A 57671-nucleotide genomic window follows, 5' to 3' on the forward strand; every position below is an offset into this window, starting at 1 on the left:
GTACGACGGCGTCATGGCGGTTGCGCTGACGGATGCCGCTTATGCGTCAATTGCGCTGGGCAGGGCTGTGGAGTTCTCGGCGGCAGCGGTGCAGGCGTTGGTGGAGCAGCCCTAGCCACCCCGCCTTGCGTCTCCTTCTGGACGCTCCCCGCTTTCGGGGCGGTAGGAGATTGACCGTTGACATGAACTAAGTATTCGGCATAAGTTCGGGGCATTGCACCCTTGCCGAGTTAAGGCTGGAATCATGCGTCTGCGGTCCTTTTCAGTTCTCCTTGTCCTCAGTTTTTTGACCGGATACTCACTGACTGGATGCAGCGGCACGCCCTCTGGTGAGATGGCCGGGGATCCGACTGGAGATAGTCAGCTGAGCAACGGCGGCAACGGTACCGGTGGTGGTGGCGTAAGTGCCACGGACATTGTTGTCCTAGAACCCGTCCCCGACGTAGACATCCGAACGGTCGACTTGAACAACGTTATGTGGCTGTTCTCTAACGAAGGTTTGAGCGTTCCGTACGAAGTAAAGATTGTGAATGGCGCCGCCGTGGTTGATGAAAACGGGTTCCCCGCCAACTACGCCGTCAAGGATGTGAGCTACGGAGATATTGACGGTGACGGTGACGAGGATGCAGTGGCATCGATCGTCCGCACACAAGACAATGGCTACAAAGTGCTCTGGTATGTGTGGCTGGCCCAAGGTGCTGAGGCGGTACAGCTCCAATACCCTGTAGCTCAAACCAGCAGATGCGGCACATTGGTGGAATCCTTGGTTTTCGGGGACGGTGCGCTCAACATCACCGAGTATCTCCGGATTCAGGGAAAAGATGACAGCGTCCCGTGCTCCGACCATGGCACGGGTCTGAATAAGCGCTCTATCACTGTTTATACCGAGGGCGCGGAGTCGTGGCCGGTTCAGAGCGCTCCTGTTGCCGCATGGGGCGGGCTTTGTCCGCAGACACGGTGGGACGAGACCTCACCTGGTGTACAAGATCTGTGGGCTGCGCCTTCTAAAGATTCCCCGGTTACCGCGACTGCAGGGCCTGACGGCGGAGCAATGTTTGAACTGCGGCAGGCACCGCTCGTGCAGCGTGATGGGTGGGTCCTGATTGGCGTTAAGCTCGCCGGGATGGCCGATGATCGCGGCGCCACACAGTTGCAGTGTGCTTGGGGCGCGAGCTGACCTTGCCTGGGTGCTTTAGTTGCTGGATTGAATCTCAGGATTGACCCGGTGCTGAACAAGATGAGCGACATCGCGATGGGCGGACGTTGCACAAGAATAAAAATCCGATGGAATACAGTCCAGTAACTGTGGTGCTGGACAGGCCCCCCAACAGTGTTCCATTCCAGGGGAGCCTGCCCATGGAGTGGTAAGACAGGCCGTGTAACGGTACTCTCTCGCTAGGCGCAGCCGCGGGAGGGCTTGCTGGGTGCGGCGTGGGGGATTGAAAACCTGACGTTGACAGGCCCACGGGGCTGTCATAAGTTCAGGACACTGCACACTTGCCGAGCCAAAGGCTTCAATTATGCGTACCCGGACTGCAATCATTGCGCTCACTCTTGGAGCTATGGCATTTTCCTCACTGACGGCCTGCACTAGCGGGACTGCAGAAAAATCAGGGGGTGGGGGAGAAACGGGCGGAGCTACCATCGGCACTACCCCAACGAGCCTGGCTGGCACTGAACCTTCAGCCTTTTCAACGCCCCCCGCTGCAACGGCCTCCAGCGCAGTGGATATTAGGAGCGTTGATCTGGCCAACACCACGTGGCTGTATTCTTTCCGCGGATTTCAGTTGCCATACCAGGTGAAGTTGGTCAACGGAGAGGCAACGAGGAATCCAGGGGAGTTTTCCAGCTCTTTCAAGCTTGGCCAGGTGGTCTACGGAGATGTTGACGGGGATGGTGATGAGGATGCTGTGGCTCAGCTCAATGGTGTGACGCCTGAGGGTGGTAGAGGCCTTTGGTACATCTGGATCGCTGATGTGTCCGGGGCTGTGCAGCTGAAATATCCCATAGCTGAAACCAGCTGTTACGCGTTAGTCCTGCCGCCGGAGATCACCGATGGGGCCATCAATCTGACCGAGTACCTGCACATTCCTGGAGTTGATAACAAAATTCCATGCTCTGAGCCGGGTACGGACTTGAAGAAACGAACCATTACTGTCATCACAGATAGCACAGGATCAACAGATGGCTCCGGACCAGAGATGTGGCCGGTACAGACGGCCCCGGTTGTCGCTTGGGGTGGCATGTGCCCTGGACCAGCAAATCCTGACGCTACACCAGGTCTAGTCGATCTGTGGGCGAGTCCGTCCAAGACTGCCCAGGTGGCTGCCACTACCGAACAGGACGGCGAAATTTTTGAGCAACTCGGCTCTCCCTCAGACTCTCCCTTAGTAGAACGTGAGGGATGGAGCCTAGTGGGCTTCAGAATATTCGGTGTCAAATCGGATCTTGGCGGCAAGGATATGGCCTGCGCGTGGGCGCCCCAGTGACGTGAGGCTTGGCAGGGGAGACGGCTAGGTGGTCAGCTCATCCACGTCAGTTCCAGCTAAAACCGTTGCCGGGTGCGGGCCCGCCGCCACAAGAGCCTGAGACCACGCTTCGGGCCACGGCTGGTTCCGTCCCAGCAAGATGATATTGCCCGGATAGCGGCGGCTAAATAGCATGCTCGTACCATAAGCTGCCACGTTGCTCATGGCCCCCTGCATGGCCTTCGTTTGGCTCGTGACCAGTGTGAAACCGGGCTCGTCACCCACATTGACCGCGAGCACCCCTCCCGGTGCCAGACGTGCTGCGGCTTCTCGGTAGAAATCTGCGCAGGCGAGGTGGGCAGGTGCCTCGGGGCCGCTGAAAATGTCCAAGATGATGACATCGAACCTCAGCTCCAGAGGCAGGGCCGCCATCTCCTCCCGAGCGTCACCTACGTGGGTGTTTAAGACAGTGCCCGCGGGCAGCGGCAAGGCTTCCATAACAAAGTCCAGCAGTCCCCGTTCCAGTTCAACGGCGTGCTGCACAGATCCGGGCCGGGTGGCTTGGATGTAGCGTGCCAACGTGAGGGCACCGGCGCCCAGGTGCAGCGCCGTGATGTGCTCACCGGCGGGTTTGACCAGATCAATGGCATTGGCAATGCGTCGCAGGTATTCGTAGAACACTTCATGCGGTGCAACAAGGTTTACGTGCGACTGCTCCGCGCCATCAATACTCAGAACGAAAGCATGATCGTGCCAAGGATCGGGTTCGATGGTGGCATGGACGCCGCTGGTGCGCAGGAAACGGCTAGGTATCGCCATTAGAGCTTGTCTTTCAAGGTGGCGAGGCGTTCGGCAGCCTGCTCCAGCAAAGGCTCCTGCTTGCAGAATGCGAAGCGCAAAAGGGAACGGGTGCGGTGGGCGCCCTCGGGGTGGCAGAACACCGGGACGGGAATGGCGGCCACGCCAATGAGCTTCGGAAGCCGGCGTGCCAGTGCGGTGGCGTCGGTGATGCCCAGCTTTTGAGTATCGGCGTTGATGAAGTACGTGCCCTGTGGCAGGTAGACATCTAAGCCCGCTGCACGGAGTCCTTCGGCGAGGATGTCACGTTTGCGGGCAAGCGTTGCCGCCGCGTCCGTGAAGAAAGTATCCTCCATCCGCAGGCCGGCGGCAATGGCACCCTGGAAGGGCGTACCGGAGGAATAGCTCAGGAACTGCTTGACGGTGCGGGCCGCAGCCACCAGCTCCGCCGGGCCAGAGAGCCACCCAATCTTCCAGCCTGTAAAGGAGAAGGTCTTCCCGGCAGAGGAAATGGTGAGCGTACGGGCGGCGGCGCCGGGGAGCGTGGCTACGGGTATGTGACGGGTACCGAACGTGAGGTGCTCATAGACCTCATCGGTGAGGATGACGGCGTCGTACTTGATGGCGAGGCGGACCACTTCGGCCAGCACCTCCACGGGGAACATGGCACCGGTGGGGTTGTGCGGGTTGTTGAGGATAACCAACTTGGTACGAGGGCTGAAAGAATTTTCCAGCGTTGCCAAATCCGGCATGAAGTCTGGTGCCAGCAGCGCCGCGGTGGTGTGGGTGGCGCCGGAGAGCCCGATCATGGCGCCGTAGGAATCATAGAAGGGCTCAAAAGTGAGAACCTCATCGCCCGGGCCCGTCAACGCCAAAACTGCGGCGGCGATGGCCTCGGTGGCGCCGGTGGTGATTATGACCTCGTGCTCCGGGTCTAGGGAAATGCCGTAGAAGCGGTCCTGGTGCTCGGCAACTGCCCGGCGCAAATCGAGGATGCCCTTGCCCGGTGCGTACTGGTTATTGCCTGTGGCGATGGCTTCCTGGGCGAGCTTGCTCAACTCGGCAGGGCCGTCCTCATCGGGGAAGCCCTGACCCAAATTGATGGCTTGGTGATGGTTGGCGAGGGTGGTGATTTCCTCGAAGATGGTCACGCCAAGGGAACCGTCAGGGCCCAGCAGGTTGGCGCCTTGCGCGGTTCGGTGCCAGGGCGTGCTCATGGGTGCTCCTAAAGTAGTGCGGGTTACGTGGCTACGTTACCGGCACGGGCGCGCTAAGCCCTAGTAGGCGGCCGGGAACTATCCGGTGCCGCCCGGCCCTGGTGGATTGCTGCCGGAGCATTACTGGTCAGTACTGTTTGGAACATGACGGTCCCACAACAAAACATTGGTCAGAGGTATGCCGCGTCGGCTAGATTCGTGGGTATGCGACGCGCCGTATGCCCCGGATCCTTTGACCCTATCCACAAGGGACACATTGAGGTGATTGCCCGCGCGTCTGGCTTGTTTGATGAGGTCATTGTGGCCGTGTCCACAAACTATGCCAAGAAGTACCGGTTTACTCTCAATGAGCGTTTGGAGATGGCCCGGAATACCTTCTCCGCACTGTCCGGAATTGTGGTGGAGCCCATGGGCGAGGGGCTGCTCTCTGACTACTGTCACGCCCGTGGTGTCTCCGCCATTGTGAAGGGACTGCGTTCATCCTCGGATTTTGACTACGAGTTGCCTATGGCCACCATGAACCGTCAGCTCTCCGGCGTGGAGACAGTGTTCCTTCCCGGCGACAGCCGCTACCTGCACCTTTCCTCCACACTGATTAAAGAAGTGCACACGCTGGGCGGAGATGTGGCGGACTTTGTCCCGCGTGCCGTGTTGCGCCGTTTGCAGGGAGACGTGGGGCCAGACACCACCCCTGTCGCAGTGGTCCAGCCCAAGCGGTAACCGCCTGTGCCCGTTGCGCTTGCACCGGCGGACGTGTGCAGATGGTTGAGGGCATTATTGTTCGGGTGGGCGAGGGGGTTCAGCCGGACCGCCAGCGGTGCCGGGATCCACCCCCGGAGGGAACGTGGTTTCCGACAGCGGCGAATAAGCGAACCAGCCGGTGCCCGGGAGTGCTGAGAAGGCCTCCAGCCGGGCCTTTTCCGCCGCGGCGGCCGCAACGAGGGCCAAGAGGGCGCTGGCGGCGGCTGGATTCGCAGCAGGAACCCCTGAGGTGAACATCCGCCGCTGTGCCCCATGCTCGTAGGAGTGGAATTCGACGGAGAACATCTCACCGAGCTCCTCGGCCAGTTTCTGCGCGAGTGAGTTTCCAGTGAAGGTGAAAGTGGCAGCCGCCTCAGGGGACACCCACTCATCATCGGCCGTCAGGGACGAGTAATAGCTCGCCTCCCACTCCTGCAAGGCCGCAACCAGTGACGGGGAGAGCGCCGAATCGTGGTACGACAGAGGGTCATGGAGCCATAGGGCGGTGCCTGCATAGTCGGGGAACAGGCGCACCTTGATGAGGCCATCGAACCGGGCACGGGCGGCAACAGCTGGCTCATCAGTCACTGATGTGTCCACGTCAACCACACAGCCGGTCACCTTCTTGTGCGGCGATGGGCCGGAGCTGGCAGGTGCGGCAGGCGGCGGGTAGCTGCCCAACGGCCTGAGTATCTGGGGTTCTCCGGGAGCGGGCACCCATGATGTTCCCTCCGGATTCTCGGTGGCATAGATCAGTGAGGACTCGGTGAGGGCAACAATGGTTCCCTGAACCCGGGGGAAACCCTCCGGGGCGGCGCCGTAGTCGGTGGCGCTGAGGATACCCGTGACGGTCAGGTGCCCGGCCACCCGCCGCGGTGCGGCCCAGAAAACGGAGAATCCTTCACATTCCAGCTCCGTGGGAAAGGTGCCCAGCTCCCCGCCGGGATGATCCGGACGGGGTACCGCAACGCAGGTCAAGGTGATCTCCGTGCCGAAGCAGCCGTAGAAACCGTGAGGATTGACGTCAGGGGTTTCCAGCACCAGCACATGATCCAGCAACTGGCCAATGGCAGGAGGGGCAATATCGCCATCGCCAATCTGCCAGTCGGGAATGTACACAGGAATGATCATGGCAATTACTATGCCTTGAAGTCGCTGTCAACGGTAGGTGGGCCGATCTGCCGAGCCAGCTATCCGGCGTCGTGCGTTCCAAGGCCCCTCAACGTCGCCGCCCTGGGGGAAAACGGGTGCTGGCGCAGGGATTTGTGCACCACCATCTGGCTGAGAGTTACATCACGCAGAGCAGTTCGCCGAGTGGGCCCTTTTTGTCGTAGACTGAATAAGGCCAATTTGGTCTGGTACCACTCATTTTGATGCCCGGGAGCTTTCGGGCTACGATAGTGCGTCGGTCATATGTTCTTACAGGAGTTCTCATTAGCGAAACCACGTTGGGCACCAAGCCCAGCCATGGCACGCCCCTCACCGTTAGTGTAAGGGAGCTTGGGCGCAGCCCAGGCAGTATGTGGAAGTTCGAAGAGCGTATACCTGTGCCGGAAGATTTTGGCACCCCGCTCATTGGCGCGGTTCCGCGATCCGAATTGGATCTGGAACTCCGTTTTGAGGCCGTTCATGAAGGTATTCTTGTTTCGGGTAACGTACTTGTTGAAGTGACAGGTGAGTGCTCCCGCTGCTTGGAGACGTTCGAGGATGACTTCGAAGTCGATGTGCAAGAACTTTTCTTCTACGAGGAGCCGTCCGCGGAATTCCTTGAACAAGAAGAAGATCAGCAACGTTGGGTCGAGCACGATTCTGTCGATCTTGAACCGGTGTTGCGGGACGCAGTGGTAACCGCCCTGCCGTTCCAGCCGGTGTGCCGGGAAGACTGCGAGGGTCTGTGTTCCGAATGCGGAATACACCTTGCGGATGAGCCGGGGCACCATCACGAGATCCTAGATTCTCGGTGGGCTGCCCTACAGGGCTTAACCGGCGAAGAAAACTAGCAAATAAGTTTTACTCATGGGCAGATGCCTGTGAGTTATCGAGAGAAAAGAGTTTGCCGTGGCTGTTCCCAAGCGGAAGATGTCCCGTGCCAATACGCGCGCACGCCGTTCCCAGTGGAAGGCCACCGCGCCTGCTCTGGTCAAGACCGTTGAAAACGGCGAGGTTGTTTACAGCCTGCCGCACCAGGCCAAGGTCGTCACCGACTCAGCTGGTACCGCACTGTTCTTGGAATACAAGGGCCGTAAGGTTGCTGACGTCTAAAACGTCCGTGCGGGCATTCGCCCGTTCGATTGGTTAATATTTAGCAGGAGTGTCATGTCCGCAGAACTTCCATCACCGGAACTCACGGACGGACACAAGCTGCTGTTGAAGCGTCTCGGTGTCAGTATTGATGCCGGGACGCTTCGTCTTGCCCTGACGCACCGTTCCTACGCTTATGAAAACGGTGGCATCCCCACCAACGAGCGCCTTGAGTTCCTGGGAGATTCCATCCTGGGTTTCTCCGTCACGGACGCGCTCTACCGCGATAACCCCACACTTCCCGAGGGGGACCTGGCCAAGCGCCGTTCCTCCGTGGTCTCCACCCGCGCCCTGGCCTCTATTGCCCGCGAGCTCGGTGTGGGTGAATTCATCTATTTGGGCCAGGGCGAACGCCTCACCAAGGGCCGGAATAAATCTTCCATCCTGGCTGACACCATGGAAGCGCTCATCGGCGCCACCTACCTCACGCACGGCATTGAAATCGCCCGCCAGCTGGTCATGCGCTTAGTTGGCCCGCTGCTGGCCGACTCTGCTGTCCTGGGCGCCGGGACCGACTGGAAAACCAACATTCAAGAAATTTCCGCCGCCCGCCACCTCGGCAGCGTTGTTTACGAGATCACCGGCACCGGCCCAGACCATGACCGCAGCTTCTCCGCGGAGCTGGTCATCGGCGGCCAGCACTACGGTTCCGGCGTTGGTCCGTCCAAGAAAGAAGCCGAGCGCGCCGCCGCAGCTGCCGGTTGGATAGTGTTGGGAGAGAAGTTTTCCCCCACTGCCAAGTACGACGCCGACCCCTCCTCCGAAGCCGGCTCACCCACCGCGTCGCCCTCCGGGCAGTAATGCCTGAGTTGCCCGAGGTTGAGGTAGTCCGCCGGGGTCTAGAACGCTGGATTGCCGGGCGCACCATCACCTCCGTTGCTGTGCCGGACCCGCGCTCCATCCGCCGTCACGCATTGGGTGTTGAGGACTTCCGCGGCAACCTGCTCGGTACCACGGTGTTGGACGTTGTCCGGCGAGGCAAATTCCTGTGGTTTCCTCTCAGTGACGATCCCTCCTCTACTGCCGTGCCACACACTGCCCTGGTGGCGCATCTGGGCATGAGCGGACAACTATTGGTGGAATCACGGGAGCAGCCGCACGAAAAACACCTCAAGGTCCGGCTTTCCTTCTCTTTGCGGCCCGATGCGCCCGAGGAACTGCGGTTTGTTGATCAACGAATCTTCGGCGGACTCTTTGTCACCTCTCTCATTCCAACCTCCGATGGACTCCCCGGAGGTAGCGGAGAATCGGGTTTGGCCTTAATCCCGGCTGAGGCCGCTCACATTGGCAGGGACCCGTTGGATCCGGACTTCGATCTGGAGGCGCTGCATCAGAAGTTCCGCGCACGGAAGACCGGGCTGAAACGTGCCCTGCTGGACCAATCATTGGTGTCCGGGATTGGCAATATTTACGCCGACGAGGCGCTCTGGGCGGCCAAGATGCACTACGCCCGCCCCACCGAGACCATGCGCCGTCCCGATACGGAGAGAATCATTCATGCCGCCCGCGAGGTCATGACCAGAGCTTTGGATGCCGGCGGGACCAGCTTCGATTCCCTCTACGTCAACGTCAATGGCGCTTCCGGCTACTTTGCGCGGTCCTTGAATGCCTACGGCCGGGAAGGCAAATCCTGCTACCGCTGCGCGGAACTTGGCCTAACCAGCATCATTGGGCGTGAAACCTTCATGAACCGCTCTTCCTACAGATGCCCCTTCTGCCAGCCGAAGCCGCGCAACGCCCGTCTCTGAGGGCATTGATTGGCACGTTTTGTAGCCGCCCCAAGTAAGTAGTTGGGGTAATAATCCAGCACAATAACAAGAGCCCTTGTGCGCCACATCACGTTATCGATAACATGTGGTTGATTCTTATCCCAGATATCTACTTTGCCTGAAGAGATTGCGAGTTCTGCAACGTGCGTAAATCAAAGTTCAAACCCAAGGCGCCGTTTGGCTGGAAGTCCGCCACGGCCGCGCTGATGGGGTTAGCCCTGGTGGGCGGCCTTGCCGCGGGTGGAGTGCAGCCGGCCCAAGCATTGGACAACGGCCTTGCTCTGACACCGCCCATGGGGTGGAATAGCTGGAACCAAGTCCGTTGCTACGGTTTGAACGAGACCATGGTCAAGGCCACCGCAGATGCCATGGCGGCAAATGGCATGGCTGCGGCAGGCTACGAGTACGTAGTGGTTGATGACTGCTGGCAAGGCGGCCGGGGGACTGACGGTGTTTTGTTCAGCCATCCAGACCGTTTCCCCAGCGGCATGAAGGCACTGGGAGACTACATTCATTCAAAAGGCTTGAAGTTTGGAATCTACGGCGTTCCGGGAACAGAGACCTGCGCCAATTTCTGGGATAGCTATCCCATCTATGGGCTGGGCAGCTTGAACCATGAACAACAGGATGCCGATACCTTTGCAACCTGGGGTGTTGACTACCTCAAATACGACTGGTGCAGGGCTGACGAAACAGACCAGCTCAAACGCCCCGCCGCCTTTGGCAAGATGCGTGATGCTCTGAAAGCAACCGGGCGGAACATAGCGTATGGAATCTCCGAATACGGTGTCACCGAACCCTGGACTTGGGGTGCTGATGTGGCCAACCTTTGGCGCACCACCCATGACATAGCCCCCAACTGGGGATCCATCACGGGCATCATCAACTCACAGGCCGAGCTTTCGCCCTATGCGCGCCCCGGCGCATGGAATGATCCTGACATGCTGCAGGTGGGCAACGGAAGCCTGACCGCAGATGAGAACCGCAGCCACTTCGGCATGTGGGCCATGTTGGCTGCACCGCTCTTTGCAGGCACCGATCTGACAAAGCTGCCGGCAGAGACTGTAAAAACCATCACCAACCGCGAGGTTATTGGCGTAAATCAGGACCCCTTGGGCAAACAAGCTGTTCGGGTGAGCAATGCCAACGGTCTGCAGGTGTGGGCCAAACCGCTCTCCAACGGTGACATCGGGGTGGCACTGTTCAACACCACTGGCGCAACGGCCACCGTTGGCTCTACTGTGACGCAGGTAAATGGCCAAGGATCCTACAGTGTCCGGTCGCTGTGGGACCGGGTGGACGTGGCCAACACGTCCAGTTCGTTCTCTGCCACGGTGCCCAGCCACGGCACAGCAATTCTGCGACTGACACCGGGCGAAAAGCCTGGCCTGCCGACAACTCCGTCAGTTTCGGGTCAACTCTCACTTGCGGCCGGTGAGTCTGGCACCCTCGAGGTCAGTGTCCGCAACGGTGGCACGGCACCTCTGACGGGCGCAAGCCTGCAGTTCGGCACTGCAAGCGGTCTGACATTGCCCACAGCAGCAGTGCCTGTAGCTACAGTAGCGCCGGGCAGTACTGCCAAAGTATCTGTCCCTGTCACGGCCGCAGCGACCGCCGGCGGCAGCATTGCCGTACCGGTGACACTGACCTCAGGCACGTCCAGCTATGCCTTCCAACTCGGAGTTGAAGTCCGCCTCCCCGACACAGCCTACGTTTCTGACCTTGCATGGATCAGCTCATCAAACGGCTGGGGCCCGCTGGAACGAGACAAGGCAGTAGGCGATAAGGCAGCCAACGACGGCCCGGCACTGAAGCTGGCCGGCATCACCTATCCCAAGGGACTGGGCGCCAACAGCCCGGCCAGTGTGAAAGTCAATGTCGGCGCCCAGTGCACCACATTCCAGGCCGTTATTGGCATCGATGATGACGTCAAGGCACGAGCGGCTACCGACAAAGTTGTTCCGCGCAGCACCTTCGAGGTGTACGCAGACGGCAAACTCGTCAGCAACACAACCATCGCCATGGACACCAACTCACCCACAACCATCAGTGTGGACGTCAGCGGTGCCCAGATTATTGAGCTGCGAAACGCTCTTGTGGGCACTGCCAACACTGCGTCATGGCATGCATGGGCGGACTGGGCAGATGCCAAGCTAATCTGCGGTGTGGTTCCAGTGGAGCCCACGGCTCCTGCGACTGATCCGGCGACGACTGCTCCTGCGACGACTGCTCCTGCGACGACTGCTCCGGCGACGACTGCTCCGGCGACGACTGCTCCTGCGACGACCGCTCCTGCAACCACGGCTCCGGCTACGACTGCTCCGGTAACCACTGTGCCCGCGACAACCGAGGCAGGCACGGGGAGCACCACTACGGCCGCACCCGGCGCCCTCGTTGCTAAGGACGTCTACCAGGGCAATGCGATCACGTTCAAGGGCGCGGGATTCCGCCCGGGCGAAATGGTCCAGGGCACAGTCTTCAGCCAGCCCATAAGCCTCGGATCAGTACAGGCCGACGCGCAAGGCACCGTGTCCATTGGATGGATTGTTCCGGTCAATTTTGCAACGGGTGAGCACAAGATTGTGCTGACAGGCGCGGACTCGGGACAGACGCTGGTGGGCTTCTTCAACGTGCTGAGCCCGGGCCAGTCCGCTGACGAAGACTTGGCCAGCACTGGCGCCAACACCAACGCTTTGTGGGCTGCGGCCAGCATCATGGCGCTCCTGGGTGCCGGTATTGTGATTGGCAACCGTCGACGCGCAGGACTGCACAGCTAGCAACACCTAGGCCGGCTCTACCGTGTCAGGGGATTCCTGAGCCAGCCAGCAATTGATAGACAAAGGTGGGGCCCGGTGAAGCATTCGCCGGGCCCCGCCGTTGTTGTCAGCAAGATAGTTCCCATGACCCGAACGGTGTGAGCCGAACCAAATACAGCAAGAAAGCCCTGCAGCAGGACAGTGACACAGCAGAGCTGGCTGCCGTTGCCATTTCGTTGCAAACAGACACTGGGACAGCGGCGCTCCCCGCTATATGCTGACAATGAAAGAGGATGACGTCCGTCTATGAGGCGGACGATTTGTTTGTGGCGGGGACTTCTCCCTCGGGGTGGCCCGAAAGGCTTGGTGAGACCATGAAAGCACGAAAACTGCTCTTTCTTGGGCTGGGACTAGCAGTAATCATCTTTGCTGGAGCTATTACCTTGAACCTTCTGCCTGGAAAGCAATCCGGGGTTCAGGGAGACGGATCCGCCGCCGCACCACCGGTTTCCCAGAGTGCGTCTCCTGCGAGTCCGCCAGCCGCAAATCAGTCAAGCAAGGCATCGCCCACTGCCCAGAGTACTGCGCCAGCCACAACTGCCAGCCTCAAACCCAAGATCACCCTGCCCGTTGAAGGGGGAGGGCCAGCTCTGAGCCCAGATCCGGGCCGTCCATTGGAAGTCAATAGTCCAGCCCCCTCAGCAACTCAAGTACTTCTTCCCAGTTCGAAACCGCAGCTACCTCTCGTGGTGGCACCGTTGCCACAGTCTGCGGATGCGGCAGGGAAATTGGCGCCGGGGTATCCAGAACAGGCACTCCCGGCACTTGAGGGATCAAAAATCATTAGCAGCTCTGTCAGCCCCCAGAACGCCATCTTGCAAACCAGCCTGGTTGCAAACACCGCCCGCGAGCCGCTGGCAGTGAAGGCTTTCTATCAGGCTCACTTTGCGCCGCTGGGTTTTGGTAGTACAGACGCACCGGCCTCGGCCGGTTCAACGGCAACGTGGTTTACCCGTGGAACTGACAAAGTCACCGTAACAGTCACACCCATCAAAGGTGGAGCTTCCTATATTGTCTACGGCGTGCTGCACGCCGGAAAATAGGATCACTACACATGTATCTGTCCTTTTCTGACCGTAAAGGCGGCAAAGCCGCACAAGCGTGGCCTTCCAGTACGCCCTTCAAGATTTCCCCAGTGATCATTTCGCTGGGGATCGTGAGCATGTTTACCGATATTTCCTCGGAATCTGTAGCAGCTGTGCTCCCGCTGTACATCACTGGTGTTCTGGGGCTGTCCATGGTGGCTTATGGCTTCCTGGACGGCATCCACCAAGGTATCTCAGCCATTGTCCGCATTGGTGCCGGATGGACGGCAGACCGCGGCGACCGGCACAAGGCGATCGCCGTTCTCGGCTACGGCCTATCAACTTTCGCCCGGGTGTGGCTGCTCTTTGCAACAGGTTTTGGTGCCATTACAGCAGTCATTGGCCTGGACCGAATTGGCAAAGGTATTCGCACGGCACCCCGGGACGCCATGATCACCGAAGCGGCCCAGCCTGAACACCTGGCCCGGAGCTTTGGTGTGCACCGAATGCTGGACACGGTAGGTGCCACTATTGGCCCCCTGCTGGCGTTTATAGTGCTGCTACTGATCCCCAACGGCTACCACACCGTCTTTGTCGTGTCCTTGGCCTGTGGTGTTCTTGGTCTAGCAGTGCTGGGACTCCTTGTTCCAGGCCGGCGGCAAAGGGTGCTGGAGAAGCAAGCAGCTATAGCGGACACTGCTTCGCAGGCTGTTTCTCGCGCGCCCTTCGCATGGCGTGAACTGAACAATCCCCAGATGCGCCGGCTACTCCTGCTGGCAGGGATATTGGGGCTGGTCACTATAGGTGATGGCTTCATCTACTTGGTCTTGCAAAGCAAGGCCTCGTTTGCAGCAACATGGTTTCCCTTGCTCTATGTTGGGACCAACCTCGCTTATTTGGTGCTCGCAGTGCCGCTGGGCAGATTGGCGGATCGGTGGGGGCGCTTGAGGGTTTTTATCGCAGGACACGGAGCCCTGCTCGCAGCCTATCTGTGTGCGGTACTGCCCGCCACAGGAGCAGCATTCACTATTGGCGCCCTTCTGCTACTTGGCGTCTTCTACGCTGCCACTGATGGTGTTCTGGCAGCTTTGGCCGGTCAATTCTCGCCGGAAGCCAGCAAAGCCAGCGGCATTGCGGCTGCGCAGACGGTGGTTGCGGCCTCACGCTTCTTCGCCTCCGTTGGATTCGGCACCTTGTGGTTCATGCTTGGTCGTGAACATGCCATGGTGGTTGCCGCCGTGGCGCTGGCAGCCGCATTGGTTGCGGCCGTGATCCTTGTCCGCAGACTTTTACCTGGGGCTAAAAGCGGAGACTCCGCCTTGGATGCCGTATGAGTGCGCGGACCCGTATGGCATGGCTGGCTGCCATCACCATAGTGGTGCTGGGGGCTGCTGTCATCTACGCCTTGTGGTCCTACAACCAGTATCAGCTGCGTGCGCAGAGTGCCTCAGGAGTGGCGCTTTCAACGGATGAGACCTGGCACACCGGCCCGCGCATCATTTTTAGAAACACCGCGCCGGGTAGCGGATATGGGCACGTAGCCATGGTCCCACTGGAAGAGCCTGCGGGGCCCCGGACCGTCACCGAGGCGGTCTGTGACAGGGTATATGCGGCCGCAGGAACCCAAATGTGCCTGCGGACCAACGCCGGTATTGTGACAACCTTCCAGGCGGTGCGGTACGACTCGCAGTGGCGCGAACAACAGGACTATCCGTTGCCGGGAAATCCCAGCCGGGTGCGGGTCTCATCTGATGGGCAACTTTTCGCTACAACTGTTTTTGTCACGGGCCATGCCTATGCGCCGGCAAGTTTTTCCACTGCCACAGTCATTACCAAAACGGCTGGGGGAGATCATGGCAACCTGGAGGACTTCACCTTGCTGGTTGATGGGGCGCCCATAGCCCCCGTAGACAGAAATGTGTGGGGTGTCACCTTTACTCAGGACCAGAACACCTTTTATGCCACTGCCGCCTCGGGCCAGAAGACATGGCTGGTACGGGGCGATCTTGCACAACGGACCCTGACGTCATTGCGAGAAAATGCTGAGTGCCCCTCACTTTCCCCCGATGGGACAAAGATCGCGTTCAAAAAGAACCTCAAGCCTGGGCCCACACCTTTTTGGAACCTGGCGGTGCTGGAGTTGGACAGCAATACGGAAACCCTTCTGGCGCAGCCGCGCAGCATAGATGACCAAGCGGAATGGCTCAATGATTCAACACTCCTGTACGGGCTGCCTCGTGAAGGAGCCGTAGGGGATGAAGATGTTTGGTCGGTGGGGATCGAATCAGGTGCAGTGCCGGAACTTTTGATTGAGCATGCCTGGTCGCCGTCGGTACTTCGATAATCGGTGCGGGAGCTAATCAGTGCGGGACGCTGAACACCACGTCAACGAAGTAGTTTGTAGCGTTCCAGGAATTCACGGGCATCGCGCCTCCGGAGCCGTACATGTACAGGCCGTTACTGCCAGCGCTCACGCTCAACGGGCCCTGCGTAAAAGCAGTGGCGAAGAATGCGCCAGTTGAGGAATAGGCGCCGTTGGGGGCGTAGTAGGAAACCGTGTAGCTGCCTCCTGCCGTCAGGGACACCGGGGTAGCAAGAACAGCCGTTTGCCATCCCGAAGTTGTTTCATTGGTGAAGTTAGCCGTGGCCAGCCGGTTTCCAGCCGAATCCCACAGGGACCCCGTGTGGGCCCCATTATTGCCAATTCCCTTGAAGAAGCGGATGGCAGTAACGGAACCTGCCGTTGCGGGCGTAAAGCTAACGCCCAGTTCAATGGCCGAGCTGTCATCAGTATTGGACAAAACATCCGGCGTCAAGGATCCAAAAAGGCTGCTGCTGGTGCTGTTCGCGGCCACTGTCCTAAACGTCCAGCTCGTTGCGGCTAGCGCAGCGCCCTGAGCCGAAACAAGGTTATCCAAGGAAACCGTGATGGCGGAGTCCGGAGGCAAAGCGGCAGCAGGGGTGAAGTTGAGAGTCTTACCGGAATTACTGGCCGTCACAGTGCCCGCTACGGGACTTGTCCCGGCCAGTACAGTCACGGAGTATCCGGCTGCTGGGGGGCTGGAGAACGTGGCGGAGAGGGCCGAGGTGACAGGCTGATCCAGCGCCCCAGAAACAGGCACTGTCGATAGTAGCTGCAGCGGCAAAATTGTGGCTACTGGTTCGAAGCTCACATCAACCAAGTAACTACTGGAGGAAGTCTTACCCGGGAAATCGGAGGTATAGGAGTACCGCCCCTGACCAGCAGAGACGTGGAGCGGGCCCACAGAGACATCGTTGCCGTAGCCGCCTGGACTGGCGGAATAAGTGCCTACCGGGTTCGTGTAGGCGGCAATGTACTCTGCCCCGGCCGAGACAGGCACGGGGCTGGCCAAGGTCAGGGTCTGCCACCCGGCAGAGTTTTCTCCAGAAAAGGTGCCGCTGCCAAGAACTGCACCAGCGAGCGAGTACAGCGTGCCCTGATGAGTTCCGCTGTTGCCCGGTCCTTTGTAAAACTTGATGGCGGTGATTTTGCCATTGGTGGCGGGGCTGAACCTTACGCCCAATGACAGGGGAGTTCCATCGGCAATGGAGAGCACGGCGGGTGTGGCACTGTCCTGATACAGGCTGCACGGGCACGCGCCTACTGCGGTGTCAGCATTGGCCGTGGTGATGGTCCACGAGGCACCCTCCGCAACATTCTCACCCGTGGTAGCCGTGGCGCTGAGCGTTGCTGTGTAGCTTGTGGCATTGGACAGCGCGGCCGACGGCGTGAAGGTGGCCCGGCGGGATCCGGGGTCGTAGCTGGTTGTCCCTGCAACGCTCACCCCCGCGGCAGTTTTGAGCGCGATGGCAACGGTATTCGCAGTGACAGCTTTTGAAAGCACCGTGCTGAGTGTTGTATCAACAGGCACGCTTCCCGCACCCGCAATGGGCTGCTGGTTTCCGGCGCTCAGTGGCGTAAATACAGGGTTGAACACCACATCGACAAGGTAGCTGCTAGAGGAGCTGTTGGTGGGGAAATCAGAGGTGTAGGAGAACCGCCCCTGCCCGGAGGGGACATGGAGAGGGCCACTATTAGAGTCATCGGCGTAGGCTCCCGGAGTTGCAGAGTACGTGCCTTCAGGGTTCGTATAGGCGGCAATATATTCAGTTCCGGCCGTGACCGGAACGGGAGAGGCAAAGGTGGCGCTCTGCCAGCCGGTAGTGCTTTCGGCAGTAAACGTGACGGTGGCCAACACGGCGCCGTTGCTGCCGTATAAGGTGCCGGTGTGCGTGCCGGTGTTACCTGGGCCCTTGTAGAACTTAATCCCATCGATGGTTCCCTTGGCTGTGGGGCTGAACTTCACACCCAGCGCCAAGGGAACACCATCGGCGATGGCGAGCACGGCGGGTGTGCTGCTGTCTTGATACATGCTGCAGGGGCAGTTGCCAGCCGTAGCATCCGGGAGCACCGTTTTGAACTGCCATGTCTTTCCCACTGACACGGGCATGCCATTGCTGCTGGCTGAGATGGTGGCTGTGTAGCTGGCGTTTTGTGCCAGTGCCGTGGCCGGTGTGAACAACGCAATGCGCGTTGCCGGGTTGTAGCCCGTAGTTCCAGTAACGCTGGCACCGGCCGAGGTTTTCAGCGAGATGTTGACGGACGCTGCATTGACATCCTTGGACAGTACAGCACTGACCGCCGTGGTGACGGGCACGCTGGATGCGCCATTGGCGGGTTGCTGTGCGGTGGCTGACAAAGGAGAGTTGTCGGTGCTTTCAAAGACGGCGTCCACAAAGTAGTTGCTGCCTTCGTAGCTGTCGGTGGGGAACTCTCCGGAGGTGTTGTACACCCCCGCAGCCGGTGAGCCGAAGCCACCTGCAATACTGAGCGGGGCTGCCGTGGTGCCTCTGTAGTCCCAGAAACCGCTCTGGTAGGAGTAGCGGCCCTTCGGGGCAAGGTAGGAGACAACGTAGCTTTGCCCGGCGAGTACCTGGACCGGGGATACGAAGGTGGCACGTTGCCAGCCACTGCCACTTTCAGCGGTGAAGGTGGCCGTGGCCAACTGGGCCCCTGAGCTACTCCAAAGATAGCCGGTGTGAGTTCCCGTGTTAGCTTCACTCTTATAAAAGCGCACCCCGGAAATGAAGCCATTCTGGTTGGGTGTGACGCGCATCCCCAACATCAGCGAACCGTTGTCCCCGGAGTCCACTGTGGCGGGAACCGTTTGGCCCAGAGCGCTATAAGGACCGCCCACCTGGAGGTTTATCTGGGTGGGTGTGCCTGGATAGTTGGCGCTGTCATCGATGGCCCGTGCCATCAGTGCCACTGTGCCCACTCCGTGTTGGATGTAGCTGTAGCTCCAGTTGGTGGTCCCCGTTGCCGGATGCCAGCTGATTCCGCCGTCGCTTGAAAGTTCGACGCCGGCCACCACCCCGCCGGTGTCACTGGCGGTTCCGGTGACGGTGACCTTGGCACCGTTGGCGATGGCGGTCCCGTTAGTTGGAGAAGTGATCACGGCTACGGCCGGTGTTGTATCGGTGCTCTTGCTGGCGGCGTTCAAGGCGGGGTCTCTGGTTGCCGGTTGCGCCCCCATATCGGCCAATAAGTTTAGTTGTGCCTGACGCATCCGGACATCGGCAGGTGCCCCGTCGCCGTCGTGCGTTGCATCCAAACCCCACGACCACTGAACGGACCCCGCGGAGAAGATCAATGCCCCAGCAGAGTTCTTGTACAAGGTGATGTTGTGTGTGGTGGTTCCGGGCTGCACCAGATTGCCGTAGTCCATGAGGTATTGGGGTGTTGGCCCCACAGTGGTGGACAGGCGGATCAATCCTTGGGGCCGGAAACCATTATCAATGTCCTCATTGGATTCATAACCTACGGTGTGGGGAGCCAAGGCGGCCTGGGTTCCGGGGGCCAGTTGGGTCAATGAGGTGTTGCGCCACAAGCGGGTCTTGCCTTCCGCTGCGGAGACAGTGACCGGAAGGTCAGTGTAGTTGGACATGTAGATGGTGCCGCTGAGCGCATTTTCTGGGATGCCGCCGCCATTGGCGGGTGAGGCAAAGCGGGGGTCACGCCACGTTCCCGTCCACTGATTGCTCGGATCTATTTTGCTGTTGGACCAGGTCTCCTTATAGGAAGTGATAGTGCGGTAGTTGCTGTTGTCCGTGGTGGACGGCTCGTAGCGCGTGCGCCAGTAGTCATCATTGCCGGAGAGGAATTGGAGGTTGAGACCAGCGTTGGCGGCTGCCTCAATGTTGCTGCGCTGGGCACCTGACCAGTATTCGTCATGGCCTACCGATAAGAACACCTTGTGGTTGCTCAGGAGCGAGCCGTACCTGTCAGTGTCCACACCGGATTGGTAGGCAACGTCATAGCCGTTTTGTTCTAAGTAACGCACCATGGCATATTCGCTGGCGAAGTAGAAGTCACGTCCGTCAACGTCACCTCGTGTCACCACAGGACGGTTGTAGCTGATTTTGAAGGCCCGCCCTATGTCAGCACCTTGGTAAAAATCCGCGCCTCCGTAGGTGTTGTAGGCCTGCCAGGTGGGGTCTGAGGTCTGGAAAACAACGTCGGCATGGCTGGCATCATTGCGCACCACAAAAACTATGTGACTCCTGCCGCCATCATCCTTGCGGGTCAGCAGGGCCACATAGACACCGGAGACTGCCGTGCTGGGGACGTTCCAGGTTGCGGACAAGCCCCACGTGCCACAGTCATAAAGTTGGGTGCTGACATCGCTGAGGCACTGTGGCTGAATCTGCGGAAGCGGAGCAGAGGGGATGATCGAGTCAATCTTTCGGGCACCGAGCCCGCCGTAGAATCCCGTGCGGAAGATGTCGATGGAGTAGGCCTTGGCATCAGTTTTGATTTTGAACCCAATGCTGGAACCAACATTGACGCTGATGTCAGTGGAGAATCCCTGAATGGAGTCATCGCCCGCCCCGTTAATGTCCCAAACTTGCGGATCTGTGCCTGGTTTGGAGTTTTCACAGGAGATCAGGTTGCTGCCGGGCCCGCAGGACTCGGCAGCTGATGCAGCAGCCACAACACCGCTCACCAAACCGCTGAACGCTAGAGCCGTGGCAGCAATTATTGCCAGTACGTGGCGGTGTCTAAGACCGGTGACTGCACGTAGTTTCAAGTTCGGACACCTATCTCCAGCGGCATGCCCGCCACACAGGCAGGCATGAAATAAAGTCCCGCCACCGAAGTGATGGCGAAAACCTCTTTCACCTGTGACGATAGGGTGCACACGTTGGGCTAATCAAGAGATAAGGCCACAAACAAGTGGTGTGGACGCAAAAGCAAGTAGTTGTTAGCGAAAAATATGCGTCATTATTACAGAGTCCGCATCATTACAGAGCTCGGTAGTGCTCTGCCAATCGGCTCAGTCCCTCGTCTAAGGACACCGCCGGAGTCCAGTCCAGCACGGCCTGCGTGTTCCGTTGATCAAACCAGTGGGCTGTGGAGAGTTGTTCGGCCAGGAAGCGGGTCATGGGCGGTTCGTCGTGCACCCATCCACGCGCCCCTGCAACAGTCCAGGCCTTTTCAATGACCGAGCCTGCGCCGCGGGCTAACCAGCCAGGTATGGAATAGCCAGGAGCGGGCACGCCGGCAGCCGCACAGATCCCGGCAATGAGTTCACCTACAGGGCGGGGTTCGCCATTGGTGACCACCAGAGCCTGACCGTGAGCCTGATCCATCCGTTCAAGTCCGCGCACTATGGCCTCGGCGGCGTTGTCCAAATAGGTGGTGTCGATGAGTGCGCGCCCGCCGTCCAAGAGCGGCAAGCGGCCTGTCCGCGCACGTTCCACCACGCGTTCCACCAGCTGAGTGTCACCTGGACCCCAGACAACGTGGGGACGGATGGCCGTGACCCGAAATGCCGGGGAGTTCTGCGCCAGGGCAATTTCCTCAGCCGCAGCTTTGGACCGGGCGTAGTGACCGCGGGCCAAAGCCGGGTTAGCTGCCCCCGCGGTGGCGCCCACAATGGAACTGCCAAAGTGTGCCACTGAGGGGGAGGAGACAAACACAAAATCCCGCACACCCTCATGCTGTGCTGCTCTCAGCAGCTGGCGTGTGCCAACAATGTTGGTGGCGAGAAACTCATTCCACTCTCCGGTAAAGGAGACCTTGGCCGCCAAATGTACTACGGCGTCCATCCCCGCTACGGCGCGTGCCGCAACATCGGGGTCAGCAATGGAGCCCTGAATCGATTCCCACGGGGCTTGGACGGCCCGGCGTTGCAAGCTTCGGACAAGGTATCCACGCTCATGCAGGAGTTGGGCCACAGCCCGCCCCAGCATTCCACTGGTGCCTGTGACGAGCACCTTGCGCTGTGGAGAACTCCCCACATTGTGCGCCGGGGCAGCATCACCGATCACGGCTGGCCGGCTTTTTGCCCTGCCAGCAACCGTGCGGCCCAGCGTGAGAGCTTCGCCCTGTCGATCTTGGAGTTGTGCCGCACATCTGTGGGCATGGCGTCAATGGTGATCACGGCAGCCAACGGAAGTCCCACGGACAACGCCGCAGCACGCACTGCCGCCGCGAGCGGGGCAGCTGCCAACCCTGGACGCTTGATGGCGGGAGCAGTTTCTACGATCGCCACGGCAGCCTGAGTCCCCATGGGTCCAACGCCAACAACGGCAGCACGGGCAACTCCGGGCACTTGTTCCACCGCCTGCTCGCACGCCACAGGTGTTTTGACGCCGGTGGGGGTTGTGAGAATGTGCTCCATCCGGCCCTCAACCCACAGCCGGCCCTGCGCATCCAGATGCCCAATATCGCCTGTGCGGTGCCAGCCAGGAATGGAGGTGCTGTGAGTTTGCGTGATCCACAGGCGGTCATAGCGTTCCTTGACGTGCGGAGCACGCACCAGAATCTCCCCGGTGACTTCGGCGGCGGTGGTGGGCGAAAGGTCAAGCCCTTGCGCCAGCACGGGCGCTATGGCAATGGCGGCGCCGCTGACAGGGGTTCCAACACACACACCATTGCCTGCCCCGGCCGCAAGAATGCCCGGTAAGTCAATATCGGTGACAGGCAGCGCTTCCGTCATACCGTAGGGAGTGTGCAGAGCCGCATTGGTGGTCAGCTCCTGCACCTGGGTGAGTAGCCGTTGACCCAGGGGTGCACCTGCCGAGAGGAGAAGTTCGACGCCGGCCAGCACCTTCCGCAGGGCAGGCGTGAGTTCCGCAGCGGTGGCCACCACGTTCACAAGCGCGGCGGGGGAGGCGAACACCACTGTTGCATCAATGGCAGCGGCAGCTTCGGCCAAGGCCTTGGCGGTCAAGGTGCGCGGGGCGGTGACATCCATGTCGGGAGTGACAGTGGTGGCGCCCAAGGCCGGGCCAAGAAGGGCAAAGGGTGCAAAACCGGCTACCAGTGACGTGCCCGCTTCAAGCCGGTAGGTGGCTTTAAGGGTGTCGCGCATGGCGGCCAGCCGGCGGTGTGTGTACACAACACCCTTGGCCGGTCCGGTGGAACCGGAGGTGAACAGCACTGCTGCATCGGCATCCGGTGCGGGGGTGCTAAAGGTGCTCGCATACCCGGCCAACCGGGTCACGCGACCATTGGCCAGTAACTGCGGAACCGTGCCGGCAACCTTGAAGAGGGCTTTCTTGGCTGTTGCTGTGGCAGGTGGGAAATCTTCCGCGGCAATCCTAATGCCGGGCCAGTTGTACAGACGGGCACCAGCCAAAGCACGTTCAATCCCAATCAGGAAGTCAGGCCCGGCTCCCTTGATGGCGCGGCTGAGCCCCTTGGTGCCCAGCCCCGCGTCGGCCACCACAATGACGGCGCCCAGACGCAGGCAGGCGTAGATCAAGGTAGTTAGATTGATGCCCGGCGGCACCAGCAAACTGACCCTGTCTCCGGCCTTGACACCGAGTTCACGCAGTCCTGCCGCGAGATCGTCCACATCGCAGGAGAGCTGCGCCCAGCTCAGCGAACGTGTTCCGCCGTCGGCCAACATATCCACCACCGCGGTGCTGGTATCGGCAGTGCGGGCATCGAGCTCGGCCAGCATAGGGACATACTGCGTGTTCGTGCTGTCCTGGGTGGGGGCTTGCTCAAGGGATGCGGCTTGATCAGATGTCGGGAAACGCTGCGCCAGCCAGGTGAATGTTGGTGCCGCTATGTCACGATCTTCCTGGACCAGGTGGCTAGCACCTTCAAAACGGTGCACATCGGCGTGGGGCAGGCGCGTGATCAGATCTCGCAGGTATCGATCTGAGAAGACCGGGTCCTTGGGGCCCCACATCATCAGGGCAGGCACGCCAAGGGAACGGATATCAGAGGACACAGCATCCAGTACAGCCCAGGACGGGTGCTCTGGCGTTGCCGGAATATCGGCCACAAAATTACCTACCCCGGCACGCCGGGCCACGGAGCGGTACGGGGCCATGAATGCTGCGCGGACCTCCGCGCTCAGGGTGGGCGCAGCGAGTCCGTGCGTGACACGCAAAAAGGCGGAAGTGGTCCTGGTGCCCCACTGGTGGACGGCGGGGTGTAGGGCAAGTTTTAGAGCTGGCGGAAGGGTGAAACCTGCCGGGTGCACGGCCGTGTTGGTCAGTACCACGGCGGCCAGCTGGTCCTTGTGCCGGGTGGCCCAGCCCAGGGAAATGATGCCGCCCCAGTCGTGTCCCACACTCACCACAGGCCCGGTAAGGCCCAGTGCGGCGGTGAAGTCAGAGAGGTCGTTGATGCGGTCCTCGAGGCGGCGGAAGGTGCCCGTGCGCTCGGAGAATCCCATATCCAGCTGGTCTACGGCGATGACGCGCCACGGGCCGCCAGCGGCAAGAGTTTCGGGGGAGGTAGCCCCGGCCAGGAGGGTGCGCCACAGATAAGACCACGTGGGATTGCCGTGCACGCACAGCAGGGTGCCTCGAGGGGCCTTGCCGGTGGCCAGCACGTCGGACTCATTGTCCAGGTAGTGCCATTGCCTGCTGGTGCCTACAGGATCAACGGCGGACGTGGACGGGACCGTGAGTACCTGCTGCCACGCTGGAGAGACACCGGGCCATGGTTGGGACACGGCCGTGTGCTCGGAAGTCACTGCTACCACGCAATTTCCATCATGGCGGTGTTCAAGCCTGAGCCCACACCCATGCACAGGACCCGATCGCCACGGTTCAGGCTCTGGGATTCCTGCGCCAAGGTCATGGGCAGCGAGGCTGGGCCCACATTGCCCCATTTCGGGAATGTGATGGGCACCCGCCCCTTGACCAGATTCACGGCCTTGATGATGGCGTTGGTGTAAGAGTTGGAGACCTGGTGGGTGACGTAGCGGTCCATGGAGCGCCAGTCCCAGCCGTCGGTGTGGGCCTCATGCCAGGCATCAGTGACCAGTTCCAGACCATTGTCCAGCAGTCCTTTGGTGTCTGTGAACATGCCGTCAGGCCCGCCCACACACAGCTGGTGGTGCTGCGTGCCGGCACGGGAGACGCCGCCCACTATGCGGTGACCTTCGGGATGCAGATCTGCCGGGCCAATAACGGCAGCGGCCGCGCCGGAACCCAGCGTCAAGGTGGCGAATTCTTTGAGATAGTCCTCACGGGTGGAGGTTTCCGCGTTCAGACGGTTGAAGGTGTTTTCCTGCGTGGCCTGGGCGTCCTCGCCCGCCACCACCAAGGCGTACTTGATCTGGCCGGAGTCGATCATGTTCGCAGCCAAGGTCATTCCGTTGACGAAGCCCAGGCAGGCGTTGGCCACGTCAAAGTTCATGGCCGAGGAGGGTAGCCCCAAACCGTTGTGCACCTTCACGGCAACGGAGGGTTCAAGATTGCGTCGAGTGACGGAGGTATTGATCAGCAGGCCCACCTGGCCCGGTTCAATCCCGGCCTCGGCCAGCGCCTTGGCACCAGCCTCAATGGCGGCGTCGTCAAAGTCTGTGCCCGGGGCCCACCAGCGGCGTTCCTCCACACCGGCCACACGCTCCAAGAGCCGTTTGGAGAGGCGCAGACGTTTCAGGCTCGGGGCTAGACGGGCGTCGAAGTCACTGGATTTGACAACAATCGGAGCCTCAATGCTGGAAACAGCAAGCAAGGCGGTGTTGTGGTGACGAAACGTAGCGTTGCCGATCAAGTTCCAGCCTTTTTCTTAGGTATCAAGTGTTCAACGTCACCGGAAAAACCAGTGACTTTGCCTTGATATGTGCTAGAACGCCTGAGGACGGCACCCATACATATCAAGACCCACCCTTAACTATGCACCTTGAGGGGTGTTCACGCACATACGCCACAACGTATACACGGATCTAGGCGCCCGGGTGGGATGGGGAAATTCACGGTAGATTGGCTTGTGAGAAACACACCCGGCGCAGGAGAAGAAAACAGTTTGCATCTAAAAAGTCTTTCCGTGCGCGGATTCAAGTCCTTCGCGTCGGCCACCACTTTTGACTTTGAACCCGGTGTGACAGCTGTTGTGGGCCCCAATGGTTCGGGGAAATCCAATGTGGTTGATGCTCTTGCCTGGGTCATGGGGGAGCAGGGTGCCAAGACGCTGCGCGGTGGAAAAATGGAAGACGTTATTTTTGCCGGTACTTCCGGACGTCCGCCTTTGGGCCGCGCCCAGGTCTCACTCACCATTGACAACAGCGACGGCGCCCTGCCGATCGACTATGCCGAAGTCACCATCTCACGCACCCTGTTCCGTGCAGGCGGCTCCGAATACGCCATCAATGGGACCTCTTGCCGCCTTCTGGACATCCAAGAGCTCCTCTCCGATTCGGGGCTGGGCCGTGAAATGCATGTCATTGTGGGTCAAGGCCAGCTGGATAGGGTGCTGCACGCCACCGCTGAGGATCGCCGCGGCTTCGTTGAAGAAGCCGCCGGAATCCTCAAACACCGCCGCCGCAAAGAAAAAACTCTCCGCAAGCTTGATGCCATGGGCGCCAACCTGGCCAGGCTCAATGATCTGACGGGGGAGATCCGCCGCCAGCTGACACCTTTGGGCAAACAGGCGGCTGTGGCCAGGCGTGCACAAACCGTGCAATTTGATGTCAGGGACGCCAAAGCTCGCCTGCTGGCTGATGATCTTGTGAGCCTGACACAAACCGTGGCACGCGATGAAGCAGCAGAACTATCCCTCAAGAACCGCCGCGAACAGGTGGAGCAGGAACTACAAGCAGCCCGGGAGAAGCAGGCGGCACTGGAACAGGAAGCCGCAGCCGCCACACCCGTCCTGAACGCGGCACGGGATAACTGGTACCAGTTATGTTCCTCCCGCGACCAGCTCAAGGCGCTGGGAATGCTCGCCGCAGAACGCCGGCGTCATCTTGGAGCCACGGAGACGGCGCCGGACCCCAGCCGAGACCCGGACCGCTTGGCTGAACAAGCAGCACGGTTGCGTGAAGAGGAAGCCGAGCTGGATCTTGCCTTGGAGGAGCGCCGCTACGGGTTAGAAACAGCCATGGAAATCAAGGAAGATGCCGAGGCTGCCGTGCGGGGTGAAGAGCAGCGAGTGCGGGATCAACTCCGTGCCACCGCCGACCGCCGCGAAGGCTTGGCCCGGTTAGCCGGTCAGGTTGCCTCCGCCCGTTCACGGGTCGAATCGGCTGAAGCCGAAATTGGCCGGCTGCACCACAGCAAGGCTGCCGGCGCCGAACGGCACACCCAGGCGGCGGCGGAGTTTGCCGCCCTCGAATCCCAGGTAGCCGGAGTAGAAGAGGGGGAGGAACGCCTCGATGCCGATTACGAGGACGCAGCCGCAGCCCTTGAGGAAGTGGACACGGCGCTTGAGGCGCTCACCCGCGAGCAGCTGGCTGCCGAGCGGGCCCGCGAGTCCCTGACCGCCCGCCGCGATGCGCTTGCCGTGGGGCTGCTGCGCAAGGATGCCAGGGCCCAACTACTCGAAGCCCGCCCGGACGGTGTCATGGCCTCCATGGCTGCGCTCATCCGGGTGGTGCCCAGCCATGAAAGCGCCATCTCTGCGGCCTTGAATGCAGCCTCCGAAGGGGTTGCGGTCACGGGACTTTCCGCGGCACTGTCTGCGCTGGAGCTGGTTAAAACGCACGAGGGTGGCCGGGTCACCCTGGTGCTCGCCGGGCCAGCCCGCGCTGATGAGCAGCCGGCGGAGCTGGTCCGATTGCAACAAGTGGCAGCTGCTGCCGCGGCTGCCATTCCCGGCGCGCTGCTGGGACGTGCACAGGCTGATGGCCCCGCGGAGCTGGCACAAATTCTCGACGCCTTGTTGGCAGGGGTTGTGCTGGTCCCCGATGCGGCTGCAGCCCAGGAAGTTCTGGCCCGGGATACTGCGCTGACGGCAGTCACGGCTGACGGTGACGTGTTCACCCAGTGGTGGATTCAGGGCGGCTCAGCCGTGGCTCCGTCGCTGCTGGAATTGCAGGCAGCGGTGGATGAGACCGAAAGTGCACTGGCGCAGGCCACGGCCCGCGGCGAGCAGTCCCGTTTTGCGCTTGCAGGCTTGCAGGGGCGCAGGGCCGCCCTGGCTCAGGCGGCGGAAACCTCCCTGGCCGCACTCAACGAGTCCGACGCGCGGCTGGCAGCCGTGGCTGAACGTCTGGGCCTGCTGGGGGCCACGTTGCGTTCGGCTGCAGGAGAGTCTGAACGTCACGCCCAGGCCGTCCACGGGGCAACCGCCAACCTTGAACGCGAACAACACGCACTGACGGAGATAGCGGCACGGCTGGCCACAGCGCAACAGGCCCCGGCCGGCCTTGAACCGTCCATGGATGAGCGCGATTCCTTGGCTGCGGCAGCCACGGCTGCTCGCGCGGTGGAGCTGGAAACTAGGCTCTCGCTGCGCAGCACCGAAGATGCCCTCACGGCTACGCGCAACCGGGCGGCGGCGCTGGAACGGGCGGCCGCCACGGAGCGGGCAGCTCGGGAGCAGGCGGCGCAGCGCGCCCGGCGTCGGCTGTTCCAAGCGAAGAAGGCCTCCGCCGTGGCGCTGGCAAGCCACCAAGTTCTGGTGCTGGTGGAAGAGTCCATCGCCTTGGCCGAACAGGTCCGCGATGAGGCCGAGGAGCAGCGGGCGGGCCGTGACGTGGAATTGATGAGCGTTCGCAGTGCCACGGTGGAGGCTCAGAAGGAGCTGGCGCGGCTGACCGATTCTGTGCATAAGGACGAGCTGGCACGTGCCGCCCAGAAGCTGCGAATTGAAACGCTGGAAAACAAATCCATTGAGGAACTTGGGCTCAGCGTGGACCACCTCCTTGCGGAATATGGCCCCCACACGCTGGTTCCGCTGGGCCCCGGTGAGGTTACGGACAAATGGGCGGCACTGCGCATGGCCGTGGATGAGGACGGCAACCAAGTCCGTGAAGGAACCCCGTTTGTGCGCGACGAGCAGGAAAAGCGGCTCAAACGGGCCGAACGGGATCTGTCAGCCCTGGGCAAGGTCAACCCGCTCGCCCTGGAGGAATTTGCGGCGTTGGAGGAACGCCACCAATTCCTGTCCGCCCAGCTAGAAGACCTGAAGGCCAGCCGCCGGGACCTCATGGACATCATCAAGGAAGTGGACGCCCGCGTTGAAGAGGTCTTCACGGCCGCCTACGCGGACACGGCTATCCAATTTGAGCGCGTCTTTGCCCGGCTCTTCCCCGGCGGCGAGGGCCGCCTGGTGCTGACTGATCCCACGGAAATGCTGACCACAGGGATTGAGATTGAGGCGCGGCCCGCAGGCAAGAAGATCAAGCGCCTCTCCCTCCTCTCAGGTGGCGAGCGCTCGCTGACGGCCGTGGCGCTCCTGGTGGCCATCTTCAAGGCCCGGCCATCACCTTTTTATGTCATGGACGAGGTCGAGGCGGCGCTCGATGACACCAATCTGGGACGGCTCATCAGCATTCTTGAGGAACTGCGTGAATCCAGCCAGCTGATCATCATTACGCACCAAAAACGCACCATGGATATTGCTGACGCACTCTATGGGGTGTCCATGCAAGGCGACGGCGTCTCCACCGTCATCAGCCAACGCATGGACCGGGCTGCTGGAGCATAAACCCCGCGCGCTCGGTGCCGCTGCCGGGATAAGGCAAGTTCCACGGTGGCTAGGCCGGGTGGGTGTCCTTCGCCGGTAGCCACAGCACCATGGCTAGAAGCGCCACGGCCGTTGCCATGAGGAACGCCGGGCCGTAGGAGAAGGCGTCCACGAGCAGTCCCGCCGCGATGGGGCCAATGATGGCGCCCAGATCGGAGCTCATCTGGAAGGTGGCCAGGACCTTGCCGCCGGAGCGCTCGTTGCCTATTACATCCGCCACGGTGGCTTGCTGGGCCGGGCCCATGAGGCCGCTGCCCAAGCCTGCGATGGCTGATATCAAGAAGAACCAGAACTCATTACCGGTGAATCCGAGCGCGCCCATGGCGAGGCCGTTGACGGCTAGTCCGCTCAGAATCATGGGCTTGCGGCCCCAGGTGTCTGCCAATTTTCCGGAGAAAGTCAGGGCAACTCCTGTGCCGATGGCAAACACGGCCAAGGAAATGCCGGCTACCTCTGGACCGGCGCCCAAGGCGGCCGTGGCAAAGAGTGGCACCAGGGCCATGCGGAGGCCGAAAGCGGACCAGCCATTGGCAAAGGCGGAGCCCAGAACGGCGCGGTAGGTAGGCAGGCCCAGAGCAACACGCAGCGGCAATACCTCTTTTTTGACGGCGGTAACAAGCCCCTTCCGGTTCGCTTGAGCAGAGGCCGCTGGCAGTTGCGTTGCCACCAGCACCGCCACCAGAACCAGGGCAGCGGCGTAGACCAGAAACGGCAGGGCCATGCCAAAGCCTGCAAGGAGTCCACCCACGGCGGGGCCGGCAATATTACCGAGCAGGAAGGAGCCTGAATACAGGCTAGATACCCGTCCACGTGCCTGGGGCGGGGCGAGCCGGATCAATAGGCCCATGGCCGCAACGGTGAACATGGTCGAACCAATGCCGCCCAAGCCCCTATAGATCAGCAGCTGCCAATAATCTTGTGCGAACGCACAGGCTGCCGAGGAGGCTGCCACGATGAGGATGCCCAGAATGTAGGTGCGGCGCTCGCCCATCCGTTCCACCAGCCAGCCGCTCAAGGGGGCAAAGGTCAAGCGGGTGAAGGCAAAGGCGCTGACAACCACAGCGGCGGCTGTCACGCTGACATCGAAACTTTGTGCGAATTGCGGCAAAACCGGGGCCACAATGCCAAAGCCAATGGCAATCATGAAGGCGGCAGCCACCAGTACCTTGATCTCGCGGGGTAGCTTCGCTGCGGGCAGATCCTTGGCCTCTTTGGGCCGGCGTATAGACATAGACATCACTGACGAGTGTCCCACATGACGCGAAAATTGGTCCTGTGCCCACCCGTGAGGCCCCGGCAGTGAGGCTCTGCCCCGGGCGTGAGGCCCCCGTGAGAGACTAAGGGGGTGAATGAAACTCTTCCCATCCTCTTGTCCATCGTGGTTGTGCTCGCCGTCATTGGCGGTCTAGTACCCGTCTTCCTGAACGCTCGCCGGAACCGCCAGAACTACACCGGCCCCCGCGATGCCAATGACCCCGCCCCGCTGGATCCCACAAGTCAGGGGGACGCCCAAGGTGGCGGGACTCTGGTGGAGGACCGCCCGGAAACCATCGCTCCGCAGCCGGCCATTTTGCCGGAAGAATTGCTGGAGCCGCTTGCTCCTGCCGCCCCGTCGATCGAGACCCCGCTGCCTGTTGAGGGCCGGTTGGTGCGCCTGCGGGCGCGGCTGTCCAAGTCCAACAATGCGCTGGGCAAGGGCCTGCTGGCGCTGCTCTCCCGCGACACCATTGACGAGGACGTGTGGGAAGAGGTTGAGGAGACACTGCTGCTGGCGGACATCGGCACGGATTCCACCATGGAATTGGTGGACACACTGCGTGACCGCGTGAAGGTTTTGGGCGTGCGCAGCCCAGAGCACGTCCAGTCGATGCTGCGTGAAGAGCTCATCAAGCTCGTGGATCCTTCCATGGACCGCACGCTGAACATCTCCCGTCACGATGACCGCCCCGCCGTACTCATGGTGGTGGGCGTCAACGGCGTGGGCAAGACCACCACAGTTGGCAAACTGGCCCGGGTGTTAGTGGCCGAGGATAAGGACGTGCTGCTGGGTGCCGCCGATACTTTCCGAGCTGCAGCCGCAGAGCAGCTGGCCACGTGGGGTGCGCGGGTGGGCGTTGCCACTGTGAAGTCCGACGTCGATGGAGCGGACCCTGCCTCCGTGGCCTTTGAGGCGGTCAAGGTGGGCATTGAGACGGAAGTGGACGTGGTCATGATTGACACCGCAGGCCGCCTGCAGAACAAGATCGGGCTCATGGATGAGCTGGGCAAGGTTAAACGCGTCATTGAGAAGCAGGCTACGGTTGATGAGGTGCTGCTGGTGCTGGATGCCACCACGGGACAAAACGGTCTCACCCAGGCGAAGGTTTTTGCGGAAGTAGTTAATATCACCGGCATTGTGCTGACCAAGCTCGATGGCACGGCAAAGGGTGGCATTGTGGTGGCCATCCAGAAGACACTGGGAGTCCCCGTGAAGCTGGTGGGCCTGGGCGAAGGTGCCGATGATCTGGCCCCCTTTGACGCCGAAAGTTTTGTTGATGCACTTCTAAACTAATGGAATTGGCGGGAGTCCAAGACTCTGAGCTGAACAACAAAAAATGTCCGCCACGGCGGGCTTTTTTTGTTTAAACCGCCATCAGAGATTCTTACTCCGGGGGTCCGGTGCGGCGTGAGATTACCTCCGTGGGGTGCGGCAGGGGCGGCCTTGAAATCAGCGGTTTGTGTATCTAGGCATCCTTTTCTGGGAACGGATGATCTTTCATGGTCTAGTGCTTGTTGAAAACGTTGAACGCACGAATCGTCGAACAACCAGGACGCTGCGCATGGCCACCGTGGACCTGCGCCTGCTCAACCGAGGTGGCGCCGGCCTGTTCAGCCATTCGGCCCGCACAACGTTTATACGCCGCAGCAGGAACATTGGCCAAGAGTAGTGCAGCAAATTTGACAGTCTTAACGTGCGTGAATGCGTCGCTGCCCAGGGGATCAGTGAGGGCATGACCAAGGCCCGCATAGTCTAGCCACCCGCACTCGCGGGAAGCGAATGGCTGGGGCAGCGAAGAGCTTGGCTGGAAACACGCCGGAAACGCTTTTGACGCGGTAAGTTAACTCCCCACCGCAAGACGTAACGCAGTGGAAACTTATTCCACGTCCGCGTGAAACACGCAGCAACTTTCATTGTAAGTGTCCACCATGCACAGCCCCGAAGACGCGGCAGGCAACAACTCTTGCAACGAAAGGCCAGCAACATGAATACTGGCGATACAGCATGGGTCCTAATCTCAGCAGCCTTGGTGCTGCTCATGACACCGGGGCTTGCATTCTTTTACGGCGGCATGACACGTGCCAAAGCCGTCCTAAACATGATGATGATGAGTTTCGGCGCCATTGGCGTTGTTGCCGTTCTTTGGATCCTGTTCGGCTACTCGGCTGCCTTTGGCACCGACCTTGGCTGGGGACTGCTGGGGAACCCCTGGGAAAAGCTGGGTCTGCGAGGAGTCCTGGACACCGGTGACGGCGCCCCATTGGTTGGCTCTGTCCCCGAAGTTGTCTTCGTAGGGTTCCAAGCAACCTTTGCCATCATCACCGTAGCGCTCATCACGGGGGCCATCGCGGACAGGGCAAAGTTTGGTGCCTGGCTGACCTTTGCCGCCATCTGGGTCACTGTGGTGTATTTCCCGGTGGCACATTGGGTTTTTTCCTTCACCGAGGATGCCAATGGCAAGCCGACGGGTGGATGGATAGGCCAAGGACTCGGAGCCATTGACTTTGCCGGAGGCACTGCTGTTCACATCAACGCCGGTGCCGCAGCCCTAGCGCTGGCACTTATCCTTGGCCGGCGTAAGGGATTTGGAAAAGATCCCAGCCACCGGCCCCACAACCTCCCCTTCGTGATGTTGGGTGCAGGGCTACTCTGGTTTGGCTGGTTTGGTTTCAATGCGGGGTCCGCGCTCGGTGCCAATGCCGTGGCTGGCTATGCCTGGATCAACACGCTTGCCGCACCTGCAGCTGCCATCCTTGGCTGGCTCTTGGTAGAGAAAATCCGTGATGGACACGCCACCTCACTCGGGGCAGCCTCAGGGGCCGTGGCCGGACTTGTTGCCGTCACCCCCGCATGTTCGGCAATAACGCCGCTATGGGCGCTGGTGCTGGGGCTCTTGGCCGGGATGCTTTGCGCGCTAGCAGTCGGGTTGAAGTACCGTTTGGGGATTGATGACTCACTGGACGTTGTTGGGGTTCACTTGGTGGGTGGCCTCGCAGGGACCTTGTTCATTGGCTTGGCGGCTGATCCGAATTCACCCGCCGGTGGCCGGGGTCTGTTCCACGGTGGCGGGCTGGAACTTCTGGGCAAGCAGGCCATCGCCGCCGGGGCGGTTATGCTCTATTCCTTCCTCGCGGCCTATGCCATCGGGTGGATCATCAACAAGACCATGGGATTCCGCATCTCAACAGCCCACGAAGCTGCCGGAATTGACGTCTCAATCCACGCCGAATCCGCCTATGACTTAGGCGGCCGCGCCACGGGCAGCTTCCAACCACTCTCCGGCAAGAGGCCCGCTGCGGGTCAGTCTGGAACCGATCACCTCACACCAGGGCGCAAGTCCGCAACACAGGAAGCCACCGTGGACGCATGAAACTCATTACAGCCATCATTAGGCCAGAGCAACTAGATGATGTCCGCAGCTCGCTTGAAAGTTATGGCGTGCAGGGGCTGACGGTCAGCTCAGCGCACGGTTATGGGCGCCAGCGCGGCCACACCGAAATCTACCGAGGTGCCGAATACGCTGTGGACCTGCATGCCAAAATTCGCATCGAGGTCTTGGCCACGGATGAGGTGGCCTGGGACTTGATGGACATTATTGTGGGCAGTTCCAATACGGGCAGTCCCGGAGATGGCAAGGTGTGGATGGTGGCCGTGCTGGAGGTTATGCGAGTGCGCACAGGTGAGAGGGGCACCGCAGCCATCTAGAGAGTTAGTCGTTACTGGTGGTCCAGGCCTGCGGGCCCGAGGAGCCGGCCGCATAGTTTTCCATGGGGACGGCTCCGGACGCCCAGGCGGCAAACGTCGGTTCCACGATCCGCCAGCACTCTTCGGCGGTATCGCCACGGACGGAGAGCAAGGGATCTGCGCGCAGGATCCCTTCCAATACTTCGCCATAGGGTAGGAGAGGGTCACTGCCCAGTTCTGCTTCCAACTTGACTCGGTCAAGGGTGAAGACATCTCCCGGGCCGTTGACATCGAGGTCCAGGACCAGCGTGTCCGGTCCGAAACCAATATGCAGGCGCGTGGGGGAGTCTGAGCCTTTGAAGCCGACGGGCAGATGTGGAACCGGTTTGAATGTGACGACCGCTTCCTTACGGGCGTTGCCTAGGGCTTTCCCTGAGCGCAAAATGAACGGCACTCCCGCCCAACGCCAATTGTTTATGTACACTTCAACCTCTGCGAGGGTCTCGGTGTCATTTGCTGGGTCCACACCGTCTTCATCGATATAGTTCGGGACCTTGCGCTTTCCAATAGTTCCCGAAGTGTAACGCGCCCGGCGTGTGTACTCGGCCAAATCGTGACCGCTGCGGCCAATGGTGCTGGCTCTTAGTACGGTGGCAATGCTCGAGCGGACGTCTTGCTCACCCAACGTTGCCGGGGGTTCCATGGCCATGATGCCCATGACCTGCAGCAGGTGACTTTGGATCATGTCACGCCCTGCACCAGCATGATCGTAATAGCGGGCTCTGTTTTCCAGAGTGAGTGCTTCATCAAAGAAGATCTCTACCTTTTCAATGTGTTCCCCGTCCCACGAATGCTCCAACAGCCGGTTGGCAAAGCGCAGGCCCAAAATATTCAAAACTGTGGACTTACCCAGGAAATGATCCACTCGGTGGATGTGGTCCTCAGGAACCAAGGTGGCCAAGGTGGCATTGAGTGCGCGAGCCGATTCAACGCTGGAACCAAACGGCTTCTCCATAACCAACCGGGTGCCTTCTGGCAGATCCTCGGGAGTCAATGCCGTGCACGCTTTCTGGCTCACCGCCGGGGGTAGGGCAAAATACAGTGCCACTGGTCCGGGAATATCTTTGAGGAACTGGCCCAACGCTCCCTTGGCGGTCACATCAAGTTGGTGGTAGCTACTTCCCTCTTGGAGCTGGTGCAATTCTTTGATCCCGGTGTCCGTCGAAGCCCCGTCGGGTTCCATAGCCTCGGAAAAGCGGTCCTTAAGCCGGTCCTGCCACTGCTGCGGAGACCAATCATCACTGCCAGCTCCCACAAGATTGAGCCCCGGTGCCCGGCCCGAAGCAATCAGCCGGGCCACGCCCGGCAACAAGAGACGGCCTGTGAGATCTCCCGAAGCCCCCAAAATCACTAAAGTCTTGATCCGCCCGCCGGGGTCCGCAACGGAAGCCGGGGAACCGGCGTCGGGCTGGTTGGATTGTGTGGAGCGCTGATTGCTGGAAGCTGCAGTGTTTTTCATCACGTCTTCAGCATGCCACCAATTGGGGCCCTTTTCATGGTCTGGCACAAGCGCCCACAATTTTCTTTGCCGTGATGTAGTTGCTGGCGAACATGAGGGGTATGCAACGAAGAGGCGCCGTAGTTGGTACCCTTGATAGTTGAGTCCCTCAGGAAAGGGAGTGGAGCGGTGTTAGCGCCGTCCCACCGGTCTCATCCTGAATAACGTAAATTGCCGCGCACCATGCGCGGGCCGGCCGCAAGGCTGTCCCGCGCGGGCGTTGGTTAATCCCTGACGAATAATCCCTGACGAAAGAAGTGCGCGGCGCGTGTTCAACTCACTATCTGATCGGCTGACAGCAACCTTTAAGAACTTGCGTGGCAAGGGACGGCTCAGCGAAGCCGACGTCGACGCCACGGTGCGCGAGATCCGTCGGGCCCTGCTGGATGCCGACGTCGCCGTGCCGGTGGTTCGCGAATTCACCGCCAAGGTCCGCGAGCGGGCGCTCGGTTCCGAAGTCAACGAGGCGCTGAACCCGGCGCAGCAGATCGTCAAGATTGTCAACGAGGAACTCGTGGCAATTCTGGGTGGTGAAACCCGCCGCATCAACTTGGCCAAGAACCCGCCCACCGTCATCATGCTGGCCGGTTTGCAAGGTGCTGGCAAGACCACGCTGGCCGGAAAGCTGTCCAAGTGGCTCAAGGGCCAGGGCCACAGCCCCTTGCTGGTTGCTGCGGATTTGCAGCGCCCCAACGCCGTCAAGCAGCTCCAAGTCAACGGTGAGCGCGCCGGTGTTCCCGTGTTCGCACCGCACCCCGGTGTCTCCAGCGAGTTTGAATCCGCCACTGGCGATCCCGTAGCCGTTGCCCTGGCCGGGTTGGCGGAGGCGAAGTCCAAGCTGCATGACGTGGTCATTGTTGACACGGCCGGGCGCTTGGGCATTGATGCGGAACTGATGAAGCAGGCTGCGGACATCCGCGCTGCCATCAACCCCGACGAGGTCCTCTTCGTCATTGACGCCATGATCGGCCAGGATGCCGTCAACACGGCCCAGGCGTTCAACGAGGGCGTCAACTTTACTGGTGTAGTCCTGACCAAGCTCGACGGCGACGCCCGAGGTGGTGCCGCACTCTCGGTTGCCTCCATCACCGGCAAGCCCGTCATGTTCGCCTCCACGGGTGAATCGCTGGATGACTTTGAGCTGTTCCACCCTGACCGCATGGCCAGCCGAATCCTGGACATGGGTGATGTCCTCACCCTCATTGAGCAGGCTGAAAAGAACTGGGATAAGGGCGAAGCCGAGCGCATGGCGCGCAAGTTCGCCGACCAAGAAGATTTCACCCTAGATGACTTCCTCTCCCAGATGCAGCAGATCCGCAAAATGGGCTCCATGAAGAAGATGCTCATGATGATGCCCGGCGCCGCCGGCATGCGCCAGCAGCTGGAGAACTTCGACGAACGCGAAATTGACCGCGTTGAGGCCATTGTTCGCTCCATGACCCCGCACGAACGTGTTGCGCCCAAGATCATTAACGGTTCCCGCCGCGCCCGTATCGCCAAGGGCTCGGGCGTGCATGTTTCCGAGGTCAACGGCCTGCTGGAGCGTTTTGGCCAGGCTCAGAAGATGATGAAGAAAATGGCTCAGGGCGGCGGCATTCCGGGCATGCCCGGCGTGGCAGGCCCCGGCGGTTTCAACAGTGCCCGCAAGGGCAAGCAGGGCCCCAAAAAGAAGGCGCGCTCGGGCAACCCGGCCAAGGCTGCCGCCGAGCTTAAGGCCGCGCAGGAGAAGGCCAACGCGCCCAAGTCCCTGCCCACCGGTGCCGCGTTTGGTGCCGGCGCCGAGGACTTTGACCCCAGCAGCCTGAACCTGCCTAAGGGCTTTGAGAAGTTCCTGGGCAAGTAGGCACATACCAGGGTGCACGCTAGCATCACCCACAGGCAGTGATCAGGACCCGTAGGGGAATCTCCAAGTGATTCCCCTACGGGTTCATCTTTTTAGAACCTAATTTACCCACGACAGTTCCAGTTTGTAGATTCAGACAGCCCGTAAGAGTCACGCGAAGACCAAACTGATCTACCACCGCGGGACTCTGCCATGGAGGCGCAAAATAAAAACATTGCGATTACGTGGGGAACCGAAAGTAAGCCTTTCTGTTATTGGGAATTTTGGCAGTATCTTTTTTGACTCTGACCGGATGGACTCCAGGAAACGGTTCAGACAATAACACCGGAAGCTCGGCATCTTCACCGGGTAAGGCGGCCAACACGGCAACTTTTTGCCGAACCGCCCAACACGGTCCCCAACTGGATTTGGCCGTTAGTGCGCATCGCTGATTTTTCGGTATCCAACATTTCCGATCTGCAGCAGCTGATGTTCCGTCCGCTGTATTGGTTCGGCAATGCCGGAAAGGCCGAGGTCAGTGACCAGCTGAGTTTGGCGGCCCAGCTTCTGTCTAGCAACCGGGCAACACGCTCGCCATCACTCTCAAGGACTACAAGTGGTCCAACGGGACGGACGTTACCTCCACTGCTGTCATGTTCTGGTACAACATGTCCAAAGCCGAAAAGACCAACTTTGCCGCCTATGTACCGAGGCAGTTCCCGGACAACCTTTCCTTAGCTACTGCACCGGATGCTAAGACAGTCGTGTTCACAACCGACAAGGTTTATAGCGAGCAGTGGATGCTGTACAACCAGCTCAGTCAGATCACACCGATGCCCCGGCCTGGGCTATGACCAGTGCCACGGCCAAGGGCGAGTGTGCCACGAATGAGGCAAGCTGTGCAGCCGTTTACACCTATCTGGTGTCCGCAACCAAGGATCTGCCTACCTACGCAACGAACCCGTTGTGGAAGGTTGTTGACGGCCCCTGGATGCTCAAGAGTTTCAATGCCGACAGGCACATCACCTTTGACCCGAGCACCAAGTACTCCGGATCGGTGAAGGCCACCCTGAAGGAATTCATTGAGGTGCCGTTCTCTACGGACGCCGCCGAGTTCAATGTCTTGCGCGGTGCCAGCGCCATAGATGTGGGCTATATTCCCACGCAAGATCTGAGCTCCCCGCGTCCTGCCAACTCCACACCAGATCAACCAGGGCCAAATCCACTCAGTGCCAACTACACTATGGCGCCGTGGAATCTGTACGGCATCAACTACTTCCCGATCAACTACAACAACCCCACGGTGGTGCCGGTCTTCAAGCAGCTGTACTTCCGCCAGGCACTGCAATCCGTGGTTGACCAGAAAGGAATCATCACCAACGCGGCTAAGAATTACGGCTTCCAGACCACCGGCCCCGTGCCGCTGTTCCCGGAGAGTCCGCTGATTTCTACCACGGAGCAAACTAACCCCTACCCGTTCGACATCTCCGCAGCCACCAAGTACCTCACGGACAATGGCTGGTCCGTCACGCCGGGCCAGGCCGCAACGTGTACCAAACCCGGAACGGCGGCCGGCCGCAGCAATATGCCTGCTTTGTTCCATGCACCACGCCGCTGTATGTGTCAGAGGCCGCAGATTTGCGCACCACCGTCCCCGAGCTCGCAAGGGTGGCGCCTGCCACCTTCATCCCGAAGGATGGCGTGCCGTGTTGCAGATCACACACGTGATCAAGGGCTTCCCTGTCCCAGCCGGGGCTATTCTGCGCCGCCATGTGGGTGACATCAGTGCAGTCTCCGAGGTGACACTGGCCATCCCGCGCGGCAAGGAGGCGAAGGAGGGCCGGCGGAACGTACAGTTCATGTTCCAGGACTCCTACGCCTCCCTGGACCCGCGGATGCGGGTTCGTTCCATCCTGCGCGAGCCGCTGGACATTCAACACGTTGGCTCGGCTAGAGAACGTAATGACCGCGTCGATGAACTACTGGCCGCCGTGGGGCTACCAGCCTGGGCCGCCGAACGGTACCCGCACGAATTTTCCGGTGGCCAGCGCCAGCGCATCGGCCTGGCTCGGGCGCTGGCATTGCAACCCGGGCTGATAGTCGTCGACGAGCCCGTTTCAGCGCTGGATGTCTCCGTTCAGGCGCAGGTACTGAACCTGATGAAGGAGCTCCAGCATGACCGCGAGCTGACTTACTTGTTCATTAGCCACGATTTGTCCGTGGTGCGCTATCTATCTGACGTCATTGCCGTGATGTACCTGGGCAAGATGGTGGAGGTGGGCCCGGCCGCCGAGGTCTATGCCCACCCTCAGCACCACTACACGCGCGGGTTGATAGACACCGTGCCCATTCCCGACCCCGTGGTGGAGCGGGCCAAGGCCAAACTTGGCGTTGCCGGCGAGTTGCCCTCAGCCATGAACCCGCCCAGCGGCTGCCGTTTCCGCACCCGCTGTCCTGCGGCTCAGGAGATTTGTGCGCAGGTGGTGCCGCCTCTGCAGCCCGGAGGTGGAACGGTGCCCCTGCCACCTGAATCTCTGGTGGAAGCCACCGCATCGGCTGCCGCAGCCGGAACCGTGCCTCACCTGACAGCGTGCCATTTCCCCATCAACGCTCACGCCGCCGTCGACACTCTGCTCGGTGGGCCTCCTCCCGGCGGGGGAATGTCAGAGTGATCCGGTACCCTGCCTAAATGAGTAAAACCCGGATTGTGTTCGTCCACGGGCTCGACGGGTTTGGTGCCGCAGCCTGGCCCGCCCAGCACTTGCTGGCCGGGCGCTATGACGCCTTGTTCCTCAAGCGCAGCGGATTTGATGCGTTTTCAGAGCCTACGGCGACAAATTTTTTTACCGACGCTCGGATTGTTGCCGATGCCTTGGGGGCAGGCGGCCATGTTGTGGCGCACGCCCAAGGTGCCATTGCGGCCATGATGGCTGCCGTGGAACACCCGCACTTGGTCCAGTCACTGACGCTGGTGGAACCGGCACTGACCTCCTTGACAGCGGAACTACCGGCAACCATGGCGTACCGTGAGCACCTGGAACCGCTGTTTGCCCGGCGCACTGAGCTCAGCGACGAAGATTTTGCGCGCGAGTACTACCGGCTGACGGCTGCCCCTGGAGGGGCCGGTTCCGGAGGGTACCGTTCGGGGGTTTCCGGAACGGTTGGCGCCGGTTCGGAACGTACCGTGATAGGTAGTGCTCAGGGACCTGAATCCATTGGCCGAGTCTCGGCACGGCTGCGCCTGCAGTCCCCGTCATGGGAAGCGCCGCTGCACATTGTGCCAGGCGTCCCCACTCTGGTACTGACAGGTGGTTGGGAACCACTGTATGAGGAAGTGGCTGATTACCTCGCCACCACGGGAGCCCGGCACGTGGTGTCCCGCGGCGGCCACCGTCCACAGGATACCGAGGAGGGCGCAGGAATCATCGGGTCATTCATAGCTGAAACGCAGGCACGTGTCACCGGCGGCCAGCCGCGGGGCTGAGACGAACCCGGTACCCTTGACGGGTTGCGTGACTGCGGCTCCAATCACATGTCACAGCCGGGAACTAGACTTGCGCCATGCTAGAAATTCGGCCCGCAGCGCTCAGTGAGTTCTCGCTCCTGCCTGAGCTTGAGGCCGCAGCGGACCAGGCGTTTGGTTCCCTGACACCGCCTCTGCCCTACGGAAACTTCCCGCCGCCCGGGACAGCGGTTGATTATGCCGGTGCCTTCCACATCATGGTTGCCGGCCGCCCACCAGTGGGCTTCATCCGGTTGGAGATTGTGGACGGTGCGGCGCATCTGCAGCAACTGGCCGTCAGCCCGGACTACGCACGCCAAGGGATTGGGCGTGCCCTCGTGGCAGCCGCCAAAGCCTGGGCGCGTGAAGCGGGATTCACTTCCATGACACTCATTACGTTTAAACAGGTGCCCTTCAATGCCCCCTTCTATGCCAGGTGTGGATTCACGGAGCTGCGACCGGAAGAGTACGGACAGGAACTGGCCGTGTTGCGTACCGCGGAGGCGGCTGCGGGTCTGGACGGTATGGGCGCCCGGATAGCCATGAAGGCCGTTCTGCCCGCCTAGCAGCCCCCGCCCCAAGAACCCGTGCCCACTAACCACCGCCCCTAGAACCCCGCCCCCTGGAATAACTTGAAGCTTCAAGTAGTTGTGGTGGTGTAATCGCGCTAAACCTTGGAGCAAATATGACCGCCGCACAAGACCTTTTGTCAGCAGAGCTCACCATGGGCACCGTGATGCTCAAGGTGGGCAACATGAAAGCTATGGCCGACTACTACCACCGGGCCTTGGCTCTGGATGTAGTTGCCGAAGCGGACGGTGGTCAGTACTTGGGCCGCGGCACCACACCTTTGGTGCACCTGCAGCCAGCCGGGAATCTGCGTATTCCGGGCAGCGGCGAGGCCGGACTCTTTCACACGGCACTGCTCTTCAATGACCAGTCCGCTCTGGCCGCCACGGTAGCCACCGCAGCCCGCTACAACCCCCAGGCCTTCGCTGGCAGCGCAGATCATCTGGTCTCCGAGGCCTTCTACTTCACCGACCCCGAAGGCAATGGCATTGAGCTGTACTGGGACCGTCCACGGGATCAGTGGCAATGGAAGAATGGCGAGGTGGAGATGGCCACCCTGTCCCTCCCGCCTCAGCGCTACCTCGAATCGCACCTGAGCGAGGAATCCGTGACCGAACAGCGCAATGCGGCGGCCGGCGTCGGGCATGTCCATCTGCAGGTGGGTGAGATCCGCGCCGCGGAAAAGTTCTACGTGAACATTCTCGGCTTTGAAAAGAGCGCAGGATTCCATGGTCAGGCACTGTTCGTCTCGGCGGGTGGCTACCACCATCACATGGCCATGAACGTGTGGAACAGCCGCGGTGCCCGTCCCCGTAAGGACACCCTCGGGCTCGGGGAGGTGCTCATTCAGGTGCCCGGCAAGGACGACGTCGGGGCCCTGGCGGAGCGTTTGGCCCACCACGGCATTGCGGTTGCCGCAACGGGTGCCGAGATTCAATTTGAGGATCCGTGGAAAAACCGGATCCGCGTTAGTGTTGATTCCGTACAGTCTGGGCATTAACACCCCGGGCGCCCGGGGATAATGCATCCCGGATCCCCAACTTGAAAGGCTTATGCGTGGCCAATTACTCAGAGTTCTTCATTGCAGACCACCACCAGGCTGTTGCCCGGGCCAAGGCGCGGATGGCAGGGAAGTCTCCACTCATTGACGTGCCGGTCCTGCCAACTCCGGGCCTGAGCGACTTTGAAATTGAAGTCTTGGGCGAATTTGCCGTCAAGAAAGTCCATGCCACGGGTGTTGGGGCGGAGCTCAGCTTGGTTGATATTGAACTGGATAACTTGTTTGCCGTGCCGGATGCGCTCCTTGAGGTCTTTGCAGAACTTGATGCCCTCGAAGAGCCCGAGGACATTGCCGAGCTGGCTGCGCAATGGGCTGCTGCGGAGGAAATGGAATCCACCCCGGAAATCACCGAGCCGCTGCTGCGCGCTCTGGCTGCCATGGCCGCAGCAGCCTTGGCAGCCGCCGAGGACAACGCGAAGATGGCCCTGTTCTTCTACTCCGCCGAGTAACATAGCCCGGAACTCTGCCGCATGGAACTCTAAAATGATCCTGATCCCGCTTTCGGACCCCGAAATTCCGGGATCAGAAAGCGGGATCAGGATCATTTTCGCGAAGTCGCATCTGTTGGTTCTCGTCCATGACGGATGACACACAAACTCGGTTGCGTAACGAGTCGCACAGTCCGTTATTAATCTGGCATAATGGACAGGTACTCGATCCGCATGGCCCCTCTCTCCGTGTGATGATCCTGTCCTTAGAAGTCCGCCGCACGGCCCGCCCCACGGGAGCGTAAAACGGATTTCGCCCCTTTTTCGAACCAGGAGTAACCACAAAAGTGGCTGTAAAGATTCGCCTTAAGCGCTTTGGTAAAATGCGCGCCCCGTACTACCGCATCGTCGTCATGGACTCACACTCAAAGCGTGACGGCCGTGCCATCGAGGAAATCGGTAAGTACCACCCGACCGAAAACCCGTCCTTCATTGAGGTCACCAGCGACCGCGCTCAGTACTGGCTTTCCGTCGGTGCTCAGCCGTCTGAGCCTGTTGCCAAGATCTTGAAGATCACCGGTGACTGGCAGAAGTTCAAGGGACTCAAGGGCGCCGAAGGCACCTTGAAGACCAAGGCTCCCAAGGTTCCCTTCGTAGCTCCGGAAGCCAAGAACGTTGTTGTCAAGGAAGCCATCACCAAGAAGGCCAAGAAGGCTGACGAGGCAGAGGCAACCGAGAGCACCGAGGCCGAGTAACTTGTTGGCTGAAGCGCTGGAGCACCTTGTTCGCGGGATAGTTGACTCTCCCGAGGACGTCAAGGTGAGCGTCAAGAACAACCGCCGCGGGGAATCCCTCGAAGTGCGAGTTCATCAAGACGATCTGGGCCGGGTTATTGGCCGCCAGGGTCGCACCGCCCGTGCCTTGCGCACAGTGGTTGCCGCTCTGGCCCATGGCGAGCCGGTGCGTGTTGACGTTGTTGACACGGATCGCCGCCACTAACCTGGCCGGATCTTGGAGCAGCTAGCGCTGCATCAAGTTTTCAGCAGTAAAGCCAAACGTTTGGCCCCGGCACCAACACGGTGACGGGGCCAAATTTTTCCCCAAATTTCAGCAACACATGAGGAGTACCCATGCAGGTCCAGGTCGCCCGGATTGGCAAGCCCCACGGCATTAAAGGTGAAGTGACTGTTCTGGTCCTCACCGACGCCCCCGACTCCCGCTTTAGTCCCGGCGCCGAGTTCGTTGTGGAACCGGCCACCATTGGCCAGCTCACCGTCAAGAGCTCGCGCTGGAACAAGGACATCCTCCTGCTGGGCTTCGAAGGCACCACCACGCGCAATGAAGCCGAGCTGCTGCGCGGCGCCAGCCTGTTCTTCGAATCCGATGATGACCAAGACGACGACGCCTGGTACGAACACGAATTGCTGGGCCTTGAAGTGCGGGTAGGCAAGGCCGTGGTTGGTAAGGTGACGGGGCTGCGGACCCAGGCCGTGCAGGATCTGCTCATCGTCGAAGACGCCGATGGGGACGAGGTTCTGGTCCCGTTTGTTGACGAGATTGTTCCCGAGGTCAACATCGAGGACGGTTATGTTCTACTGACCCCACCGGCCGGTCTGTTCACTGTCAACAAGGAAGTCAGTGCCAGCGACGAGTCCGGCGAGGCTGCCGATCTCACCGGCACCAAGCCCACCACCGGCACCGACGGTTCGGAAGGAACGCAGGCGTAATGCGCTTTGACGTAGTCAGCATCTTCCCCGAATACCTGGCACCCCTGGATCTGAGCCTGATCGGCAAGGCTCGCACGGAAGGGTTGCTGGAACTGGTAGTTCATGACTTGCGCAGCTACACGGCTGACCGGCACCGTACCGTGGATGACACACCCTACGGTGGCGGGGCAGGCATGGTCATGAAGCCGGAACCGTGGGCGCAGGCCCTCACCGACATTGCCGCCACCTCCCCCGCGGCCGACGGCGCACGGCCCACCTTGATTGTGCCTGCCCCGGCTGGTGAGGTTTTCAATCAGGCTCTGGCCTACGAACTTGCCCAAGAGAAACATCTTGTCTTCGCTTGTGGCCGCTACGAAGGCATCGACGAGCGGGTGCTGGAATGGGCTGCGGAGGACTACATTGTCCGCCCCGTGAGCCTGGGTGACTATGTGCTCAACGGTGGCGAAGTTGCTGTGCTGGCCATGGTGGAAGCCATTGGCCGGCTCATCCCCGGTGTGGTGGGCAACCCCGAATCCCTCATTGAGGAGTCCCACTCTGACGGGCTGCTGGAATACCCCGTCTACACCAAACCCTCCAGTTGGCGGGATCGGGAAGTCCCCGAGGTGCTGCTGAGCGGCAACCACGGCAAGATTGCTAAGTTCCGGAGGGAACACCAGCTGCGCCGCACCGCGGAGCGCCGCCCGGATCTGATTGACGCTCTGGACGTCTCCAACTTCAGTAAAGCCGAACGCAACGTGCTCTGGGAACTTGGGTACGCCGTCGAGCATGGAAAAGCAATCAAACGCCAGGAAAGCTAGTTAACTCAATTAGTTCCAGAGCCTTGAGTGTGGCAAAATAGACAGATGTGCTCGACTGGGCGCGTTCCTGCTACAGGGGGAGCGTTCGTCAACAGGCAGCACACTGGTGTCCCATCCATGGGAACCGGTCCAATTCTTTCGCTTCCCAGGACTGGCTGTATGCCGCCCGCGGGAAACGTGACACAAAGTAAATGACCTGTGGCGTTTACCTGGAGTGAGAAAATGCATCTTCTCGATTCTGTTGACGCAGCCAGCCTGCGCAGCGACATCCCCACCTTCCGTGCAGGCGATACCGTTAATGTTCATGTGAACATTATTGAAGGTTCCCGCGCACGTGTTCAGGTATTCAAGGGCTTTGTCCTTGGCCGCCAGGGCGACGGCATCCGCGAGACCTTCACGGTCCGCAAGATCTCCTTCGGCGTCGGCGTAGAGCGTACCTTCCCGGTACACTCCCCGGTACTGGATAAGATCGAGGTCGTTACCAAGGGTGACGTGCGCCGCGCCAAGCTGTACTACATGCGTAACCTGCGCGGCAAGGCTGCCAAGATCAAGGAAAAGCGCGACAACCTTCCCACCAAGTAACAAAGGGATTCGCACTTTGACTCAAGCGAAACGCCAGTCCAGGAAACTGGGCTGGCGTTTTGTTGTTCTTGGCGTAGCGGTCATCTTTCTTTTCCTGGCATTGGTCCGCAATGTTTGGATGGATGTTTACTACATCCCGTCGGAATCCATGGAACCGCTGCTTCTCACCGGCGACCGCGTTTTGGTTTCCCGGGTGGCCTTCACCAACAGGGCCATTGAACGCGGCGACGTGGTGGTCTTTGACGGTAGGGGATCATTTGTGCCCTGGAATTCGGGGGCAGGAGACGTAGCTGACGCCATTGTGGGGGCCGGACAATGGCTGGGACTGGTGCCCAATGACAACATCTACGTCAAGCGCGTACTTGGCGTTGCCGGAGACACGGTCAAATGCTGCTCCGCGAGCGGATTGTTGGAGGTCAACGGCGTCCCTGTTACTGAGAGTTACCTGTATCCCGGGGATGATCCCAGCGCGTTGACGTTCGAGGTGCGCGTCCCACAAGGTAAATTGTGGCTAATGGGTGATCACCGCAATGTTTCCTTGGATTCCAGATCTCTTCTGGGAGCTCCCGGGGGCGGGCTGATTTCCACTGAACGGGTCATTGGTTCTCCGATCGCCACGGTGTGGCCACTAGGCCGAATGCACGTGCTTGAGCAGGCCTCCGGCAGTGGTAAGAACACCGCTGGGTTGCCGTAAACGTTTTTCTCACACCTGCCCCAGGTGTGGATGTAGGTAGCTAGAGATGACTTTGCTAAGGAAATAATCGCTGATGCAACACAATGTTCCAGAAGAGTCCGGTGAGCCGGCTCCCCAAGGGGAAACCACCCCGGAATCTTCAGATGCGAGGGTGCGTCAGGAGCATCGTGCCCGCCATTTGAAGTCAGAGCCGGCCACGCATGTTCCAGATTCTGCCGGACAGCGAGTAGGCAAGCAGGCGCTGGCATGGGGCAAAGAACTGCTCACCATTGTTGTTATTGCCCTGGTGTTGTCCTTCCTGATCAAGACTTTCCTGTTCCGTGCCTTCTACATTCCTTCCGGTTCCATGGAGAACACCCTGGAAATTAACGACAGGATCTTTGTGAACCTGCTCGTGCCCCAGCCATTCGCTCTCCAGCGCGGGGACGTCGTCGTTTTCAAGGACACACAAGGGTGGCTCAAGCCGCAGACCAACGTCAACGGGCCCACAGGATGGCTCAGCGACGTGGCCACCTTCATTGGCCTGGCACCGGATAGTTCCCAACAGCACCTGGTTAAAAGGGTTATTGGCATGCCAGGAGACAAGGTTGTCTGCTGCAACAATGATGGAAAAATCACCATCAACGGCACTGCCATCACCGAGCCTTACCTCTTCCCTGGAGCGGCACCCTCGGACACCACTTTTGAGGTCACCGTCCCCGAAGGGCACTTGTGGGTCATGGGGGACCATCGCAACAACTCACAAGATTCGCGCTACCACCAGAGCTACGACCAGACCGGCTTTGTCCCGATCGCCGATGTTGAGGGTAGGGCTGTTGTCATTGCCTGGCCGCTGTCCCGGTTAGGTTTCCTTGGCAACTACCCGGACGTTTTTGCTGACGTACCGCAGCCGCAGACCAAGAGCGTGAGCACCAGTGCCGACACCACGGCAGGCCCGTAATGGCAGCCGCGGCGCCCACCCTTGAGTGGGAGCGAGAACTCGCCGCACAGGGCTATTTCGCTGTGGCGGGGTGCGATGAAGTAGGGCGAGGCTCCCTGGCTGGACCTGTCAGCGTTGGCGTGGTCATCATCCATCCGGACACAGCCCGCGAACTACCCGGCGTCAAGGACAGCAAACTCTTGCGAGTATCAGTACGGGAAGCACTGGTACCCGCCATTATTGATTGGGCTGCAGCCAGTGCTGTAGGCCATGCCCAGGCGCCGGAAATTGACGCCTTGGGATTGGTGAGCGCACTGCGGCTGGCTGGCAGCCGGGCCATGGCCCAGGCGGCAGCGACCGTGATTCCTGACTTTGTCATCCTCGATGGTGATCAGGACTGGCTTTCAGCTCCGGAGCCGGATCTTTTTTCGCCCGCACACGAAGCTGAGGCTGCCGTGGCGCCGTGGCGGATCCAGACACGAATCAAAGCTGACATGACCTGCCTCTCGGTGGCGGCCGCCAGCGTCCTGGCCAAAGTGGAGCGTGATGGCATCATGATGGGGTTGGCTCAGGAATTCCCTGCGTTCGGCTGGGACTCCAACATGGGCTACGGAACCGTGGCACACAAGGCCGCCATTGCCAGCGAAGGCCCCACCGACCATCATCGCAAGACCTGGCGCCTGCTGTAGAAGCTGTCCCCGGCTCCGTTCGCCAGCGTGGCCCGTTGGATAAGTGGGCACTGCGTGATGGATGATGGATGCATGAGTGCTGAGGATCTGGAAAACTACGAGACTGAGATGGAACTACAGCTTTACCGCGAATACCGGGACGTGGTGAATCTGTTCAGTTACGTGGTGGAAACTGAACGCCGATTTTATTTGGCCAACCACGTAGATTTGCAGGCCCGCTCGGCAGACGGCGAAGTTTACTTTGACCTGACGCTGCAGGATGCCTGGGTATGGGATGTCTACCGTACAGCCCGGTTCGTCAAGAACGTCCGGGTCATCACGTTCAAGGACGTCAACGTTGAAGAGCTCATGAAGTCTGACGATCTGCAGATCCCCAAGGACGGCGAGTTGGGTTCCTTCGGCTGAGCGGCTTGGCACTGCCCTCAACTGTGCCTCACCTGAGCTGGCACTAACACCCTTGCTGCCAGCCACACCCTGAAGCCACACCGTGGGTCTAAGAACGACGCCGGAACTTGCCTTCCGCTCGTCTTCTTTGCCGTGCGCTGTTCCTCCACAGCCGCCGCGTAGCCGGTACTGTCCACACTGGGGCCTTGCTCCCTTTCTCTGCGCTCCGAACCAGGCAATGCTGGCCGTGGAGGCAGTCATGAAAGCAAAAGATATACTCGGCCAGACCGGTGAGCGGATGGCCGCAGACTTTTTGGAAGACCGCGGCATTCGGGTCATTGACAGCAATTGGCGGTGTCCTAGCGGCGAAATTGATCTCGTGGCGTTAGATGGTGGCGAACTAGTCATTGTTGAAGTCAAAACGCGCCGCTCCCGCCGGTATGGGGATCCCCTCGAAGCCCTGACGCAGGCCAAACTGTCCAGGCTGCGCACTTTGGCTGTGCTCTGGGCTAGGGAGCATCAGTACGTGGGAGGATCTCTGCGCATTGATGCTCTGGGCATTGTCATGGACACGGCTGGTCCGCCGAGCTTCGACCACCTCAAGGGGGTGGCTTGATGAGTATGGGACGGGCGCTTGCCGTGGCGCTAGTGGGCCTGAACGGGCACGTGATTGAAGTTGAGGCTGACATTGGCCAAACCCTGCCAGCCTTTGTTCTGTTAGGACTTCCTGACGCGTCACTTTCGGAGGCTCGGGAGAGGATCCGTTCGGCATCGCAAAACTCTGGGATCCCTTTGAGCAGGAGGAAGATCACCGTCAATTTGGTGCCAGCATCGCTGCCCAAAAAAGGCTCAGGCTTTGACCTTGCCATTGTGATGGCAGCATTGAATGCGGCCGGGGATGTGCACCGCACTGGGGGTACGGTATTTATTGCCGAACTGGGACTGGATGGGCGGCTCCGGCCAGTTCGTGGAGTCTTGCCAGCTGTCCTGGCCGCGTGCACGGCTGGTTGCGAGGACTTTGTTGTGGCCACAGCAAATTTGGCAGAGGCGCGGCTGGTGAAGGGGGCCAAGGTCCGCGGCTATGACAATCTTGCCCAAGTGGCTCTGGCTTTCAATGCAGACCCAAAGAAGCTGTGCGGGGTTCAAGGGGGCTGGCAGGGCGGGGATTTTGCGCAGATGGCCGGAACACCAGCTGCTGCGGCTCAACCGCAGGCGGATCTGGCTGAGGTAGCAGGCCAGCCCGTGGCACGGCTGGCTTTGGAGATTGCTGCCGCGGGCGGCCACCACCTGATGATGGTGGGGCCGCCGGGATCTGGCAAGACCATGCTGGCGGAACGGTTGCCAGGACTCTTGCCGGATCTTAGCGATGCCGAAGCCATGGAGGTCACGGCCATCCATTCCCTCGATCACAGAGGTTCCGGGCTAAGGGAGCTTCTCCGGCGACCGCCGTATGAGCGCCCGCATCATTCGGCCAGCACGGCGGCCATCATTGGCGGTGGCAGCGGAATTCCCCGGCCCGGTGCCGCCACCAGGGCACATCGTGGGGTGCTATTCCTGGATGAGTCAAGAACTTGATAACACCCCGCGTTTCATTTCCAGTTTACCTGCCCACCAGCAAGCCTGCTGCAGCCAGACTAGTGAGATGTTGAGCTTTGGGTAAGTTATACCGCTACTATTTTCGAGGCGCGGGCCAGCGCTCCTGTGTTGCAATCGCTGCGGTAGCGTTACAAATGGCCCACACCCGGCGCGGGCTGCGTTTTCTCTCCAGCCAGCTCGAGCCTGCAGGCGGTGTCCAACCCGGTATCGTCAACCAGTCCCTCGAGCAGGCCGTTGCCAAGGTCCGGCAGGCCATGATTTTCTCCATGGCGGACACTATGGTCGAGGTCATCAACAATGGACTTCAGGTCACCGAGGCGACCGGGTATCCCTGGCTGGACTAGTACGGGTACGAAAAGAACGTCGAGGCGTCTAAACGGACCAAGAGGTTGGAGACGGAGAACACCAGGCTCAGGCGCTTGCTGGCCGAGACAAAATTTATCGTCGACATCCTCAATGAGGAGGCGACTGGAAAGTCTTTTAGCCAGAGCCCGCAACCTAGCCGTGCGTATGTCGGTGGAGAAGTTCGGGGCTTGCGAACGCGTCGCCTGCAACGTCCTTAGGCAAGAACCGGTTCGCGTTTCACAAGAAAAAACCGAAATGGAAGATGAGGGGCGTTAGAGTCGGCAGAGGCAGAGGCAGAGGCAGAGGCAGAGCCAGAGCCAGAGCCAGGGTTCTGGTAGTTGATACGTGGATCACACGTCATGGGGTGATCCTTTCCCTTACTGAGGACCGGTAGACGCCGAGATCCCCTCGGGTGCATAGTGGTTCTACCGGGGTGTCTGGGAGTCGGGGGTGGTGTGGTGCCAGTGGACGAGGAGCTGCGTCGAAGGGCTGTCTCGGCCGTGCTCGATGGAGGCATGACACGGGTTGCCGTGTGTAAGCAACATGGGATCAGTAAATACCATTTGCGCATCTGGGTTCAGCAAGAAAAGGATCGCCGCGAAGGATCGACTGATGAGTCGATCATCAGGGCGCAAGAAGCCACTGAGGAAGGATTCAACGGGGAAGAAACTACCGAGAGCCGACTACGTCGGCTGGCGGCTGAATGGGGGGAGCCCGAACGTTATGTGGCGCGGATCCAGTCCGGCCTAAGAAAGGCAAAGCAGACGAAAAATTGGGTACGCTACGGCGTATGCTGGCCGCTTTGGCTGGTTGCGGGTCTGCTCTATGTCTTACTAATTTTTATAATCTTGGCCGTTGTTCTTAGTAGGTGCAACAGCACGGTGAACGCTTTGCAGTGCGTGGGGTTATTCTCCGTAGGCGGACTGGTTTTTGTGATTGTTCATGTTTCTATTTGGGCGATAACTGGATACTTGGAAAGTTGGGTTTTCAGATTAATCGCACCCTTTGCTTTCGCCGTAACTCATCTCCAAGGGGCGTGGGAGCAGTTGCAGGCAACTGACGCATGCGTATTCCACAATCCGCAAAGCATGAGGGAGGGAATGATTCGCGACCAGATCACCGAGCAGATCGGCAGTGCCGCCTCTACTTTGGACGCGACTTGGCGACTTGGACGGCCACTAGGTGCGTCTATCAACCGTGGGATCGAACGTGATTCGCGAAGGCAAGTTGCGGCATATGTTGCCAAAGCGGAGTATCTGCTTTGGGACGGGGGCATTGTGGGTCGACTTCAAGCCATCGAAATCCTGCAGGTCGGTGCCTATGAAACGATCCTGCGGAATTGGACCCTCCATGAGTTCAAGGGGGTGAAGGCCCCTTCCAGCACCTCACCGAAGCAGCGGCGGAAACTCACCCCAAAGGCGATCGTCTCTTGGAGTGGTGTAATCCTCAGCGTGGCTTGGCAATTGTTTGGCCCCGAAGACCAAAGTCCATTCCATATCATTCGCGAATTCCTTCACAGCAATGCGTGGTTTGGCCAGTAGATCCAAAGAGTCCTACGCAATTTAGTAAGGTCGGTTGATGGCCCAAGCTTCGCAACGGATTTTTCCTGTCAAAGGACAGGAATCGATCGAGGCCAGCTGAATGGGCGTCGATTATTTGGACGATTAAGACACTATGCCGTAACTGGCTCACCTTGGCTCGCAGTTCCTGGATAAAGAAGAATGCTCAGCACCTTCATCCCAGTAGGGATACGCCTCCCTACGCTGCTAGGACACGACCCGTCTCAACTTCGGTTCCTCAAATGCCTTATTCATTTGGTGGACCGCGGTTTGGTACGTCTGATCCTTGGTAAGGCGGTGCTGGTGTGTTCTACTCCGGTGCTTTCGTTGTAGTCAGAAGTGAGTTGTTACTGCAAAAAAACAGTAGTGTTGCTGGGGCCGGGGATCACACCGCCTGAGGCGGCAGGGGCTGAGGGGGCTCTCTGGAGTTTAGAGTTTAGCCCGCGCTAGTGCGCGAGGAGGCCAGTCCCGGAGTTATCTCAACCGAGACAGATGGCTCGAGGGCGAAATCCTCGCCAGCCAACCAAACCTGTCTTGACGAGCGTTGCTGGTGGGACCGCTTATCCGTGAAGATACGGGAGAGGTATGTTATTTGTTGAGACAAGGAATCAATAAGACCCTACGCTTCTTCTACATTTTTATCACACGTTTCGTCCTGGTCGATGATCTATAGTGCGCTAGCACTCCAGAATGGCTCTGAATGGCGAAACTTGCGGCGGGGTATCTGTCATAACTTGCCCCGGGGAGGGGAGGTTTTGATGGGCCGTTAGATACCCGCCACTGGACTATCCGTCGTTCATCCATCGGTGTGGTTGCGTATCAGCTGACGTCTGGAGTGTTGCCACTGGAGGCATCACGTGTTAACAGTGTCCTGATGCAGAAATGTCACCAGTGCTTTGTGGCATCACACGACGAACCGTGGAGAGCTGGATTATTCGTATGATCATCTCTGCAGGGGTGTGGTCTCAGCGACTGCGCATCGGGGTGACGTTGATAGACGACAAAGCGGCTTTCCAAGCCGATGGTTGGCCGAAACTTCCGGTTGCTGGTTAGGACCAATTTCAACGGGGATCGTGGCGTCGGGCCAGGATAGTTGCGAGGTGTCGCCGCATGCTTTGGTTGTCTCAATTTTCCGTGGACACCTGTCAAACGCCACTGACGTTGAAGTTGGGTCTGCTCCGCCTCCTATTCTGCTATTTCCACATTTTGTCTAGGCTAGGTCCATGGACGAGAGCATAGAAGCACCTGACCCGCTCATATCCCTGCCGGCGCCTCCCGCTTCAGCGGAGGAAAGGAAAGCTGAACGATCGTTAGAAACGCGTCTTGCGGTCATAAGTTTATTAGCAGCCTTGTTGGGGGCCCTAGTTGGTGGCGGAGCTACGCTCTGGGCGAGCTCGTTGGCAAACGGAGCTCAATTGAGGCAACAAGAAATATCTATCTCAGACTCTCTGAGGGCTGAGTCAAGGGAACAACGCACCGTGGTATACCGGCAGTGGCTCGATGCTGAACAGGCTGCAAAATCGGCGGCTGCCGCTTGGAGATTCTGCGGGTCCTTTATTAGCATGGAAGAGAGTTGTGAAACAAGTCGAAATACTTTGTTTCAAAAATTGAATGAGCTATCGAAGGCACTCATCGAAATTCAAATATTTGGCAGTGAGCGTGCGACTGAGGTTGCTACCCATTATCAAAATCTGGCCGGGGGGTGGAATAATATGAAGGATACGGGAACTCGTGGAGTGCGTCTCCCCGCGCCGCCCTCTGACTCTGACTTGATTCTTTTGCGCGATGAATTCATTTCCATCAGCTGTTTTGAGCTTTCGGCGGAGCCGCGCAACACCTGCACAGGTTAACCAGGCTCTTCAGAATCCAGAGTGTAGTTTCGGTCTGAAGCCTCCGGATTCCAACAGTGATCTGGGGACTTAGTTGGTGAGGTTGCGGAAGCTCAGGGCTGAGCCTCGGAGGTGTTCCAGCCTGCCATTGATGGATTCGGTTGGGCCATTGGATGTTCCTGGTAGATCGAAGTAGGCCAACACGTCAGTGGTCCGCCGTTTCAGGGTCCGTCCGAGTGTTTGAGTTCAGTGAGTGCTGCTGGGACGCTGGTGCTGAGCGAATCAACAGCGGCCTGCATGAGCTTCTTGCCTTGGGCCCTGTCTTTTTCCCGGTAGGCCGTGATCATGCGTTGATAGATGCCCCAGATAGCTTCGACCTCAACATAAGTATCAGCGGCAAACAAGTCTTCCAAGCGTGTCTTTTGCTTCTCGGTGAGTAGATTGGCACCGGTGTGCAGTGTTCGCCGTGCTTTGTAGAGCGGGTCGCCGGCCCGTCCGTGATGCCCGCAGCTTGCTTGCTGGATGCGTCGGTGGCAGTTGTGCAACGCATCGCCTGCGAGACGGATGACATGGAATGGATCCATGACCGAAACCGCGTCGGGAAGCTCATCTGTCGCGGCGCTTTTGAAGCCAGAGAACCTGTCCATGGCCACGACCTCAACACCGTCCCTCCATGCCTGCGGGCGTCCCTGCAACCAGGTAGCGAAGACTTGCTTTGACCGTCCTTCAACCATGTCCAGCAGGCGGGAAGGACGGGTTCCGTCCCTGATCGGGGTGAGGTCAATGATGACGGTGACGTACTTCTCCCCTCGTCGGTTGTGCCGCCAAACATGCTCATCAACACCAATGACTTTCACCCCGTCGAAACGGTGCAAGTCATTAGTGAGTACACGCCGTCATTCGGCCAGGACGGCCTTGTTTGCGGTGTTTCAGGTGACGCCAAGGCCTTCAGCTATACGTGCCACGGTGAGGTGTTGGCGCACGATTCCCTCCAGCGCCCAACGTAGCCCGCGGCGAGAGAGCTTTGCTCTGGGCTCTGCCGCTTTCATGGTGTCTTGGCGCCACACATGCCCGCAGCCGGTGCAATGGTAGCGGCGGATTAGTACCAATAACGTGGTGGGTCGCCAACCGAAAGGTTCATGACCAAGTTCGCGCATGACACTATCCCGGGGGGACTCCCTGGCGTCCACGCCTGTGGCACCAATCATCAGCAGCAACAAAACGGCAAGCAAGAACGGCACGATCCGGGCGGACATACTGCCCGGTCACCTCAAGTCCGAGGCCATCAAGGCGGCAAAAAGTAGTCAGGTCAGGGCATTGAAAGGTAGCGTTGAACACGAGGGCCTTGCTGTAGAAACTTTCGATCCAGACTGTCTAATTTTCTACCCAGGCCCTCAGCCATACCGAATCAGGTTACCCGCCCCGGACGCCACACACGGCAGTCTTAACTACACTCTGGATTCGGAAGAGCCGCATTGCTTGAGGAGCTCACTCGTGTCCCGAACGGTCAAGCTGCTGTTGGGAAAGAATCAATCAAGTTTATTTTGTCGGACTGGATCGGATCGTCGGCGGCGGAGCATCTCCACAGCAAATGACGCCAGGAAATAGCGTTGCTGCGAGATGGCGCTCTTGGGGTTGTCTTGGATTCTCAGCCCATTTTTGCCCCGGACATCGATCACGGTTGCGCGAATCGTGACGGTGGGTCTCTGGGCTGCACGTCGACGTCGGCCCAGTGGATCGCGAGTGCCTCGCCGATCCGTGCACCGGTGGCGAGCTGGATGTCCACGACCTCGAGGATGTCTTTTTCATGTAGTACGTTTTGGCGGCCAGTTGGTTGTTGCCAGGTGGAGACGGCGTGGCGAAGTTTGGCTACTTCGTCGATCGTTAGGGCTCGGACCTCTTTGCTGCTGCTGGGGATTCGCGCGACTTCACGCAGTGGATTGGCTGGAGCTGCGCCATGGCGTGTGGCTAGGGACAGCATGCCGGAGAGTAGTGTTCTGGTCATTTTGGCTGTTGCGTTGCCGTGTTTGGTGCGAACGCCTTTGAGGAATTTGTCTAAGGTGGACACGTTGGCTTCGCGGATGGTGAGGTTGCCAACGCCCGGCAGGATGTAGGTGTCGATGACTTCCCTGTAGCGGCGTCGTGTATTGGCGGCTCTGTCTAGGTCTTCAAATTCGAGCCACCAGAATTTGGAGAGTTCACTCATGACCATGTCGGGGCTGATCACGTCGTCGGTGGGTGGGAGCATGGCGTTGAGTTTTGCCAGCAGAGCGGCTTCTGCCTGTGCCCCGGTTGGTGCGGTCGCTTGATACATTCGGGGCTTGCCGTCATAGGCGCGCATGGTCGCCCCAGCCCTCCGTGTGGTTGGGCCCAGCTTGCGGCGAGTTACTTTCCCCCATGTTCCTAGGGGGGTTTTTGCTCTAGCCAATGGGGTCTTCTGTCGTGGCGAGCCACGCGTTGAAGTCTGTGCGGCTGATGCGAAGGTGGCGTCCGATCCTGTGAGCTTTGGGCCCTGTGTGCTTGACTCGCCATTGGTAGAAGGTCTGTTCGGGGATCTGTAATTCGTGACAGATCTCCTTGGGTGTCATCCACTCATCAACGAAGCTCGTGGTGGATGGGCCTTGGCTTGGCTGGTCGATCATCGGAATCTCCTTTTTCAATTTCGGTATTCCTCTTCCATGGCTCACAGGCGCCGAAACTACATGACTTCCATTGGTCTGGCTCAATAACGACGGCGGTCGGTTCACCCTATCGCTGGTCAAGAAGTGCGCGTTGGTAGGGTAGCAGCAGCCATTTCTGTTTTGGATGTGCCATCACTGCGGTGGTCGGCGTTTTCAGTCTCGACCAAGTTCTGTTGCGGTGCGAGAGGCGGTTCGCGAGCTCCTCTCATTTGAAGTCGCTTGAAGGCAGTTTCCGGGCAGACGATACTTGAGGTAGCTGCAAGATTCGGATTGGAGAGACTATGGTGGACCACGAAGCGCCAGATACGGCCAACGATGTTGATATTGTCGGGCGCACACCTCAAGGTGAACTGTCTCGAAGGCTTCGTCTCCTGCTGGACATTGTTGTCGACGAGACTGGTCGGCCTGTGCTTTTCTCGGATATTAGTGCGGCGATGGCCACTCGTGGTGTGAAACTGTCCAGGGCACGGTGGAACTACATGAAGGATGGCAACGGGCGGTTGATCCCGGATCGAACTTTGTTGATGGCTTTGGCAGACTTTTTCAACGTAGTCCACGTTTTTTTGCTCAGCGTCGAGGACATGGAAACCCCCGAATTGACTGAATCCCAGCTTGAGTTAGTAAAGGTCTTGCGAGCGGAACGGGTCAGGCGGTTTACGGCCGAGACTCTGGGTGACGTGTCGCCACAGACGTTGGATGTGACTATTGATTATCTGGATCAGGATGCGTCCCTGCACTCTGAGGGAGGATCGGCTGCTGATTCCGGAGATAGTTCTGATGGGCCGCATAAAGTTCTGTGATGCGGTGATCGTCCACTGAGTATCGTGGTGACCTGCCGTGCCGGCGGCCTTGGATGATGTCCACGACGATGGCCCCAGTCTTTTC

48 protein-coding genes and 3 pseudogenes (1 of these 51 only partly in view) are annotated in these 57671 nt (G+C 59.8%); 39 read left to right on the plus strand and 12 right to left on the minus strand.

Annotated features, from left to right (window positions below; translation table 11 throughout):
- The 3 genes from RY113_RS02600 to RY113_RS02610 all read left to right on the plus strand — a co-directional run.
- Positions 1–115, plus strand: the final stretch of a protein-coding gene (locus RY113_RS02600; RefSeq protein ID WP_315913200.1) for a Gfo/Idh/MocA family oxidoreductase. The gene continues 926 nt to the left of window position 1, outside the view; the window shows 115 of its 1041 coding nt (coding positions 927–1041); its start codon lies off the left edge, out of view; its stop codon occupies positions 113–115.
- A 129-nt stretch (positions 116–244) separates the two neighbouring features.
- Entirely contained in the window at positions 245–1177 is a 933-nt protein-coding gene (locus RY113_RS02605) for a hypothetical protein (protein ID WP_315913201.1), read from the plus strand.
- Between the two features lie 343 nt (positions 1178–1520).
- A complete protein-coding gene (locus RY113_RS02610; RefSeq protein WP_315913202.1) occupies positions 1521–2489 on the plus strand; it encodes a hypothetical protein in 969 nt (322 codons plus the stop codon).
- Between the two features lie 24 nt (positions 2490–2513).
- On the opposite strand, the gene RY113_RS02615 is transcribed toward RY113_RS02610, so the two are convergent.
- On the minus strand, positions 2514–3287 hold the full coding sequence (locus tag RY113_RS02615; RefSeq protein ID WP_315913203.1) for a fused MFS/spermidine synthase: 774 nt from the start codon (positions 3285–3287) through the stop codon (positions 2514–2516).
- The gene (locus tag RY113_RS02620; protein WP_110107317.1) at positions 3287–4483 is read right to left on the minus strand and encodes an aminotransferase class I/II-fold pyridoxal phosphate-dependent enzyme; all 1197 of its coding nucleotides are present in this window, start codon (positions 4481–4483) and stop codon (positions 3287–3289) included. Before RY113_RS02620 ends, RY113_RS02615 begins: the two co-directional genes overlap by 1 nt.
- 204 nt (positions 4484–4687) lie before the next feature.
- On the opposite strand from RY113_RS02620, the gene coaD reads away from it, so the two are divergent.
- Positions 4688–5203: a pantetheine-phosphate adenylyltransferase gene (gene coaD / locus RY113_RS02625; protein WP_315913204.1), complete on the plus strand. Its 516-nt coding sequence runs from the start codon at positions 4688–4690 to the stop codon at positions 5201–5203.
- Positions 5204–5257: 54 nt separating this feature from the next.
- Here coaD and RY113_RS02630 read toward each other — a convergent pair whose 3' ends face one another.
- A complete protein-coding gene (locus RY113_RS02630; protein WP_315913205.1) occupies positions 5258–6355 on the minus strand; it encodes a hypothetical protein in 1098 nt (365 codons plus the stop codon).
- A gap of 389 nt (positions 6356–6744) precedes the next feature.
- Here RY113_RS02630 and RY113_RS02635 point away from each other — a divergent pair, with 389 nt between their 5' ends.
- The 8 genes from RY113_RS02635 to RY113_RS02670 all read left to right on the plus strand — a co-directional run bounded on the left by RY113_RS02635 (position 6745) and on the right by RY113_RS02670 (position 15479).
- Complete coding sequence (locus RY113_RS02635) at positions 6745–7224, plus strand: DUF177 domain-containing protein (RefSeq protein WP_245932293.1); 480 nt, start codon at positions 6745–6747, stop codon at positions 7222–7224.
- Positions 7225–7282: 58 nt separating this feature from the next.
- Entirely contained in the window at positions 7283–7486 is a 204-nt protein-coding gene (gene rpmF / locus RY113_RS02640; protein ID WP_315913206.1) for a 50S ribosomal protein L32, read from the plus strand.
- 54 nt (positions 7487–7540) lie between these two features.
- Positions 7541–8326: a ribonuclease III gene (gene rnc, locus RY113_RS02645; protein ID WP_315913207.1), complete on the plus strand. Its 786-nt coding sequence runs from the start codon at positions 7541–7543 to the stop codon at positions 8324–8326.
- Complete coding sequence (gene mutM / locus RY113_RS02650; RefSeq protein WP_315913208.1) at positions 8326–9273, plus strand: bifunctional DNA-formamidopyrimidine glycosylase/DNA-(apurinic or apyrimidinic site) lyase; 948 nt, start codon at positions 8326–8328, stop codon at positions 9271–9273. Before rnc ends, mutM begins: the two co-directional genes overlap by 1 nt.
- Positions 9274–9437: 164 nt before the next feature.
- Positions 9438–12071 (plus strand): NPCBM/NEW2 domain-containing protein, encoded by a 2634-nt coding sequence (locus tag RY113_RS02655; protein ID WP_315913209.1) that lies wholly within the window; start codon positions 9438–9440, stop codon positions 12069–12071.
- A 353-nt stretch (positions 12072–12424) separates the two neighbouring features.
- Entirely contained in the window at positions 12425–13153 is a 729-nt protein-coding gene (locus tag RY113_RS02660) for a hypothetical protein (protein ID WP_315913211.1), read from the plus strand.
- A gap of 11 nt (positions 13154–13164) precedes the next feature.
- Positions 13165–14469: an MFS transporter gene (locus RY113_RS02665; protein ID WP_110107325.1), complete on the plus strand. Its 1305-nt coding sequence runs from the start codon at positions 13165–13167 to the stop codon at positions 14467–14469.
- A complete protein-coding gene (locus RY113_RS02670) occupies positions 14466–15479 on the plus strand; it encodes a PD40 domain-containing protein (RefSeq protein WP_110107326.1) in 1014 nt (337 codons plus the stop codon). Before RY113_RS02665 ends, RY113_RS02670 begins: the two co-directional genes overlap by 4 nt.
- A 16-nt stretch (positions 15480–15495) precedes the next feature.
- Here RY113_RS02670 and RY113_RS02675 read toward each other — a convergent pair whose 3' ends face one another.
- The 4 genes from RY113_RS02675 to RY113_RS02690 all read right to left on the minus strand — a co-directional run bounded on the left by RY113_RS02675 (position 15496) and on the right by RY113_RS02690 (position 25187).
- Positions 15496–20247: a DUF4082 domain-containing protein gene (locus tag RY113_RS02675; RefSeq protein ID WP_315913212.1), complete on the minus strand. Its 4752-nt coding sequence runs from the start codon at positions 20245–20247 to the stop codon at positions 15496–15498.
- A gap of 214 nt (positions 20248–20461) precedes the next feature.
- Complete coding sequence (locus tag RY113_RS02680; protein ID WP_315913214.1) at positions 20462–21490, minus strand: NAD-dependent epimerase/dehydratase family protein; 1029 nt, start codon at positions 21488–21490, stop codon at positions 20462–20464.
- Positions 21487–24168: an alpha/beta fold hydrolase gene (locus tag RY113_RS02685; RefSeq protein WP_315913216.1), complete on the minus strand. Its 2682-nt coding sequence runs from the start codon at positions 24166–24168 to the stop codon at positions 21487–21489. Before RY113_RS02685 ends, RY113_RS02680 begins: the two co-directional genes overlap by 4 nt.
- Positions 24162–25187 (minus strand): 3-oxoacyl-ACP synthase III, encoded by a 1026-nt coding sequence (locus RY113_RS02690; protein ID WP_110107327.1) that lies wholly within the window; start codon positions 25185–25187, stop codon positions 24162–24164. The genes RY113_RS02685 and RY113_RS02690 overlap by 7 nt, the downstream gene beginning before the upstream one ends.
- A gap of 252 nt (positions 25188–25439) precedes the next feature.
- On the opposite strand from RY113_RS02690, the gene smc reads away from it, so the two are divergent.
- Positions 25440–29063 carry a chromosome segregation protein SMC gene (gene smc, locus RY113_RS02695; protein ID WP_315913218.1) on the plus strand — a complete coding sequence of 1208 codons (3624 nt, stop codon included), beginning with the start codon at positions 25440–25442 and terminating at the stop codon, positions 29061–29063.
- Between the two features lie 49 nt (positions 29064–29112).
- On the opposite strand, the gene RY113_RS02700 is transcribed toward smc, so the two are convergent.
- Positions 29113–30339: an MFS transporter gene (locus tag RY113_RS02700; RefSeq protein ID WP_315913219.1), complete on the minus strand. Its 1227-nt coding sequence runs from the start codon at positions 30337–30339 to the stop codon at positions 29113–29115.
- Between the two features lie 108 nt (positions 30340–30447).
- On the opposite strand from RY113_RS02700, the gene ftsY reads away from it, so the two are divergent.
- The 3 genes from ftsY to RY113_RS02715 all read left to right on the plus strand — a co-directional run bounded on the left by ftsY (position 30448) and on the right by RY113_RS02715 (position 34065).
- A complete protein-coding gene (gene ftsY, locus RY113_RS02705; protein WP_315913220.1) occupies positions 30448–31653 on the plus strand; it encodes a signal recognition particle-docking protein FtsY in 1206 nt (401 codons plus the stop codon).
- 691 nt (positions 31654–32344) lie between these two features.
- Entirely contained in the window at positions 32345–33730 is a 1386-nt protein-coding gene (locus tag RY113_RS02710; RefSeq protein WP_315913221.1) for an ammonium transporter, read from the plus strand.
- Entirely contained in the window at positions 33727–34065 is a 339-nt protein-coding gene (locus RY113_RS02715) for a P-II family nitrogen regulator (RefSeq protein WP_110107334.1), read from the plus strand. The genes RY113_RS02710 and RY113_RS02715 overlap by 4 nt, the downstream gene beginning before the upstream one ends.
- Before the next feature lie 4 nt (positions 34066–34069).
- Here the strand turns inward: RY113_RS02715 and RY113_RS02720 are convergent, their stop codons facing one another.
- On the minus strand, positions 34070–35563 hold the full coding sequence (locus RY113_RS02720) for a glucose-6-phosphate dehydrogenase (RefSeq protein ID WP_315913383.1): 1494 nt from the start codon (positions 35561–35563) through the stop codon (positions 34070–34072).
- 307 nt (positions 35564–35870) lie between these two features.
- Between RY113_RS02720 and ffh the strand changes: the two genes are divergently transcribed.
- The 22 genes and pseudogenes from ffh to RY113_RS02830 all read left to right on the plus strand — a co-directional run bounded on the left by ffh (position 35871) and on the right by RY113_RS02830 (position 54126).
- Entirely contained in the window at positions 35871–37445 is a 1575-nt protein-coding gene (gene ffh, locus RY113_RS02725; RefSeq protein WP_110107335.1) for a signal recognition particle protein, read from the plus strand.
- Positions 37446–38017: 572 nt separating this feature from the next.
- A pseudogene (locus RY113_RS02730) lies at positions 38018–38278 on the plus strand (ABC transporter substrate-binding protein); the annotation flags it as partial.
- A complete protein-coding gene (locus RY113_RS02735) occupies positions 38275–39204 on the plus strand; it encodes an ABC transporter substrate-binding protein (protein WP_315913224.1) in 930 nt (309 codons plus the stop codon). The pseudogene RY113_RS02730 and the gene RY113_RS02735, both read left to right, overlap by 4 nt.
- Entirely contained in the window at positions 39131–40096 is a 966-nt protein-coding gene (locus tag RY113_RS02740) for an ABC transporter ATP-binding protein (protein ID WP_315913225.1), read from the plus strand. Before RY113_RS02735 ends, RY113_RS02740 begins: the two co-directional genes overlap by 74 nt.
- A 17-nt stretch (positions 40097–40113) precedes the next feature.
- Positions 40114–40908, plus strand: a complete 795-nt coding sequence (locus RY113_RS02745; protein ID WP_315913226.1) for an alpha/beta hydrolase — start codon at positions 40114–40116, stop codon at positions 40906–40908.
- A 77-nt stretch (positions 40909–40985) separates the two neighbouring features.
- Entirely contained in the window at positions 40986–41492 is a 507-nt protein-coding gene (locus RY113_RS02750) for a GNAT family N-acetyltransferase (RefSeq protein WP_315913227.1), read from the plus strand.
- A 119-nt stretch (positions 41493–41611) separates the two neighbouring features.
- Positions 41612–42496 carry a VOC family protein gene (locus RY113_RS02755; protein WP_315913228.1) on the plus strand — a complete coding sequence of 295 codons (885 nt, stop codon included), beginning with the start codon at positions 41612–41614 and terminating at the stop codon, positions 42494–42496.
- Positions 42497–42552: 56 nt separating this feature from the next.
- Complete coding sequence (locus RY113_RS02760) at positions 42553–43005, plus strand: hypothetical protein (protein WP_315913229.1); 453 nt, start codon at positions 42553–42555, stop codon at positions 43003–43005.
- 326 nt (positions 43006–43331) lie between these two features.
- Positions 43332–43739, plus strand: a complete 408-nt coding sequence (rpsP, locus tag RY113_RS02765) for a 30S ribosomal protein S16 (protein WP_110107348.1) — start codon at positions 43332–43334, stop codon at positions 43737–43739.
- A gap of 1 nt (position 43740) precedes the next feature.
- A complete protein-coding gene (locus tag RY113_RS02770; protein ID WP_315913230.1) occupies positions 43741–43983 on the plus strand; it encodes an RNA-binding protein in 243 nt (80 codons plus the stop codon).
- A 131-nt stretch (positions 43984–44114) separates the two neighbouring features.
- On the plus strand, positions 44115–44711 hold the full coding sequence (gene rimM / locus RY113_RS02775; protein ID WP_110107352.1) for a ribosome maturation factor RimM: 597 nt from the start codon (positions 44115–44117) through the stop codon (positions 44709–44711).
- Positions 44711–45508, plus strand: coding sequence for a tRNA (guanosine(37)-N1)-methyltransferase TrmD (trmD, locus tag RY113_RS02780; RefSeq protein ID WP_110107354.1), 798 nt, complete (start codon positions 44711–44713; stop codon positions 45506–45508). The genes rimM and trmD overlap by 1 nt, the downstream gene beginning before the upstream one ends.
- Before the next feature lie 222 nt (positions 45509–45730).
- Entirely contained in the window at positions 45731–46090 is a 360-nt protein-coding gene (gene rplS / locus RY113_RS02785; protein ID WP_110107356.1) for a 50S ribosomal protein L19, read from the plus strand.
- A gap of 16 nt (positions 46091–46106) precedes the next feature.
- Positions 46107–46784 carry a signal peptidase I gene (gene lepB / locus RY113_RS02790; RefSeq protein WP_110107358.1) on the plus strand — a complete coding sequence of 226 codons (678 nt, stop codon included), beginning with the start codon at positions 46107–46109 and terminating at the stop codon, positions 46782–46784.
- Between the two features lie 73 nt (positions 46785–46857).
- A complete protein-coding gene (gene lepB / locus RY113_RS02795; protein WP_110107360.1) occupies positions 46858–47724 on the plus strand; it encodes a signal peptidase I in 867 nt (288 codons plus the stop codon).
- Positions 47724–48392, plus strand: a complete 669-nt coding sequence (locus RY113_RS02800; protein WP_315913233.1) for a ribonuclease HII — start codon at positions 47724–47726, stop codon at positions 48390–48392. The genes lepB (RY113_RS02795) and RY113_RS02800 overlap by 1 nt, the downstream gene beginning before the upstream one ends.
- Before the next feature lie 72 nt (positions 48393–48464).
- On the plus strand, positions 48465–48797 hold the full coding sequence (locus RY113_RS02805; protein ID WP_110107364.1) for a DUF2469 domain-containing protein: 333 nt from the start codon (positions 48465–48467) through the stop codon (positions 48795–48797).
- A gap of 238 nt (positions 48798–49035) precedes the next feature.
- Complete coding sequence (locus RY113_RS02810; RefSeq protein ID WP_315913235.1) at positions 49036–49392, plus strand: YraN family protein; 357 nt, start codon at positions 49036–49038, stop codon at positions 49390–49392.
- Positions 49392–50342: pseudogene (locus tag RY113_RS02815) on the plus strand (YifB family Mg chelatase-like AAA ATPase); the annotation flags it as partial. The gene RY113_RS02810 and the pseudogene RY113_RS02815, both read left to right, overlap by 1 nt.
- A 164-nt stretch (positions 50343–50506) precedes the next feature.
- Positions 50507–50716: a hypothetical protein gene (locus tag RY113_RS02820; RefSeq protein WP_315913237.1), complete on the plus strand. Its 210-nt coding sequence runs from the start codon at positions 50507–50509 to the stop codon at positions 50714–50716.
- Between the two features lie 465 nt (positions 50717–51181).
- The gene (locus tag RY113_RS02825) at positions 51182–52258 is read left to right on the plus strand and encodes a transposase (protein ID WP_315913239.1); all 1077 of its coding nucleotides are present in this window, start codon (positions 51182–51184) and stop codon (positions 52256–52258) included.
- Positions 52259–53499: 1241 nt separating this feature from the next.
- On the plus strand, positions 53500–54126 hold the full coding sequence (locus tag RY113_RS02830; RefSeq protein WP_315913242.1) for a hypothetical protein: 627 nt from the start codon (positions 53500–53502) through the stop codon (positions 54124–54126).
- A 69-nt stretch (positions 54127–54195) separates the two neighbouring features.
- On the opposite strand, the pseudogene RY113_RS02835 reads toward RY113_RS02830, so the two are convergent.
- The 3 genes and pseudogenes from RY113_RS02835 to RY113_RS02845 all read right to left on the minus strand — a co-directional run bounded on the left by RY113_RS02835 (position 54196) and on the right by RY113_RS02845 (position 56747).
- Positions 54196–55443 (minus strand): annotated as a pseudogene (locus tag RY113_RS02835) (ISL3 family transposase).
- 337 nt (positions 55444–55780) lie between these two features.
- Positions 55781–56446, minus strand: coding sequence for a site-specific integrase (locus tag RY113_RS02840; RefSeq protein ID WP_315913244.1), 666 nt, complete (start codon positions 56444–56446; stop codon positions 55781–55783).
- A 79-nt stretch (positions 56447–56525) separates the two neighbouring features.
- Complete coding sequence (locus tag RY113_RS02845; protein WP_315913246.1) at positions 56526–56747, minus strand: helix-turn-helix domain-containing protein; 222 nt, start codon at positions 56745–56747, stop codon at positions 56526–56528.
- 320 nt (positions 56748–57067) lie between these two features.
- On the opposite strand from RY113_RS02845, the gene RY113_RS02850 reads away from it, so the two are divergent.
- Positions 57068–57586 (plus strand): hypothetical protein, encoded by a 519-nt coding sequence (locus RY113_RS02850; protein ID WP_315913248.1) that lies wholly within the window; start codon positions 57068–57070, stop codon positions 57584–57586.
- Positions 57587–57671 lie beyond the last annotated feature (85 nt).

The organism is Arthrobacter sp. lap29, from assembly GCF_032458965.1.
Classification (GTDB): domain Bacteria; phylum Actinomycetota; class Actinomycetes; order Actinomycetales; family Micrococcaceae; genus Specibacter; species Specibacter psychrochitiniphilus.

Coding starts and splice junctions, on each gene's coding strand:
- rnc (WP_315913207.1), top strand. CDS start 7,541: ATGTCCGCAGAACTTCCATCACCGGAACTCACGGACGGACACAAGCTG.
- RY113_RS02830 (WP_315913242.1), top strand. CDS start 53,500: ATGGACGAGAGCATAGAAGCACCTGACCCGCTCATATCCCTGCCGGCG.
- trmD (WP_110107354.1), top strand. CDS start 44,711: ATGCGCTTTGACGTAGTCAGCATCTTCCCCGAATACCTGGCACCCCTG.
- RY113_RS02715 (WP_110107334.1), top strand. CDS start 33,727: ATGAAACTCATTACAGCCATCATTAGGCCAGAGCAACTAGATGATGTC.
- RY113_RS02745 (WP_315913226.1), top strand. CDS start 40,114: ATGAGTAAAACCCGGATTGTGTTCGTCCACGGGCTCGACGGGTTTGGT.
- mutM (WP_315913208.1), top strand. CDS start 8,326: ATGCCTGAGTTGCCCGAGGTTGAGGTAGTCCGCCGGGGTCTAGAACGC.
- RY113_RS02735 (WP_315913224.1), top strand. CDS start 38,275: ATGACCAGTGCCACGGCCAAGGGCGAGTGTGCCACGAATGAGGCAAGC.
- RY113_RS02635 (WP_245932293.1), top strand. CDS start 6,745: ATGTGGAAGTTCGAAGAGCGTATACCTGTGCCGGAAGATTTTGGCACC.
- RY113_RS02605 (WP_315913201.1), top strand. CDS start 245: ATGCGTCTGCGGTCCTTTTCAGTTCTCCTTGTCCTCAGTTTTTTGACC.
- RY113_RS02630 (WP_315913205.1), bottom strand. CDS start 6,355: ATGATCATTCCTGTGTACATTCCCGACTGGCAGATTGGCGATGGCGAT.
- rimM (WP_110107352.1), top strand. CDS start 44,115: ATGCAGGTCCAGGTCGCCCGGATTGGCAAGCCCCACGGCATTAAAGGT.
- RY113_RS02850 (WP_315913248.1), top strand. CDS start 57,068: ATGGTGGACCACGAAGCGCCAGATACGGCCAACGATGTTGATATTGTC.
- RY113_RS02670 (WP_110107326.1), top strand. CDS start 14,466: ATGAGTGCGCGGACCCGTATGGCATGGCTGGCTGCCATCACCATAGTG.
- RY113_RS02615 (WP_315913203.1), bottom strand. CDS start 3,287: ATGGCGATACCTAGCCGTTTCCTGCGCACCAGCGGCGTCCATGCCACC.
- RY113_RS02755 (WP_315913228.1), top strand. CDS start 41,612: ATGACCGCCGCACAAGACCTTTTGTCAGCAGAGCTCACCATGGGCACC.
- RY113_RS02710 (WP_315913221.1), top strand. CDS start 32,345: ATGAATACTGGCGATACAGCATGGGTCCTAATCTCAGCAGCCTTGGTG.
- RY113_RS02845 (WP_315913246.1), bottom strand. CDS start 56,747: ATGATCGACCAGCCAAGCCAAGGCCCATCCACCACGAGCTTCGTTGAT.
- lepB (WP_110107360.1), top strand. CDS start 46,858: ATGCAACACAATGTTCCAGAAGAGTCCGGTGAGCCGGCTCCCCAAGGG.
- rplS (WP_110107356.1), top strand. CDS start 45,731: ATGCATCTTCTCGATTCTGTTGACGCAGCCAGCCTGCGCAGCGACATC.
- coaD (WP_315913204.1), top strand. CDS start 4,688: ATGCGACGCGCCGTATGCCCCGGATCCTTTGACCCTATCCACAAGGGA.
- RY113_RS02750 (WP_315913227.1), top strand. CDS start 40,986: ATGCTAGAAATTCGGCCCGCAGCGCTCAGTGAGTTCTCGCTCCTGCCT.
- RY113_RS02840 (WP_315913244.1), bottom strand. CDS start 56,446: ATGCGCGCCTATGACGGCAAGCCCCGAATGTATCAAGCGACCGCACCA.
- RY113_RS02805 (WP_110107364.1), top strand. CDS start 48,465: ATGAGTGCTGAGGATCTGGAAAACTACGAGACTGAGATGGAACTACAG.
- RY113_RS02610 (WP_315913202.1), top strand. CDS start 1,521: ATGCGTACCCGGACTGCAATCATTGCGCTCACTCTTGGAGCTATGGCA.
- RY113_RS02810 (WP_315913235.1), top strand. CDS start 49,036: ATGAAAGCAAAAGATATACTCGGCCAGACCGGTGAGCGGATGGCCGCA.
- RY113_RS02620 (WP_110107317.1), bottom strand. CDS start 4,483: ATGAGCACGCCCTGGCACCGAACCGCGCAAGGCGCCAACCTGCTGGGC.
- RY113_RS02720 (WP_315913383.1), bottom strand. CDS start 35,563: ATGAAAAACACTGCAGCTTCCAGCAATCAGCGCTCCACACAATCCAAC.
- RY113_RS02700 (WP_315913219.1), bottom strand. CDS start 30,339: ATGTCTATGTCTATACGCCGGCCCAAAGAGGCCAAGGATCTGCCCGCA.
- RY113_RS02665 (WP_110107325.1), top strand. CDS start 13,165: ATGTATCTGTCCTTTTCTGACCGTAAAGGCGGCAAAGCCGCACAAGCG.
- RY113_RS02800 (WP_315913233.1), top strand. CDS start 47,724: ATGGCAGCCGCGGCGCCCACCCTTGAGTGGGAGCGAGAACTCGCCGCA.
- RY113_RS02820 (WP_315913237.1), top strand. CDS start 50,507: ATGGCCCACACCCGGCGCGGGCTGCGTTTTCTCTCCAGCCAGCTCGAG.
- RY113_RS02660 (WP_315913211.1), top strand. CDS start 12,425: ATGAAAGCACGAAAACTGCTCTTTCTTGGGCTGGGACTAGCAGTAATC.